A 57671-nucleotide genomic window follows, 5' to 3' on the forward strand; every position below is an offset into this window, starting at 1 on the left:
CACTCTTTGAAGTACTATAAGTACTCAATTATTGGAATTAACGTTGACATATTGTCATTCAGTTTTCAATGTTCATTTTATAAAAAATCTGGAGCGGGTGATCGGAATCGAACCGACAACATCAGCTTGGAAGGCTGAGGTTTTACCACTAAACTACACCCGCTTAGTTATATTATTAAATTGATGAATGGTGCGGCCGAGAGGATTTGAACCTCCACGGGATTACTCCCACTAGGCCCTCAACCTAGCGCGTCTGCCATTCCGCCACGACCGCGCATGGTTTGCAGTTCTTAAATCAATATGTTGTTCAAGTGACTGTCATTAATTATATTACGTTGAGTTTACAAAGTCAATACAAACACTCAACTTTTTAATGTAATTTTACATTGCTTACAAACTCTTAAAACTTTGTTTCGTTTTGTTTAAGCAACGTTTATTATCATACGACGTTTCATCCATTTCGTCAATAACTTTTCTTCACTTTTTTACAAAAAAAGTACTACACCTCAAATTATTAGTGTAGTACTTTCCTTATTATTATTTATGACATTTTTCTTAACTTTCCACCACAGCGTCCACACCTGTATTTTACTGTGTTGACCTTTCTAATACGCTTAAACTCTAATTTACAATTCGAACATTTATATAAATAATTGGCTCTTTCATCATAACTTTTAACTGCTTTACAAAATCTAGGAGCTCCAACATCTTTGCTCAATTCCCTAAAATCATCATCTCTATGTTTATAGCCTTTACCTTCTATATGTAAATGGTAATGACAAAGTTCATGTTTAATGATGTCTTTCAAAGCCTTTATACCATAAAATTCATATTGTTCTGGATTGATTTCGATATTATGACTATTAAGTAAATAACGTCCTCCAGTTGTTCTAAGTCTTTTATTAAAAGTGGCTTTATGATCAAAAGGTTTATTAAAGGATTCTAATGAGATGTTTGATACTAGTTCCTGTAATTTATTATCGTCCATTAGGATCAATCATAGTTAATGAAACTTTTTGTCTTTCTTGATTAACATCTAGTACCCATACATCCACAATATCACCAACACTCACTATATTCATTGGGTGTTTAACATAACCTTTAGATAATTTAGAAATATGAACTAAACCATCTTGCTTTACGCCGATATCTACAAAAGCACCAAAGTCTACAACATTTCTAACTGTTCCACTTAATGCCATGTTTGGTTTCAAGTCTTCCATAGAAAGTACGTCTGATTTTAATATTGGTGTTTCAAATTCATCTCTTGGATCTCTTAAAGGTGCTATAAGTGACGCAATTATATCTTCTAATGTTGGAATACCAATATTAAGCGTTTCACTTGTCTGATTTAAATCTATTTTACTTAATTCATCTTTTAATGCGTCTGTTCCAATATCTTCTTTGCTTAGACCAACATGGTTTATTAATTGATAAGCAGCATTATAACTTTCTGGGTGAATAGCTGTTTTATCGAGTGGTTCTGTTCCATCTAATATTCTTAAGAAACCAATACTTTGTTCAAATGTCTTGTTTCCTAATCTCGGAACTTTAGCAATTTCAGAATGATGTGAGATTGCACCTTTTTCTTCTCTAAATTTTATAATATTATTTGCAACAGTGTTACTTAAGCCTGAAACATAACTTAGCAATGATGGAGAGGCTGTATTAACATCAACTCCTACTTGGTTCACTGCAGTTTCTACAACGAATTTTAAAGTCTCACTTAATGATTTTTGATTAACATCATGTTGATATTGACCTACACCGATTGATTTAGGATCAATTTTTACTAGCTCACTTAAAGGATCCTGTACCCGTCTACCTATTGAAACCGCACTTCTTTCTTCTACTTTAAAATCTGGAAATTCAGCTCTTGCAATATCTGACGCCGAATATACAGAAGCCCCAGCTTCATTAACAATAACAAACTGACAAGCTAGTTGATGTTTTTTTATCATTTCAGCTACGAATTGTTCTGATTCTCTACTAGCAGTTCCGTTTCCGATTGCTACAAGTTCTATATTGTGTTTATTGATCAATTCGACAAATACTTTTTCACCTTGTTCCATTTTTGAAACTGGTGGATGAGGATAAATAACATTTTTATCAACAAATGAACCATATTCATTTATTACTGCTAATTTACATCCTGTTCTATATGCTGGATCTAGACCTAATATTTTCTTACCTTTTAACGGAGCTTGTAATAATAGGTTTTTTAAATTCTCTGAGAAAATCTCGATTGCATGATTTTCAGCTTTTTGAGTTAGTTCGCTTCTAATTTCTCTTTCAATTGATGGAAGGATTAATCTTTTCAAACTATCTTCAATTGCTTCAGTAATAATTTCAACGTGTTTATGATTATTTTTAATGTATTGAGATACTAAATATCTTTTTAATGTTTCATGATCAATTTCAAAAGCTACTTTTAAAACACCTTCAGATTCACCACGATTTATAGCTAACACTCTATGAGGCACTATTTTTTTTAGTGGTTCTTCGTATGCATAATACATTTCAAAGACATTTTTTTCATCTTCAGCTTTCTTTTTCTTTTCAGTAACCAGTTTACCTTGTTTCTCGATATTATTTAAAATATATTTTCGATATTTAGGTTCATCTGATATGATTTCAGCAATAATATCTTGCGCACCTTTTATAGCATCTTCAGTAGTTTCAACTTCCTCAGTTAAATATTTAGATGCTACATTTGATAAAAGTTCTTCTGAGTTACCTTCAATTATCCAATTCGCTAATGGTTCAAGACCTTTACGTTTAGCTTCTGTTGCCCTTGTTTTTTTCTTTTTCTTAAATGGGCGATATAAGTCTTCAATTCTTTGTAACTTAGTTTGATTAAGGATGTCATTTTTCAAATCATCAGTAAGTAAACCTTGCTCATCTATTAATCGAATAACTTCTTCTTTTCTTTTATGTAAGTTAACTGCATAAGTATATTCATTTTCAATAAGTTTGATTTCTACTTCATCTAATCCACCAGTTAACTCTTTTCTATATCTTGCAATAAAAGGCACTGTATTTTTATCTTCTAGCAATTCAAGTACAGTTTTAATTTGTTTTTCTGTAAAGGGATGATTATTTTTTATAATGTCTATTAATTCTTGATTCATAATTGCCTCCTAAAAATGATTATATTCTATTTTAACATAAATCTAATAAATGCTTTATCTTGTGTAAGTCTTCTTTCACAGCCTTTTAATAAATAAAAAAGAACACCTTAAATCGCGTTATATCGATTAAGGTGCTCTCCTATTTCATTGCTGCTTCTTTTAATTTTTTTATTGCTGTTCTTTGTAGTCTAGAAACGTGCATCTGGCTGAGACCGATTTTTTCACCAGTTTCTTTTTGACTCAAGCCCGTAATAAAGGTGTATTGGATAATTTCTCTTTCTCTTTCGGTTAAGATTGGAAGGATTTTTTCTAATATCATCCTTTTTTCTGTTAAGTCATAACCATCTTCAGATTCGCCCATTATATCTAATAAAGTAACAGTCGAACCGTCTTTATCCGCTTCAATTGAATGGTCAACACTTAACGCGTTATAGCTTTGTCCCATTTCCATTGCTTCTAATACATCTTCTTCTGTTACTTCTATCCTATTAGCAATTTCTATGATTTTAGGTGATCTTCCTAATTCATTCGTCAGTTCTTCATTAGCTTTTTTTATTTTAGGACCGATTTCTTTAATACGCCTCGGCACATGTACACTCCATGTTTTATCTCTTAAATACCTTTTGATTTCACCAATTACTGTTGGTACTAAAAAAGCTTCAAACTTTCTCTCGAAAGATACATCAAACCTTTTAATAGCTCCTAATAAGCCTACCATACCAACTTGCACTAAATCTTCATGGTGAGCTTGTCCTTTAGAATATTTATATGCTAGAGACTCTACTAATTTTTGATAATGTAACACAAGTTTTTCTTGCGCTTCACTATTATCGTTTTCTTGGTAATCAGCAATCCACGCGTTAATATCTTTTGGAGAAACGTCTTTATAAGCTTTGGACTCTTCCGTCATTTGTTTGCACCTGCTCTTTAGATAAATACTTTGTCATACTTATTGTAACACCAGCATCTTTTTGAACGCTTACTTCGTCCATCAATGATTCAATAAGAAATAGTCCTAAACCACCTTGTCTCAAGAAATTAATATTATCGCTTTCTTGATAAGGTCCAAGTACTTTTTTAGCTTCTTCATAATTAAAGCTTTTTCCTGAATCAGATACAATGATTTCTATTTTATCTTCGAACACAAGATATCCTATTAGTATTTCACCTTCAACTTTATCACTATACGCGTGTTTAACAGCATTTGTTACTGCTTCAGATACAGCGATTTTTGAATCTTCAATATCTTCGTATGAAGCGCCAGCTCGATTGAATACGCCTGACAAAGTTAATCTGACCAAACCTACGTATTCTGGAGCAGCAGGAAATCTCATCTCTATATAATCATAGTTAGATGTCATCATCTTATACCTCCGTTCCTTTGTTGACATGCATTAATTCTTTAAGACCCGTAATATCAAATAATCTCTCAATTCTTTCTGATACACCAAGCACATATAGTGACTTATCGTGTTCATTGAGTGATTTTAATGTGCCAACAAATAAACCTAAGCCAGTAGAATCCATATAACTTACGTTTTCCAAGTTAACATGTATATCGTGTGTTCCTTTTTGTCTAATTGGTTGTAAAACTTCTTGTAGTTCAGGCGCAGTATAAACATCTAGTTCTCCGCCAACCTTTATTTCATAGTAGTTTTCATGCTCAGTAGTTTCAATGTTAAGATTCATTCCTTGATACACCCCTAAATATATTAGACTTTCATCATTTATGTTTACCCGATTAAATATTTTTTAATCTTGCATTATTTAACACGCTTTACAATTAATATCGTTAAATCATCTCTCTTATTAGGATTTTGAAGTTTAACGAGTTCTTCATATAGAATTTGCACTATATCTTGTGGATGAAGTTGTTTATACTCATTGATCATTTTAAGTAAATCATTTGTTTTAACAAACTCATTTTGTTGATTTCTCAACTCTGTTACACCATCAGTAAATACGATAATCATATCTTGTAGTTCTATTTTTATTTCACTTTGTTTATATCTAGTATGTTTATGAACACCAAGTACGATACCACGTTCTGTCATTTCTTCAAATTCACCAGTTTGACTTCTATATATATAACCTGGTTCATGACCTGCTGAACTATAATAGAGCATATTATTTATTTCTTCATATAGACCATAGAACATCGTTACAAACATGTTTTGATTGACGTTCTTTTCCACAACACGGTTTAAACGTTTAAGTCCATCACTCGGAAGTTGAGAATGTCCATAAGAATCCATTCCAAATTTAATCATACTCATAGCTAATGCTGCAGGAATACCTTTACCTATTACATCTGCTACAGCAAAGCTCATCGTACCATCGTTATGATCAATTAAATTAAAATAATCTCCACTTACTTTTTGTGCAGGCACAGAAATAGCCCCTATTTGTATACTATCAAATTGAGGTATTTGTGGTTTAAGCATAGTTTGTTGCAAACTTGAAGCAACTTCCATTTCTTTGTCATGTATTTTTATTTTATTTAATAATTTTTTATAGTCACGATATGTAAAACCATAGCCTATCATTACTTCTAAAAGAACATCAAATGAACTCATGATTTGTGACTTACTTAAACTTTGTTCTTTTTCTATGATCTCAATATGTAGTTGTACAATTTCTTCTGGTGAAACATTATCTTCAATAGCTTCTGTCGAATAAGTTTGACAAGCGGATAAAATTTCATCATTACTAGTCTTAACATAATCGACTAATAATTTTTGATACTGTTGCTTCTTCTGTTCTGACACAAAGTCACCTCGTTTCAAATAGACTAAAAAAGCTTTAGGCTAATCCTAAAGCGGAGAATGTTTTAAATTCATTATGTATTACCTAATGCATCAAATCTTTGTTGCAAAGTAAGGTTGAGGCTGATGGCTATAGCTGTATCAACCTCTTTCATCTTTGCATCAGATAAATATGTTAGTTTTTCTTTTAATCGTTTCTTATCAATAGTTCTGATTTGTTCAAGCAAAATAACTGAATCTCTATCTAGTTTATATTTCGCTGCTTCAATTTCTACATGTGTAGGTATTTTAGCTTTATTTATCTTACCAGTAATTGCTGCTACAATGACAGTCGGACTATATCTGTTACCCGTATCATTCTGGATAATTACGACTGGTCTTGTTCCCCCTTGTTCAGAACCAGTAACTGGTGAAAGATCTGCGAGATATACATCTCCTCTTCTCATTTATTCACCTTGTTGAGATGCTAAGTGCGATTCATTTGAATCACAAGCTTCACATTCACTATAGTAAGCTTCAGATGCAAGGGAGAGATTTAAGTCAGCCATAGAACGATATCCTTCTTTCAGTGTTTGTTCTAAACTTTGAGTACGATTTTGAGTTAAAGATGTCATAACAAATACCTCCAGATAAATTAAGTATGAATTTATGTTGATTAAGTTATTAATATCATAACAAATGTAACTCTATTTGACTATGCTATTTCAGTAATTCATTTGTAACTTCTTCATTTTCACCATCATGATAAATACGTGGTAACCTCTTTTTTAAGTTACAAAGTACTTCATAATTAATCGTTTCTAAAGCATCAGCAATCCTTTCAGCAGATTGTTCTGAATCAACATGATTATCCATTAAAATAACTTTATCGCCTATTTTTATGTCATCAGGAATTTTAATCATTGTTTGATCCATACATACTCTACCAATTACGGGGCAGTTTACACCATTTACATTAACATAAGTATTTTGCATTTTTCTTAAATATCCATCAGCATATCCAATTGGAAGTGTAGCTACTTTAATGCGTTCTTCAGCAGTATAAGTAGTGCCATAACTCACTGTATCTCCAGGTTCAAGATATTTAGTTTGAACAATTTCAGTTACTAATTGAGCTGCTGGTTTTAATTTTAAGTTTGAAATTTCTTGAATATATTTAGATGGATAATAACCATATAAAGAAATGCCAAATCTTACTGCTGTACAGATAGATGCATCATACCTAAGAGCACCTGCTGAATTTTGTGAATGAATATATTCTGGTGTTTTTGAAGATTGTACAAATTCTTCAAATAAGTCATATTGATTTTTCGAAAAATCATTTGGCTCATCTGCAGAAGCAAAATGTGTATAAACACCTTCAAATATTAATCGTTCATGTTGTTCTATTTTGTTGATAGCAGATTGATAACTTTCAATATCTCTCAATCCAATTCTGCCCATACCTGTGTCTACTTTTATGTGCATCCATAACGGTTTATCAGCGTTATCATCGAGTGATTCAATTGCTTTATCTAACCATTCTTCAGTTGGAACAGTTAAGGCAACTCTATGTTGTACTGCTTTATTAATATCTTTTGTATTAATCACACCTAGTACTAATATTTTCGCTTTTATACCGTGCATTCTTAACTCAATAGCTTCATCTAAAGTAGCAACTGCAAAGAAATCGACACCTTCATTCATTAAATAAGATGCAATCGGCACACTACCTAAACCGTAACCATTTGCTTTAACGACTGCCATAATTTTCTTATTTGGATGTAATCTACCTACAGCTTGATAATTTTCTAGTATTGCCTTTAAATCAACATTGATATAAGTTGGCCTATAATATTTTTCGGACAACAGCAAGGCACCTCCTCTTATAATAAGTGTATTTTATCATATAGATATTATTCTTGCTTATTATTATCTTTTTCGATAATAACAATTGCCTCAGCATACTTCTCAGTATGTGTGATAGACGTATGGACATGAAAACCATCACAGGCTATTTCAGGTTTCCCATTCTCATCAGGTAAACAGTTGATAGAATGAAAGCCGTACTTTTTACCAATACCGGTACCCATTGCTTTAGTAAAAGCTTCCTTTACAGCAAATCTGCCAGAAATAAATTCAACTTTCCTATTATCCAGGTTTATTTTATTAAAAATTTCTAGTTCATTGTCTGTTAAAATTTTATTAACCATTGTTGGTCGTTTATCATACCATTCTTTAATACGTTTAATTTCAACTAAATCAATACCAACACCATGAATCATAATTTACACCTTCATTCTCACTGGTTAATGTCATTTTCAATTCTATTTTGGATAGCATATTTAATTTTATTCGCTTTATCCTTATTTAAATATTGAATCATTTCATTACCACCTGCTGTAGATAAGGTGATATTGGCCAAATTGTATTTTCTCATAATAAATCCTTCATACAAGTCGACATTTTGAATTCTACCCATCGGAATTGTTGTTTCTTTTATCATAAATATTCCAGATTTAATGTTAATTTCATCATCATTAATTTCGTAACGGAAATTTCTATACATATAGTAAGGTTGAATTATTAAGCCATAAATACTTATGAAAAAAATAATTGCTATAGGTATAGTCAAAAACCATTTAGAAACGTCTGTCCACAACAATTCAAAAATCACAAACATAACTATTAAAATAATTAATAATAAAGAAATTGTAATGGATGATCCAATTCTTTCCACTGTCATTCCTTTTTTATCCATTCTATATCTAGGAAGCATGATCATTACCTCCTTTATATTTGTACCAATTGTAGATGTTTAATGCATCTTCTTTATTTATAAACCTTAATCCTTTAGACATCATGGCACTTCCATATGCTAAATGTATATTGAAATGTGCTATATCTTTTCTTTTAATTATAAGATTTTCATGCAATTCAAATGTCAAAACTTTGTCTCTATTTGCCCAAATTGTTGAATATTGAAATGGAGTTGCATTCAAAATCACAATTGAATCATCGTATATTTTGAAACCTGACTTCATTGTAATAACACTTGCAAATAACACCATTATTAAAAATATTACTACTCCAATTATCCATGTATAAGACCATAAATATATTTGTATAGGAATAATAGCTATTGCCAAAATTACTGTCGGAACAAATACTCTTCTGCGTATACCTTGAGCAGGCAACCCTTGATTTACAGAATGAAATTGAAATTGTGGAATAATTTCTTCTAATAATTTATAAGCTTCTTGTTTCTTCATAAATGGAAGTATTGTAACTGTACCTATATCAGATTCTTCATTATTTTCAAAATGACCATCTGAAGTAATAATAGCAGAAATTTTAGTATATCCTATAGCACGTCTGAAAAGTGATTCTTCTTCTTGTAATGCTTGTATTCTTTTGATAGGAACAGTTCTTTTCTGAACTGTTAACAATCCATACTTAACAGTTAGTAATTCCCCATCAAATGTTAATTGATATTTATAGTTCTTAATGAACACAATAAGCGATCCTATAATATAACTCATCATAATAAACACGACTACTATCGAAATGATGACAAATGTTAAGTTCATTACTTGATTTATTAATGGGCTAATATAATCTTCAATATCAATAACTTGCGTAATAACCCCTGATAATGATCCTAGTGCTGCAAAGACAATTAAAATACCACCACTCGTAAAACTCATTTTCAATAATTCTTTTACTGATAACTGGAAAAATACAGCCTCTTCTTTACGGCTACTTTCAGAAATATTGTGGTCATGATGTTCAATATCTTCTTCTACTTGTACATCTTGATTTGTTTCATTATTTTTAAGCTTATTCTTTCGATTTTTCAGATACTCAGACAATTCATCACTTTGCTTTTTTGTGATTGTATCTAGTTCTATACCATCACTAGGCGTTTTCACACTTAAATTAACGCCTCCTAACAATTGATGGACAATATTTTGAGAAGTATCAACTGATTGAATTCTTTCTATATTTAACTCTTTTCTGTTTTTCGAAAAGACACCCCAAGTCATAATTAATTGATCTTTTTCAATCCAATAACGGGTTTTATAAATTTTAATACCTTTAAATATACTAATAATTAAAGAAAAAGCTAAAATAACTATTGGAAACGTGAGATCCCAAATATTATCAAAGCCGCGTGTTATAACTAGAAATACTGCAATGATTAATGGAAAGATATTTTCTTTTAAACTTTGTAAAAAGCCACTAACATATGAGATTGGATGCAACTTCTGCGGATTAAACATCATCTGTCACCTCTTTAACTTTTGTCATGATATTTAACCTCGTTTTGTCTGCAGTTTGTCGATTAACCATTGGTAAGAATACTGAACTACCAGCTGTTACAACAACTACAAAATATATATTTAACATTCTTGAAATTGGCCCATGCTTAATTTTCACAAATTGGACTCTTCTATATGGTTGTACAGACCTCTTTTGATAATACAGACCTTTCTGTACTTCTATATATTGTTCACCTATTTCAAATGAGGTTCTTTTTAATCTAATAATAGGATTAATGAATCCAATTACAATCATCATAATAGCTAAAGTTGGAATTACATAAATAAGAAATGTCCACCACTCAAATTTATTCCATAAATACAAAAATACACTTAACAATATTAGTATAGCTATTACATTAAAAATATGATGAATATACTCGTATTTTATAGACTGTTTAGGCATTTTATTTTCGAGTACTTGTTTATACATATAATCTCCTCTATTGATCAATTTACGTGTATTATATCATAAAAAAAGTGTGTGTAACCTTAGAGATTACACACACTTTCGTAATTTTATTTTGAATGCTCAGCGAATGTTCTACCTGAGAATTGTTTTTTTGAACGAGGTTTATTTGGTTTAGTATTTTTACCTTTATTACGGTCAAAATTACTGTTTTTGTCGTTACTACGACGTTTGTTATTTTTACCTTCAAATCTAGTTCTAGATTTACCACGAGAATTACCTCCACCGCGGTTACCTCTTTGACCAGATTTTTTAGATAATGGTTTTTCAAATGTTAATTGAACATCTGATTCGTTATTTGAAGTAATTAATTCTTGCAATAATGCAGCAACTAATTTTTGATCTCCATATACATTGATTAGCTCTTCAGCTATTTTTTCAATGCGTCCTTCGATTGGACTTTCCACCCAACCTTTAACTTTATCTTTAACATCTGATTCTTTAGCTTGCATTACTTCACCAGGTGTTGGTGGACGTAAAGAAGTCATTTGGCGTTTATTTGCTTTTTCAATTTGACGGATATAATCCATTTCAACTGGATTAACAAATGTTATTGCAGCGCCTTTTTTACCTGCTCTACCTGTACGGCCAATACGGTGAGTATAGCTTTCAGTATCTTGAGGAATATCAAAGTTATAAACATGACTTACGCCTGAAATATCCAAACCACGTGCAGCAACATCAGTTGCAACTAAAATGTCAATTTTGTCATTTTTGAATTTCTTCAATACTTCTAAACGTTTAGCTTGTGTAATATCACCATGTAATCCTTCAGCACGATAGCCTTTAGAAATTAAAGCGCTAGTTAATTCATCAACACGGCGCTTAGTACGTCCAAACACGATTGCTAATTCTGGATTTTGAACATCTAATAAATTAGTAAATGTCTCGAATTTTTCTAATTCTTTTACGATAGTGTAGTACTCATCGATTTGAGGATCTGATAATTCGTTAGACATTGTTTTAACGATTTTTGGACTCTTCATGAATTTTTGAACTAATTCTTGAATAGCTTTAGGCATTGTAGCTGAGAATAGTAATGTTTGACGGTTTTCAGATGGAAGTTTAGACATTATAAATCTCATATCATCTATAAAGCCCATGTTCATCATTTCGTCTGCTTCGTCTAATATTAACGTTGAAATAGATTCTGTTTTTAACGTCTTTCTATTTAAGTGGTCAATAACACGACCAGGTGTACCTACTACGATTTGAGGACCTTTTTTAAGTGATTTAATCTGTCTGTCTATTGGCATACCACCAAATACAGTAACAACACTTACATTTTGTCCTTTACTAAAACTACGTAATTGCTCCGCTACTTGGTTTGCTAATTCACGTGTTGGTGCAAGTATTAATGCTTGAACACCTTGTTTTTCTGCTACTTTATCTATTAATGGGATACCGAATGCACCAGTTTTTCCTGTTCCAGTTTGTGCTTGTCCTAGCACGTCCGTACCTTGTAATGTATGAGGAATACTTTCAATTTGTATTGGTGTTGGCTCAGTAAAGCCCATTCCGTCCAAAGCGTTTAAGGTAGCTTCAGAAATACCTAATTCTTTAAATTTTTGCAAAATAATTCTCCTTTTAGATAGTTAATTCTTCTCTTCTTTTTTATTCAACTTCTATATACTACCACCCTTTTAGCAATAGCGCAATGCAGTTAAATCGTCGTTTACATTTTATTTTCATAGTTTAAAACATAAAAAAACTGCACTAAAAAGGGATTTAGTACAGTTTTACATCATTATTTATTTTTAAATATAAATTTTTCAACTTCATAAAAAACTTTATAATTCACTTTTGATAAACAAATTTCATGTGGTCCTCTATCAATTTCAACTAATCTAGCATTTTTAATTCTTGATACAAGATCTCTAGATTTATCTATTGGAACTAACCCATCAATCGTTCCGTGTATAATGAGAGTCATAGCATCAATTTGTTCTGGTATATATAATGCACTTTGCTGTAATTTTTTAAATGCTAGAAAAGATTTATAATTTATTTTAATCATTCTTAACAACATAAACTCTAATATTTTCAAATCAGCATGACGCATATTATTAATAAAGCGATAAGGTGATTTTACTAATTGTTGAATATTAATATTTTCATATGCAGGAGCGATTAAAATCAATTTATCTGGTTGTTCAATTTTAGCAAGCAGTCCTGCAATAACGCCACCCATAGAAAAACCAATAACGATGACGACATCTGATTTCTCTCTAAGTATTTCATATGACTTTTGAGCTCTTTCATACCACATATCTTCATTTGTATCTTTTATTAATAAATTAAGACCATGCCCAGGATATTCAGGTGCTTCAAGTATAAACTCATATCGACTACTTAAGTATTCAATCAAAGGTAATAATTCGTATCTTCCCCCTGTATATCCATGTAAAAATAAAATACCTATTTTCATGTTAGTGAATTGATAATCGTTTCTAGTGACATACCTCTTGATCCTTTAAATAAAGTAACACTTTCTCCATTTAAATGTTCTTTTAAGTAGTCTGTAATTTTTTCTTTAGAATCAAAATGGTAATGATTTTGAATATACTCACTTGCAATATTGGATATATGAGCCGCTTCTTCTCCATAAGTGATTAATGTTTGAATATCTTTGCCTTCTAAGTAATAGCCAACTTGTTGATGCATTTCTTTACTCATATCACCTAATTCTAGAACATCAGCTAATATTAATATTTTGTCATCTGACTCCATATTGTGCAGTGTATCAATCGCCGCTTTCATACTTGTTGGACTTGCATTATAAGCATCATTAATTAGTAAACCATATTTTTCTGTTTCGATACGCTGCATTCTCATATCTGTCAAAACTAAATCATCTAAAGTACTTTGAATAATATCTTCGGTTACACCAAATTGTTTTGCAACTTGTATCGCATACGTAGCATTTTTAACATTATGCTCACCTAATATGCTTAAGTGGTACACCATATTGCTATTGTTCAATTGAAAGTTTATGCCATTACTTGTTGATTGGTTAGTTTGTATAATCACGTTATTATCGACATTTGTTCCTACTGATACTTTAGTATTATTAATTGAAGTAACGATTGATTTAAGTAATGGCTCATCTCCATCATAAATAAATAAACCATCATCTTTAAGTCCTTCAGTAATTTCAAATTTTGCTTTTGCAATACCTTCTCTTGATCCAAGATCTTGCATATGAGATTCGCCAATATTTGTCACAATTGCAACATCTGGTTCAGCTAAAAGTGTTAATTCTCTTATTTCACCAAAGCCACTCATACCCATTTCTAATATAGATACTTCAGTGTCTTCATCTAAATCCAAAATTGTAAGTGGGCATCCTATTTCATTATTGTAATTGCCTTGCGTTTTCTTTACTTTAAAAGATTTGTTTAGAACGCACTCGACCATATCTTTAGTTGTTGTTTTACCATTTGATCCTGTAATTGCAACAACTTTAGGATTAACATATCTTAAATATGACTTAGCCAAATCTTGTAATGCTACCAATGTATCCTCAACGAATATAATCGGTCCTTTAGGAGGATTAGGTATGTCTTTTTGCCAAAATGAAGCACCAGCACCATTTTCTAACGTTTGACTAACAAATCGATGACCATCAACATTTTCACCTTTAAAGGGAATAAACAAATTTGATTTTTCAATTTTTCTAGAGTCAATACAAGTCCCTTGTACAACTTCATCTAAATAATCTTCTTGAATTTCACAATCTATCCATTCTTTTATTTTACGTAATTTAATATTCATTATGATTACCCTCAGTCAATTTTGTATTTAATATTTTTCTTGTTATCGTAACGTTCAATAGCAAGTTCAATTAACTTCGTTATAAGTTCTGTATAACTCAAATTCATATTTTCCCATAATAAAGGATACATACTATATTGAGTAAATCCTGGCATTGCGTTCGTTTCATTAATATAAATAGTATTATCCTCAGTCAAGAAGAAATCTGCTCTCACTAGACCAGAACAATCCGTTGCTTTGAATGCTTCTACAGCCATATTTCTTAATGTAGTAGCTGTTTCTTCATCTATATCAGCTGGAATTTGAAGTTGTACCTTACCATCTTTATATTTTGATTTATAATCATAAAATTGTACATCTTTAATAACTTCTCCCGGTAAAGTCGTTTCTGGATAATCATTTCCTAATACAGCGACCTCTATTTCTCTTGCATCGACACCTTGTTCAATTACAAGCTTACGGTCAAATTGAAATGCTTCATCAATACCAGAAATGAGCTCTTCTTTATTTGTACATTTACTTATACCTACACTTGAACCTAAATTAGCAGGCTTTACAAAAACTGGATATTCAAGTTTATTTTGAATTAATTCAATTATATTATGTTCATACTTTTCATACTCACTTTTTAAGAAACTTACATAGGGTAATTGTGGTAACCCTCTATGTGCAAATAAATGTTTCATTACTAATTTGTCCATTGAACTTGAAGCTGCAAGAACTCCATTCCCAACATAAGGTATATCTAGCACTTCAAATAGTCCTTGAATCGTACCATCTTCTCCGTTAGGACCATGTAATAGTGGAAATACAGCACTATATGCTTCACCATTATTACTTACTTCAAGTAATTTAGAAATTGGTGTTAGTTCAACGCATGTTAATTTTAATTGATCGATGTCAGTGATTTTTTCATTAATGGATTGTTCACTTTTAATCCAGTCACCATCATTCGTTATGTATATAATATCGATAATGTATTTAGTTAAATCAACTGAATTAATAACATTTTGTGCTGTTAATATCGATACATCATGTTCAGCACTTTTCCCACCATATATAATACAAATATTTTTTTTAGACATAAAGACGCCTCCAAGTAGATTGTTAGCCTATATTTTATCATGTTTACTACCTTTGATGCACCTATCAACATTACTATTTTAAAAATAACCATTTTGAGAATAGCAAAATTGTACCACTTTATGTACAATCAAGTTATAATGATAATTATGAAATTTAGCGTTAATTAAAGGAGTCTTTTAATGGAAACTTCTACTCGAACATTAAATAAATCGTTCCTAGAGAGAATTGATTGGCGATTAATTACAATCATTCTTATACTATTTGGGACAAGTTGTTTAATCATCAATTCAGCAATGTCTGGCGGGCAATATGAAACAAACTTCCTACTTAAACAAATCTTATACTATGTACTTGGGTTTCTTTTAGCAGTTGGCTTAATGTTTATTTCACCAAAGACTTTACGAAAGTATGTATGGATTATTTACATAATTGGAAACCTATCCTTAGTTGGTTTGTTAATATTACCAGAATCAAGTTTCACGCCTATCATAAATGGTGCAAAAAGTTGGTATAGACTTGGACCAATAAGTGTACAACCATCAGAATTTATGAAAATTATATTAATAATGGCACTGGCGAATGTCATTTATCAACATAATAGATTTACTTATAATAAATCTTTGACTAGAGATTTAAACTTATTAATGAAAATCGGTTTAACCTCATTAATACCAATGGCGTTAATTCTATTTCAAAATGATTTAGGTACAACGCTCGTATTAATTGCAATTATACTCGGTATCGTGATTGTTTCAGGTGTTACTTGGAGAATTCTAGCACCGGTATTTGTCGGTTTATTTGCTATTGGATCTAGTTTGATTTTGCTTATGATTTTTAAACCAAGTATTATCGAAAAAGTATCTGGTATAAAGACTTACCAACTGGGACGAATAAATTCTTGGTTAGACCCATATGCATATAGCTCAGGAGATGGTTATCATTTAACCGAGTCTTTAAAAGCTATAGGATCTGGACAAATATTTGGTAAAGGGCTAAATAACGGAGAAGTTTATATACCTGAAAATCATACTGACTTTATTTTTTCAGTTATTGGTGAAGAATTTGGGTTTTTAGGAACAATGGTCGTCCTTATTATCTTTTTAGCATTATTTATTCACTTAATAAGACTAGCAACAATAACGAGCCATCCATTCAATGTAGTCTTTATAATTGGATACATATCATATGTATTGTTCCACGTTGTGCAAAATATTGGTATGACGATTCAGTTATTACCAATTACAGGTATACCACTTCCATTTATTAGTTATGGTGGATCTGCTCTATGGTCTCTCATGGCGGGTGTAGGTATATTATTATCAATTTTTTATCACGAAAAAGATAAATATACAGTATCAAAAGAAAATATAGAATCAGAATAAAACATTAAAAAAGCATCCTCAGCTGAGGATGCTTTTTTAAATTCACCATTATATTATTTTAGTTTGTTTGCAGCTACGTTAGGCAAACTACGCATTATTTCTATTCGTGACTTAGTTTCTGTTATGTTTACGCCTAATGATGATAAAAGTTTGACCACATTCTTTACCTTTGACTTAGGTTGATTCATGGGTACCACCTCTTATTCAATTTAGTTACCTTAACTACATTCTACTCTAAAATTATCAATTTGACTATAGTTCATTCGGACTATATTGTTATATTTTCGTTTGAATTGTTATGTTTTTATAATAATTATGAAAATTTTATTAAACTACTTCGTAACCTGCATCAAAAATTGCATTTTCAATATTATCTATACTTGCTGGATCTTGATAAACTACTCTTACTTGATTATCATCTGGACTTGCAACGACTTCACTAACACCGACTAATTGTCCTACTGATTCTTCTACTGCTTGTTTGCAATGCGCACATGACATACCTTCAACGTTTATAATTTGTTCTTTCATGTTAACACTCCTATTTATATATATTTTATTTAATTTTCTACCTTATTCTTTTAATTATATGCATATGTTTAATGACGGTCAAATACAACCTTTTCAATTTTATTTTAAATGTATTATACTAGGTTAAAGATAAAGAAACGGAGGCATTGGTATGGACTTTTTCTCGTATTTTTCATTTGATTTCTCCATCGTAGTATCAGTGCTACTTATTACGGCTTTTATTTTAAATGTCGTATTTGGATTTATTATTATCTTTTTAGAGCCAAGAGAAGCTGGCGCAATATGGGCATGGCTATTAGTACTGCTATTCGTCCCTATACTCGGGTTTATACTTTACCTATTATTTGGAAGACAAATTCAGAAAAAAAGTATCTTCAATTTAGACGAAGAAGACAAAATTGGCCTCGAACACATTATTAACGAGCAAATTAAAGCAATAGATGAAAATAATTTCGAAATTGATAAACCTGAAATTTACAACTATAAACATCTTATTCATATGCTTTTATATAATAATTCAGCATTCTTAACAACTGATAACAAAGTTGAAATGTTCACTGATGGTCATGATAAGTTTGATTCTCTTATTGAAGACATTAAAAATGCTAAAGAATATATCCATATTCAATATTATATTTTCAAAAAAGATAATTTAGGTAAAAAAATCTTAAAAGAACTTGAAAAGAAATTACAAGAAGGTATAGAAGTTAAAATGTTATATGATGATATGGGCTCTCGTAAGTTAAACTTATCATCCTTTAAAAAGTTTAGAGAACTAGGTGGCGAAGTTGCTAGTTTCTTTCCATCAAAATTACCTCTAATCAACTTCAGAATGAATAATCGAAACCATAGAAAAATTGTCGTAATCGATGGAAAAATTGGTTATGTTGGTGGATTTAATGTTGGTGATGAGTACCTTGGCCTAGATAAAAAGTTTGGATATTGGAGAGATACACATTTAAAACTTGAAGGCGACTCAGTTAATGCATTGCAATTAAGATTTATGATGGATTGGAACTCTCAATCTACTCGTGATAAAATGCTTTACGAATCTAGATACTTTCCAGATGTTGATTCTGGTGGAAAAGTTGGTATTCAGATTGCTTCAAGTGGTCCTGATGAAGAATGGGAACAAATTAAATACGGTTATTTAAAAATGATTTCAGAAGCTAAAAAACATATTTATATTCAAACACCTTATTTTATTCCTGACTTGTCATTTTTAGATGCCATTAAAATAGCATCTTTATCTGGAGTAGATGTAAATGTGATGATTCCAAATAAACCTGATCATCCTTTCGTATATTGGGCAACATACGCAAATGTAGGAGAACTTGTTAAAGCTGGAGTAAATGTTCATATTTATGAAAAAGGCTTTATACACAGTAAAATGGTAGTTATAGACGATGAAGTCGTAAGCATTGGTACAGCAAATATGGATAATAGAAGTTTTGTCCTTAATTTTGAAGTAAATGCATTCATTTATGATCATGAAATTGCAAAAAATTCACGCCTTGCTTATAAAAACGATATGAAACATTCATCATTACTTACTGTAGAAAAATATGACAACAGAAGTACTTGGATTAAGTTAAAAGAAGGTATCGCTAGACTACTGTCACCAATATTATAAAAATTATGCAGGTAGAATCGATTATACATCCGTTTCTATCTGCTTTTTTAAGGAGAAAACGATGAATAAAGAAAAGATTATCTTAAATGCTGAAGCATACGTAAGACAACTACATCAACAAGATACTACTGGGCATGACTTCGAACATATTTTAAGAGTAAGATTTCACGCATTAGATATTGCACACTATGAAAAGGCAGATACCTTTGTTGTAGAGTTAGCTAGCCTATTACATGACTCTGTGGATAAAAAATTATTTAAAGATACTACTACAGCTTGGGAACAATTATACAAATGGATGAATGAAATGCAATTAAGTTCAGACATTCAAGACGAAATTGTTCATATACTTAAATTCATGAGTTTTAATGGTGGTAAAAACAATGGCAAATTAAAAAGTTTAGCTGGTAAAATTGTACAAGATGCAGATAGAATAGATGCTATTGGTGCAATTGGAATAGCGAGAACATTTCAATATGCAGGTCATTTTAAAGAACCAATGCATATCTCAACACAGAAACCTAGAAACTTAAATACTTTAAATTCAAGCCAGTACCATGATGAGCCAAATACGGCAATTAACCATTTCTATGAAAAATTATTATTATTGAAAGATATGATGAATACTGAAAGAGGAAAAGAAATTGCACAAGAACGACATTCGTATATGGAGAGCTTCTTAGAACAATTCTATAAAGAATGGGATGTTACAAAGAACGGAGAAGGACATAAATCCTAACTCAAAAGTATCTTACGATTTTGTTCGTGCATTTGCCAGAGGGTATGGCTCTAGCCTGTAGTCTCTCGCGCATACTATTCCCTCAGGCGTCCGCACTTACAAAATCGTTGTAAATATCCATTCTATACAAAAAAGAGCCTAGGATATTTATGTCCTAAGCTCTTTTTTTAAATTTATTTCTTTTTCTTTTTGTTAGAAACTAGTTTAGCTGGTTTCTTTTCTTTGTTTGCTTCTTGTTGATTTTTTTCATGTGCTTCGATAATAGGTTTCATTTCTTCTTCAACTTTATTGTTGTAGAACACGTTACCTAACCATGTTTGAACTACTAAGAATGCACCACCGACAGCCCAATATAAACCTAATGCTGAAGCTGAAATGTATGACATCCAGATAATCATAATTGGAGAAATGAACATCATCATTCTCATCATGTTTTTCTGTTCATCAGGAACATTGGCATATTTCATTGAAACAAATGCTTGTAGTGCATATATAATACCTGCAATAATTGTAATGAAAAGATCTGGTTGAGTTAAATTAAACCATAAGAAATGAGGATATTCTGTAATCCCGCCTTCTGTAGGGTATTTCAATACATAGAACAGACCCATAACAATTGGCATTTGAATGACAATTGGTAAACAACCCATATTCATTGGATTAATTCCGTGCTTTTTGTATAAAGCCATCATTTCTTGATTGGCTTCCATTTTTTCTTCTTGTGTACGAGCACGTTTAACTTTTTCTTGAATTGCTGTCATTTCAGGTTTTGCAAGTTTCATTTTTTCACGCATTAATTTTTGGTTTTTATACGTCTTCATCATAAATGGGAATAACGCAAAACGAACAATTAATGTAATAACGATAATAGCTAGACCATAGTTGTGATCCAAATTAGCACCAAGCCAATGAATAACGCTATCCATTGGTTTAACGAATGTATTATAAAAGAATCCATCCCTATTCTCAGGTTTAGAATAATCACAGCCAGCTAGCACAACCATTATACCGAATAATAATGGCCACAAAGCTTTTTTCTTCATTTTTCCACCTCTATTGATATACTCACATAAAGGTTATTCTATCATAGAATGATGACAACATAAATCAATATATTAATTTTATTAAAGAATTTTATATTGATTATGAAAACCCTTCACAGTTTGTTCAATATTTTCACTTTTTGCAATTGCTGATATAACACTTACACCATTTGCTCCTGCATCTATTAAAGGTAAGACATCTGCCTCTGTAATACCACCTATTGCAACGATTGGAATTTCATTATCGATTTTTCTAATATTTTTTATAAGGTCATATCCACCTTCTTTACCTGCATCATCTTTAGAAACTGTAGAATGTACTGGACCTGTACCGATATAATCTACTTCAGAAATATCCGATTTCTCATATTCATTGCTATTTGCGACACTTAATCCGATAATTTTCCCTTTAAACTTATCTATAAATTCTGATACATTGCGATCATCTTGACCAACGTGTATTCCGTCAGCGTTTAATTTCAAAGCTAAATCTACATCATCATTAATAATAAAAGGCACTTTATGTTTTTTACAAAGTTCAAATAAATCTTTAGCTAATGTTTCTTTTTCAATTCCCTTTTTACTATTTGTTCCTTTTTCACGAAACTGAAACATTGTGATGCCACCTATTAAAGCTTCTTCAACTACTTTATATAAATCTCTATCTGGTGTATCTTGACTGCCAGCGATAAAATATACTTTTAATTTATTTATATCAAACATTTATTTCACTACTTTCACTTTCTTATTTTCTGCTACTATTTCATCGGTTATGGCATGTAATTGATCTATCAAAGCAATTTGAAATGTCCCTGGCAAATGAGCACCTGGTTGTTGGCTAGCTATTTCGCTTGCAACATTATAAGTAGATAGTGCTTCTTCTAGATGATCAATTTTTATAGTTTTTTCGTTTGATAAAAATGCAGCTACAACACCACCTAATAAACAACCTCCACCAGTAACTTTAGTTAACATTTCACTTCCATTATTCAATGCTATGATTTTATTATCACAAGCTATAACATCCACTTTTCCAGTTAATATAATAGGTAAATTTAATTGTTGATGGGCTTTTTTAGCAATTTTAATAGCATCTAATGAAGCATCACTATCTGTTCCTTTCATCATTGTATCGTCTTCGATGAGTGCTAATATTTCTGAAGCATTACCTCTAATTACGTCAACTACTTCATCATTTAATAAAGTATTACAAAAAGTTTTTCTTAGTTGTGATGCACCAACCGCTACTGGATCTAGAATGACTGGCACACCGTTTTCATACATGATTTCTGCATATTCTTTCATATCATAAGCTTTATCTGTTGTGATTGTACCTATATTAATTAAGAACGCACCTGCAGCTTTTGAAAATTCTTGAGCTTCTTCTGGTTCTTCGCTCATTGCTGGACTAACACCTAGAGATATTAACCCATTCGCTGTAAAGTTCTTTACTACATCGTTTGTATAACACACAATTAGTGGACTGTTTTCTCTTATATTATTTAATTTACTCATAATCTAATCCCTCTATTTTTTGATATGCAAAATGATTTACTGGTCCTCTTCCCTTACCTATTTCTGGCGTATATTGAATTGCTAAAGTTATAAACCTTTTAGCTACTTCGACTGCTTGTTCTATTGAATGACCTTTTGCTAACTCAGAAGTTATAACAGCACTGAAAGTACATCCTGTGCCGTGTGTATGCTGTGTACTGAATCTTTCACTATTCCAACTTCTCATTCCATCTTTCGTAAATAAGTAATCAATCGCATCACCTTCAAGATGGCCACCTTTTATGACAACACCATTAGTCCCAATTTCATTTAAGAAAAAAGCACCAGCTTTCTTAATTTCATCTTCTGTTTGAATTTTATAACCAGTTATATCTTCCGCTTCTGGAATATTTGGCGTAACAACTGTAGCAAGTGGCAATAATATTTCTTTAAGTTTATTTTTCCCTTTGTCATCCATCAAGGCATCACCACTTTTGGCAACCATTACTGGGTCAATAACATAAGGCTTACCTGACTGTGCAATAAATGGTTTAATGACATTCATCATCTCTTGAGAAGCTATCATACCTGTTTTAATTGCATGTGGCTGCTCATCATCGAAGACACTCTTCAACTGACTTTCAATTACTTCTACGGGCAAATGATAAACATCTTGAACGCCTAAAGTATTTTGAGAAACAATACTTGTTGCTACAGCCATACCATAAACCCCTGAAGCTTGAAAAGATTTCAAATCAGCCATTATACCCGCTCCACCCGTTGGATCAGTTCCAGCTATTGTTAATGCTATATTTGGTTTTTTCATAATAAGCCACCTCAAATTTAATTTTCATATTTATAAAATCTATACTATTTGATTATTACTTAATAAAAAAAGACCTCTTTCGTTAAAAAGAAGTCAATTAAGTGTAGTATAATACGCTAATTGACCACTTCCCTACGTTGGCATTATCCAAATCAAGTGTTAAGGGACTGATAAAATCATCTCAGCCAACAGGCGCCCCTAGTAGTCATTCATCTATTCAGTTAATTAAAGATTATCAAATTGAAGAGATACGGTCAAATTAAAAAATCGCCTAGGATATTTCCTAGACGATTGGATTAATATATTAATTCACTTTTAATTAAAGTGTATGGCTTACCACCAGTTATTTTGAGAACGGAATGATAATGCAGCTTCAACAGAACCGTAACGTTGTTTCGCATAATTTAACATACCTTTTGTTTGTTGTTCAACTGAACCTGTTCCCCATGATTCTTTAGTTTGACCAAGACCTCTATATCCAGCTGGGTTAACAGCATTTGGATTACCGCTTGATTCTGGTAATACAATTGTATTCCACATAGCTTCAGTACCACCTGCAGCTAAGAATTGAGCTTTAGTTGATCCACCAGTGCTAGCTGTTGATGTTTGAGTAGTTCTTACTCTTTGAGCTGGCGCTTGGTAACTTTGTTGAGCTGGTGCTTTATATGCTTGTTGAGCTGGCGCTTTGTAAGATTGTACTGGCGCTTGGTAGCTTTGTTGTTGAGCTGGAGCTGCAACTTGTTCTTTAGTTTGTTGAACTGGCGCTTGTTGAGCTACTGGAGCTTGAGCTGGAACAGCTGATTGAGCTGGTGCTTGTAATGATAAAGTTTGTCCAACAATGATTAAGTCTGAAGATAAGTTGTTCCATGCTTTTAATTGAGATACAGTTACATCATATTTAGATGCAATTTTACCTAAAGTATCTCCTGAAACTACAGTATATTCTGTAGTTGATTCTGTAGCTGCTTTAGCTTCGTTAACTTTAATTACTTGATTAGGTAAGATTAAGTTAGATTTTAAACCGTTTTCTGCTTTAATAGCACTTACTGATGTACCATATTGTTGTGAAATACTATGTAAAGTATCACCAGATTTAACTGTATGAGTTGCTGCATCTGCTGTAGCAGTTACCCCTGTAGTAACTGCAATTGCCGCTGTTGAAACTGCTAATAATTTTTTCATGATTGAATGTTTCCTCCCGTAAGGTTTTCACTTTTTATATGATTTTTACTTTCTAAACTATACCATTATTTTTTATGTCATAGGTTACAGGTATATGAAAAAACAACACCTTATATTACAGTTAGATTACACGTATTTCTAAGTGAAATCTAGCGATATTTAAGTATAAAAGCCTTTGTTAAAGCATTTATAAAGATTGAGTAAAATTAATTATCAGACAATTTGTCATCTATATGTAATTTATTAAACAATTAATGTAACATATGTATACTTGCTGCCCTACAGCAAGACAGCAAGTTCTGGAATTTAGAATCAAGAATTATATAAAATAAACAGAAAGGATTTTTAAATTCGAAAGCATAATTGAAGCATATTTCTATGAAGATGGAACTTTTGATTTAGAAGATGTATTTTCATTATTTTCGCTTTCTTCTACTTTTTTAATGACATTTATAACGTTACTATATTGATTGTATAATTCGTCATCTATATTACTGTCACTATATTCTTTTGCAGTATTTTCTGCTCTTAACTTTTCTTTGTTTACTTTAGAAGAAAGATCTTTAGAATAACTTTCAGCACTTTCACTTATTAAGTCACTTATCTCCTCTTTAGACTGTAGAATAACTGACTTACTTGATGCAGGCATGTTTAAAAATTTAATTGTCTCGCATATTATTTCTGTTATATATTGTTTCTTATCTTCTTTAATATATGCTCGAGACTGAATTTGTCCAGTTAAAGCAACAAGTTGCCCTTTCTTAGTATATTCGTGAATATTATAAGCAAGCTTGCCGAAAGCCTTACACACAATGAAATCAACCGCAATAGTACCTTCTTTTGTTTTATAGCCACGTTCAACAGCTAAACAGAAAGTGGATATCATGATATCTCCCTTTTTGAAATACGCAGGATCTTTTGTTAAACGCCCTACTAATACAGATTTATTTAACATATGCTCACCTCCTTATACTTATAATATAATGAGATGGATATTTTTCGTCAAAGCCCATAATTATAAAAATTGAAAACTCTTTTTTCACTTTATTTATAGATTATTGTTATTTCACTTAAAAGTCCTTTATAATAGAAAGCAAAGTTAAACATTCGTAGATTTAACTATAAGGGGGATGTTTATGAAAACATTTAAAGCTGTACGCTTTCAAATTGTAAACGATGAACAAATTACGGAGTTTGAATTATTAGATGGTATTATCATTAATAAAGAAAACAGTGGAACTGGTTGGCTACTAGAAATATTAATATCAGATATCCATTATGATCAAATGAAAGATTATCACGATAATCAAACATTACTTGATACGCGAGTTGTAATTACAAGACCTTCTAATGATCCAGCATTATTTGATGCAACTATTAAATATATCGAACCTCTTGAAGAAAATATTTCAGTTGTATTTGAATGCCATATTTATACTTTAAGACAAGTCTATGCAGAAAGATTGCTAGAGCAACTTATTGACGAAGGGCTATCAGGTGATGAGCTTAAAACATCATTTAACAGATTAATGCAATCTAAGCCAAAATTAAAAGACGAAAAAAGCAATATATAAAAAAAGAAAGAACAGATATCTGTTCTTTCTTTTTTTATTATTGATCTACAATAGCAAAGCTAATTTCACAGCTACACGCAATTTCTCCATCTACTGTAGCTTTAGCAGTACCTTTTCCTATTGGACCTTTAATTTTATTTATTTCTACTTCTAGTCTTAAAGTATCACCAGGTGTAACTTGTTTTTTAAAACGACATTTATCAATGCCTGCAAACATAGCTAATTTACCTTCATTTTCTTCTAAACGTAGCATTGCTACTGCTCCAGTTTGTGCTAGTGCTTCAACAATCAAAACACCTGGCATTACAGCATAATCAGGAAAATGTCCTTGGAAAAATGGTTCATTTCCTGCTACCTGTTTAATACCTACACAACGTTTACCATCTTCTAATTCTACTATTCTATCTAATAATAAAAATGGATAACGATGTGGAATTATTTTTTTAATTTCGTTAAAGTCATATATTGTCTCCATTATGAGCTCCTTCCAGTTAAATCAAAGATGTGTTGCCAAGTTTCAGGATTAAATACCCCAAATGGATTATGAAGTATACCATACCCAATCATAGTTCCAACAATAAATAACAAAATCATTAATACCAATAATATAAGTAATTTAATCCATAGTGGAATGACTCTATGCTCAACTTCCACTCCTTGAATTGTTTCTACCCTATTTTTTTGAAGTTTTTCTTTTAAATTTTTATATGGTGACTTTCTTTTTTTATCGTCAGACCTTGATGATTGTGTTTCAGCCATACTAAACCCTCGCTTTATCGTTTAACTTCCCTTGATCATTAATACGTTCTACGTCCGCACCTAATGCTTTAAGTTTACCATGAAAGTCAACATAACCTCTATCTAAATGTTTAAGTTCTGTAACATTTGTATAACCATCAGATACTAATCCTGCAAGTATTAAAGATGCTCCAGCTCTTAAATCAGTGGCTTTAACTTCAGCACCTTGTAATTTGCTGTTTCCAGTAACCATTGCACTTCTACCATTTATGAATATATCAGCATTCATGCGTTTAAATTCTTCAACATGCATAAATCTATTTTCAAATACAGTTTCAGTTACTTTACTCGTTCCATTAGCAGTTAATAATAATGCCATTATTTGTGACTGCATATCTGTAGGAAAACCTGGATGAGGCATCGTTTTAATATCAATCGCTTTAATTTCTCCTGGAACTTGGATATTTAATCCATCTTCAATGTCTGTAATTTGAACACCAGCTTCTTCTAATTTAGAAACTAAGCTTGTCATATGTTCTCTAATTGCACCAATTACGTTCACATTACCTCTAGTAATTGCACTAGCTATCATAAACGTACCTGCTTCAATTCTATCTGGAATAATTGAATGTTCTGCTCCGTGTAATTGTTGTACTCCAGTGATTCTTATTGTATCAGTGCCTGCACCATGTACTTGTGCACCCATTTCATTTAAATAATTGGCTAAGTCTACAATTTCAGGCTCTCTAGCAACATTTTGAATTTCCGTTTTACCTTCCGCTAATACAGCTGCCATCATAATATTTTGAGTAGCACCAACACTAGGGAAGTCTAAATAGATTTTCGTACCTTTAAGTCCGTTAGGTGTCGTTGCTTCAATAAATCCATTATGAAGCTCAATTTCTGCACCTAATGCTTCGAAGCCTTTTAAATGTTGTTCGATTGGTCTAGATCCAATTGCACAACCACCTGGTAATGCGACTCTAGCATGACCTTCTCTTGCTAATAATGGTCCCATTACTAATATACTGGCTCTCATTTTGCTTACATATTCATATGGTGCTTCAATTTTTAAAGTATTTGATGCATCAACTTTAACAGTATTTTTATCTGCTTCATATTCTACATCTGCATTTAAATGTGTTAAAACAGTATTTATTGTATCAACATCACTTAGCTTAGGTACATTAGTTAATACACTTTGACCAGTGCTTGGTAAAAGTGTAGCTGTTAATATTGGTAGTACTGCGTTTTTTGCCCCTTCGACTACGACTGTGCCATTAAGACTCGCTCCGCCCTTTACGACGATTTTATCCATATATTTATCCTCCAAAAAAACTTTACTATAATTTATTTTACAAACGTATATATATATTAAATACACATTTTCCTTGATTCATAAACATCACCAAAACATTATACTACTTTTTTGTTCTTTTTTCATTTATTTATGTATTTTCTAGTGTTATTAGAATAGTAATTTTAATTGTAGCGAATATTGGAGTATATCTAAAATAAAACGACTTACAGATGTGCCTAATAAAATCGATAAAATAATAATAAATGTTTGAGCTTGCGCAATATGGTTTTTCTTAAAAATAAATTCTAGTCGAATGCCCTGTAGTGCCCAAAATGCAAGACAAACACAGATAACATGTAAAACGAGTCCTATTATACCTAATTGACCATAGTATTCCATAACAAAATATCCCTTCTATAGTATAAAAAGGGCTGAGACATTAATTGTCTCAGCCTCTTAAAATATTATCTAAATTTAGCCACTTCAATTCGATTAATCGCACGATGAAGTGCACGTTCAGCACGTCTAAAGTCAACTTCGTCTCGATTACTATTCAATCGTTCTTCAGCACGTTCTTTAGAATTAATCGCACGGTCTTTATCTATTTCTTCGGCAGTTTCAGCCGATTGAACTAGAACTGTAACTTTATTGGTTCTTACTTCAACAAATCCTTCGGAAACAGCTAAATACTCTGTACCACTTGTTTTGTTTACTTTAACGTATCCAGTTTTTAAAGCTGCAACAGTTGGAATATGTCCAGCCATTACACCCATCTCACCAGTTTCAGTATGTAAAACAACAAGTTCTACTTCTTTTGCTGAGTAAACAGATCCATTAGGAGTGACAACATCTAAGGTAAATGTATTCATTTTCCATTCCTCCTAATTATTATTAGACCTCTACACCCATGTTTTTAGCATTTTCAAGAACTGCTTCAATACCACCGACTAATCGGAAAGCATCTTCTGGGATATGGTCATATTGTCCCTCTAGTATTGCTTTGAAATCTTGTACAGTTTGGCTAACTGGTACATAAGATCCTTTTTGACCAGTAAATTGTTCAGCTACGTGGAAGTTTTGAGATAAGAAGAACTGAATTCGACGTGCACGTTCTACAGTTTTCTTATCGTCATCAGATAACTCATCCATACCAAGGATAGCAATGATATCTTGTAATTCTCTATATTTTTGTAAAGTTTGTTGTACTCGACGCGCAACATCATAATGCTCATCTCCAACAATTTCAGGAGTTAATGCACGTGATGTTGATGCTAATGGGTCAACTGCAGGGTAGATACCCATTTCAGTTAATTTACGTTCTAAGTTCGTTGTTGCATCTAAGTGAGCGAAAGCAGTTGCTGGCGCTGGGTCAGTATAGTCATCGGCTGGTACGAATACCGCTTGGATAGATGTAACTGATCCTTTATTTGTAGATGTAATACGTTCTTGTAATTGTCCCATTTCAGTAGCTAATGTTGGCTGGTAACCAACTGCAGAAGGCATACGACCTAATAGCGCTGACACCTCTGAACCTGCTTGTGTAAAACGGAAGATATTATCGATGAATAACAATACGTCTTGTCCTTGTTCATCACGGAAATATTCTGCCATTGTTAAACCAGAAAGTGCAACTCTTGCACGGGCACCAGGTGGCTCGTTCATTTGACCGAATACCATTGCCGTTTTCTTAATAACGCCTGAATCACTCATTTCATAGTATAAATCGTTACCTTCACGAGTACGTTCACCAACACCCGCGAATACTGAAATACCACCATGTTCTTGAGCGATGTTATTGATTAATTCTTGAATAAGTACTGTTTTACCAACACCGGCACCACCGAATAAACCGATTTTACCACCTTTAATATAAGGTGCTAATAAGTCTACTACTTTAATACCTGTTTCAAGAATTTCTACTTTTGTAGATAAATCTTCAAATTTAGGAGCTAAACGATGAATTGGGTCACGACGCACACTTTCATCAATTTCTTCACCTAAATCAATTTTTTCACCTAATACATTGAAAACGCGACCTAACGTAGCATCACCAACAGGTACCGATATAGCTCTGCCTGTATCAGTAACTTCTTGTCCACGTTTAACACCGTCAGTTGACGCCATTGCTATAGAACGTACAACATCATCACCAAGGTGTAAAGCAACTTCTAATGCTAAATCAAAGCTTTTGCCATCAGGGCGGTCTACTTTAACTGTTAATGCATTATTAAGTTCTGGCAATTCACCATGTGGAAATCGAACGTCAATAACTGGCCCTGTAATTTGCGTTACTCGGCCTAATCCCATGTAAATTCCTCCTAATCATTATTCGAGTGCTGCTGCTCCACCGACAATTTCAGTAATTTGCTGAGTAATTGCAGCTTGTCGAGCTCTGTTATATTGTAATGATAAATCATCTATTAATTCTGAAGCGTTATCTGTTGCATTCTTCATAGCTGTCATTCTAGAGGCATGTTCACTAGCTTTTCCATCTAATAATGCACCATAGATTAAACTAATTGTATATTGCGGTAAGATAACTTTTAATATTGTCTCTTTATCTGGTTCAAATTCATAACCAGCCATCATACTTGAACCTTTTCCAGTATCTTCATCAGATAAAGGAAGGATTCTTTTCGATTTCACTTGTTGTTCAAGAACACTTACAAAATGACTATAGTAAACTGTTAACTCGTCATAATATTCTTCTGTAAATAAATCTACAGCTTTTTCAGTTAATGCTTGAACATTTTTAAATGTTGGTTGGTCTGATAAGCCTACATATTCTTCAACTACGTTATATCCTCTAGCTTTAAAGAAATCTCGACCAACTCGACCTACAACAATAATTGCATATTCATCTTCATTATTGTTGTGTTTTTCTTTTATATCATTTACTACATTTTTTAAAATATTAGCGCTATATGGTCCCGCAAGTCCTTTATCACAAGTAATAACTAAGTAACCAGAACGTTTAACAGCTCTTGTCTTTAGCATTGGATGTGAAACATCTGAACTTTTAGAAGCTATTGCCGTTACTGCATCTTGAATCTTATCCATATAAGGTTGGAATGCATGAGCATTCTCTTCTGCTTTACGCAATTTAGAATTCGACACCATATTCATCGCTTTAGTAATTTGACTCGTTTTTTGCGTAGAAGTGATTCTTCCTTTGATTTCTCTTAGTGAAGCCACAATTTCACCACCTTTTATTTAAAGCTTAATATTACTCTATGTGAGATTTATTAAATACTTTTTTGAATGCATCGATTGCAGAAACAAATTTATCATCTGATGGTAATTGTTTTGTTTCACGAATTTCTTTAAATAGATCGCTTGCGTTAGCATCAATCCAATTTAAGAATTCATCTTCAAATCGTGTAATATCTTCAACTGGAATATCATCTAAGTGACCTTTAGTTAAAGCATATAAAATAACGACTTGACGATCTACAGTCAATGGCTTGTTTTGATCTTGTTTAAGTACTTCAACAGTACGTTTACCACGCTCTAATTTAGATTTAGTAGCTTGGTCTAAATCAGAACCAAATTGAGCAAATGATTCCAACTCACGATAAGATGCTAAATCTAGACGTAATGTACCTGCTACTTTTTTCATAGCTTTGATTTGAGCAGAACCACCAACACGTGATACTGATAAACCAGCATTGATAGCAGGTCTTACACCTGAGAAGAATAAATCAGACTGTAAGAAAATTTGTCCGTCTGTAATTGAAATAACGTTTGTAGGAACATAAGATGAAATATCTCCAGCTTGTGTCTCAACAAATGGTAACGCTGTAATTGAACCACCGCCTAAATCATCATTCAATTTAGCAGCACGTTCTAATAAACGACTGTGTAAGTAGAATACATCACCTGGGTATGCTTCACGACCTGGCGGACGACGAAGTAATAGAGATAACTCACGATAAGCTGCTGCTTGTTTAGTTAAATCATCATATACGATTAATACATGTTTACCATTAAACATGAACTCTTCACCCATACTTACACCAGCATAAGGTGCGATATAAAGTAAAGGTGCTGGTTGTGCTGCTGATGCAGAAACAACTATTGTATAATCTAAAGCACCGTGTCTACGTAATGTTTCAACCGCAGTACGTACAGTAGATTCTTTTTGACCAATAGCAACGTAAATACAAATCATATCTTCGTCTTTTTGGTTAAGAATCGTATCAATTGCAACTGTTGTTTTACCTGTTTGACGGTCTCCAATGATTAACTCACGTTGTCCACGTCCAATTGGTACTAGTGCGTCAATTGCTTTAATACCAGTTTGTAGAGGTTCGTCAACTGATTTACGATCCATTACACCAGTTGCTGGTGATTCAACAGGACGTGTTTTTGACGTATTGATTGGACCTTGTCCATCAAGTGGTTGTCCTAATGGGTCTACAACTCGTCCAATTAATTCTTCCCCTACAGGTACTTCCATAATACGACCAGTACGTTTAACCTCGTCGCCTTCTTTAATACCTTCAGCAGGTCCTAAAATAACGATACCTACATTATTTTCTTCTAAGTTTTGTGCTAAACCTAAAACGCCAGTATGGAATTCTAATAGTTCGCCTGCCATAACGTCGTTTAAGCCATGAGCTAATGCAATACCATCTCCGACTTGGATTACTGTACCAACGTCGGTAACTGACATTTCTGACTCATAGTTTTCTATTTGAGAGCGTAATAAAGCACTGATTTCTTCAGCTTTAATGGCCATCTATGTCACTCCTTAATATTATTTCATTTGTTGAAATGATTTTGTTAATTGATTTAAATCATTCTGAATTGAGCCATCGTAAACTTTTGTACCAATGGATACTCGAATGCCACCAATTAGTGAATCATTAACTTGATTTTCTAATATGAGTTTTTTCAAACCCGTTCTTTTAATAAATGCTTTACCAATTTCATCTAACTCTTCATTTGATAATGGATAGACAGATTCCACTTTCATTAAATCTTGACTATGTACCTGATTGTAAATTTTTCTGTAATCTCCATCAATTTCTGGAATTAAAGATAATTTACTATTATTAGCTAGTAAGAATAATGTATTTAATAATGGTTTGGAAACACCTTTAAATACGTTCTCTACAAATTGTTGTCGTTCATTTTTTGCTAATTTAGGATTATTATCAATTGCTCTTACTTCACTTAATAGACCTTTAACGCTTATTGTTATTTGATCAAGCTCATTTAAAATGTCATCTGTTAAGTTTTGTTCTTCTGCTACATCATATAGTGCTTGGGCATATTTTTGACTTATGTTCGCCATTATTTATCCCCTGCCTCTTTAATGTATTTTTCAACAAGGTCTTTTTGGTCTTGTTCAGAAATTTCTTTATTAATTACTTTAGAAGCAATTAGTACAGAAAGTTCAGAAACTCTGTTGTTTATTTCAGAAATAGCTCTTTGTTTTTCTTGTTGAATTTCTGCTTGAGCTGATTGTACTAAGCCATTTGCTTTAACATTCGCATCATTGATAATTTGCTCTTGTTGTGTTTTTGCTTGATGTTTAGCATCGTCAAGAATCGTTTGTACTTCTTCTTGAGTCTTTCTAAGTAAATCTTTATTTTCTTCTTCTAATTTTTTAGCTTTTACTTTTGCATCGTGAGCATCATCAATATCTTTGTTGATAGAGTTTTCACGCTCATCCATGATTGATTTCAACGGTCCCCAAGCAAACTTTTTTAATAAAGCTAACAGGACGATAAATGTGATTAATGTGAATAATGCTGTTCCCCATTCGACACCACCACTTGCTGCACCTAAAACTAATACGTTTTGATCCACTGCCAATTACACTCCTTTCATTGCAAATAAAGATGTAAAACATCTCATAAATGAATGGCGAAATCCTTTTTAGATAGACTTCGCCTGTTCTAAAAATATGTTAATTTATCGATTCATTACCATGAATGCTACTACTACTGCAATGATAGGAAGGGCTTCAACTAAACCAACACCGATAAACATTATTGTCATTAATGGACCACGTGCTTCTGGTTGACGTGCTACACCTTCTACTGTTCTTGATACGATAAGACCGTTACCAATACCTGCTCCTAATGCTGCTAAACCAATCGCGATTGCTGCTGCTATTACACCTAAACTCATTATAAATTCCTCCTAAGAATTAAAAATATTAATTGTTTTTTTAAATTATATATTAATGATCGTCTGCCACTTTATGGGACATATAAACCATTGATAACATTACGAATATGTACGCTTGAATTGATCCAATGAAAATTGAGAATCCTTGCCATACTATCGCTGGTAAAATTGCACCGAAAAGACCAAGTGCGCCTCCTGCTGCTAATGTTGCTAATAAACCTAGTAATACTTCACCTGCAAATATATTACCGTATAAACGTAGACCAAGCGTTAATGTTGAAGCAAATTCTTCAACAATTTTGAAAGGTACCATAAAAGCAACAGGTTGTACGAACGATTTCAAGTATGCTCCTGTTCCACGCATTTTAACACCATAATAATGTGTCAGTAGAACCATCAATGTCGCTAAAGTTAAAGTAACTGTTGGATCCGCAGTAGGTGATTTCCACCATAATGTATGCCCAACAACAATTGAGAACGGTAACCCTAGCATATTTGATACAAATATGAAGAATATTAACGTAACTGCTAAGAAATGAAATTTTCCTCCGTCTTTCCAAGCCATATTACTTTGGATAATACCTTTAACAAAGTCAAATACCCATTCAATAAAGTTTTGTGCACCACTAGGTCTAACTTTTAGGTTTCTAGTACAAAAAACGGCTATTCCAAAAACGATTACAGCAGAAACTACTAACATTAACATACTCGAAAGATTGAATAATAAATCAAATCCTCCCAAATTGATGGACCACATAGGTGATTCGTGTTCCATATCTTCACCTCTTTTCACAATTTTAATTATTTAATCGAGACTTTTAAGAGACCTAAACATAATTAAGACATATGCAATCATAAGTCCAAATAAAATCCCAATAATATCAACAATTAGTGGATATTTAAGCCAAAAACAGCATGCAACGATTGTCACAAGATATCTGACCCAGTTTCCTGTTGATAATTGTAATGATTCAGCATTTTTTGCTCGATTGAGGTAAACTTCCCATGAAAACAAGTTAACAGCTGATGCTATTGTTCCAATAATGAGTCCTAAAATAAACTCATGTTTCAAGAAGAAATACACTACAACTAGAATAATAATGAAAAAAATAAAATACTGTAAATAAGACTTAAAAAAGCCCTTTATATCAAACATTCAGCTGAAACTCCTTAAATAAGTGGTATATCTTTGAAAACCGTTTCATCACACAATTTTCATGATAATATAGTGGCCCTATAGTGTCAATGCTATGACAAAAATAGAAAATATTTTTTTGTCATTTATTTGTCACAGAATTGACACAAACCACCACTTTTATTATTTTGTTTTAAATGGTTCTGGTGCTTCTGTCAAAATATCAAAATAATATTTAATATTTTCACAAATTCTCTTAGAAGCTTTTCCATCACCATATGGATTTTGAGCAATGCTCATTCTTTCGTATAATGCTTGATCAGTTAACAATGTTTTCGTTTCTTTATAAACATTGTCTTGCTCTATTCCTACAAGTTTTAATGTACCCGCTTCAACGCCTTCAGGTCTCTCAGTTGTGTCTCTTAAAACAAGTACTGGTTTACCTAATGATGGCGCTTCTTCTTGTACACCACCCGAATCTGTAAGGATTAAGTGTGAGTTTGCAGCAAAGTTATGGAAATCTATAACTTCTAAAGGCTCTATCAATTCTATACGCTCATGATCACTCAAAATTTGATTGGCAATATTTCTAACTTTTGGATTTTTGTGCATTGGATAAACTACTACAACATCTTCATGCTCTTCAACGATTTGTCTAACAGCTTTAAAAATGTTCTCCATAGGTTCACCAATGTTCTCACGTCTATGTGCAGTTAATAATACGATACGTTTACCTTCATGACGATTAATGATATCACTTTCGTAATCATCACTTACAGTAGTAGATAACGCATCAATAGCTGTATTACCTGTAACAACAATAGATTCGTCTTTTTTATTTTCCTGAAGTAAATTATGTTTAGACTGATCAGTTGGTGAGAAGTGTAAATCAGCAAGGACCCCCGTCATTTGTCGATTCATTTCTTCTGGGAATGGAGAGTATTTATTCCAAGTTCTTAACCCTGCTTCTACATGGCCAATTGCAACTTCATTATAAAAAGCTGCTAAACTGCCTGCAAAAGTAGTTGTTGTATCTCCATGTACCAATATCATATCTGGTTTCGCTTCTTGAATAACACTTTCAAGTCCACCTAACACTCTAGATGTTACCTCAGATAGTGTTTGACCTTGTTTCATAATGTTTAAATCATAATCTGGAGTAATGTCGAATGTTTCTAGAACTGAATCTAGCATTTCTCTATGTTGAGCAGTTACAACTACAATTGGTTGTAACTCCGGATCATTTTTTAACTCTAAAACTAAAGGTGCCATTTTGATGGCTTCAGGTCGCGTACCAAATATTGTCATAATTTTCTTCATTGTAATAAAATCCTCCTAATATTATTTAGTGCCAAATAATCGATCACCAGCATCACCTAAACCAGGTGTTATATAAGCATGGTCATCTAATTTTTCATCTAATGCAGCAATGTAAATATCTACGTCATCATGCGCTTCTTGTAATGCTTTAACCCCTTCAGGTGCAGCAATTAAGCCCATAAAACGTATTTTATTTGCTCCACGATTCTTTAATGACTGAATCGCTTCGATTGCTGATGCACCAGTAGCAAGCATAGGATCTACTACAATTATTTCTCTTTCTTCTATATCTTGTGGTAATTTCACAAAATATTCTACAGCTTCTAATGTTTCAGGATCACGATATAAACCGACATGTCCAACTCTTGCAGCTGGAACAAGCTTCATTATACCGTCAGTCATGCCTAATCCTGCACGTAAAATAGGAATAAGCGCTAATTTCTTACCAGATAACCTTTGAGCTTTCATCTTAGTTACCGGTGTCTCAATTTCGACTTCTTTCGTTTCGAAATCTCTTGTAACTTCATATGCCATAAGCATACCTACTTCGTCGACAAGCTCTCTAAACTCCTTAGTGCCAGTTTTTTGATCACGAATATAACTCAATTTATGCTGAATTAATGGATGATCAAAAACATGTACTTTACCCATAAGTCTAGCCTCCAATAAATATTTATTTGTTGTAAAGTGGGAACTTAGAAGTTAATGATAATACACGTTCATGTGCTTCTTTCAGTGTTTGTTCATCTTCTGGGTTTTTTAGCACTAATGCTATAATGCGACCCACTTCTTCAACTGCTTCTTCATCGAATCCACGTGAAGTAACAGCTGGTGTTCCAAGACGAACGCCACTCGTTACGAAAGGTTTCTCTTGGTCAAAAGGTATTGTATTCTTATTACATGTAATACCTATTTCATCTAATGTATTTTCAGCTAACTTACCTGTTATACCAAGTGAACCTTTAACATCTACACAGATTAAATGATTATCAGTACCTCCAGATACAATTCGTAAACCTTCTTCTTCTAATGTTGCAGCTAATTTTTGAGCATTCTTAATTACTTGTTTTTGGTATTCCTTAAATTCTGGTTCTAATGCTTCTCCAAATGAAACAGCTTTACCTGCGATAACATGCATTAATGGACCACCTTGTATTCCAGGGAAAATTGTTTTATCAATTTCTTTAGCATATTCTTCTTTACAGAAAATCATGCCCCCTCTTGGTCCTCTTAATGTTTTATGCGTAGTAGTAGTAACAAAGTCAGCAAATTCTACAGGATTTTGGTGTAAACCAGCTGCTACTAAACCAGCGATATGTGCCATATCTACCATTAATTTAGCGCCAACTTCATCTGCAATTTCTTTAAATCGTTTAAAATCAATTTGTCTTGGGTAAGCAGATGCACCAGCGACAATTAATTTTGGTTTTGCTTCTTTTGCTACTTTCAAAATTTCATCATAGTCGATTTGTTCATCTTCTTTAGAAACACCATACTCTACAAAGTTATATAACTTCCCACTAAAGTTTACTTTAGATCCATGAGTTAAGTGTCCTCCATGACTTAAGTTCATTCCAAGCACAGTATCACCAGGCTCTAAAGCTACAAAGTACACAGCCATATTCGCTTGTGATCCTGAATGAGGTTGTACATTAACATGGTCTCCACCGAAAAGTGCTTTAGCTCTATCACGCGCTAAATTTTCCACGATATCAACATAGTCACAGCCACCATAATAACGACGACCAGGATAACCTTCTGCATATTTGTTTGTTAACACAGAACCTTGAGCTTCCATTACTGCTTCAGATACAAAATTCTCAGATGCTATTAGTTCAATATTATTATTCTGTCTATCAAACTCTTTTTCCATTGCTTTGAAAAGTTCTTCGTCTTGCTTTTTAATTAATGACATGTACAATCCCTCACTTTTAAGAATTTAATACTTAGCTCTTGCGCCACCAATTAGCTTGGGGCGACTTTTAGCTACTGTAACAATAGCTTCTCCGATATTTTTAGTATCAATAGATATCGGTACTGCGACGTGCTTTAAATGCATACCAATTAATGTCTGACCAATATCAATGCCTTTATCGCATTGAATGTGTTCAACAACAACTGGGTCTTTCATGTGTTGATAAGCATAGGTTGATAAACTTCCTCCAGCGTTCACTTGAGGTATAACAGAAACTTCGGCCATTGAATAAGCATCGAATACTTCACGTTCTATAGTAATAGCACGATTAATATGCTCACAACCTTGAAAAGCAAAACGAACACCTGTCTCTTTATGTATCAATTCAAGACTATCAAACAGTTCTTTAGCTATTTCGATTGATCCATCTGATCCAATTTTAGAACCTCTTACCTCTGAAGTGGAACAACCGATGATGCATAGTTCATTCTTATTAAAGAATCCAATTGAATTAAGCTCATCCAATAATTGTTTTAAATGCTTAATCATGAACAACCGCCTTCAATCTTATCTATACGTCGTTGGTGTCTTCCGCCTTCGAATTCACTTGTTAACCAAGTTTTGACGATGAGAAGTGCCAAACCTTCGCCTATAACACGTTGGCCCATTGCTAATACATTAGAATCATTATGTTGTCTCGTAACTTCTGCGGTAAAAACATCATGCACAAGTGCACAACGAATCCCCTTTACCTTGTTCGAAGCAATAGACATACCAATTCCAGTTCCACAAATCAAAATTCCTTTATCAAATGTTCCATCTGCAACACTTTCTGATACCGGTCTTGCATAATCAGGATAATCTACTGATTCTCCTTCATGTGTACCAAAGTCTTTATATTCAATGTTCATTTCATCAAGTAATCTTTTTATTGCTTCTTTGTATTCAAAGCCACCATGGTCTGCTGCAATAGCTACTTTCATCTTCCCACCTCCCAATTTGTTTATACATTAATATTATAACGTATTTTCTATGTGTGTTATAGCGATTCTGCAAATTATTTGAATTCTTAACTACTCTGTAATAATTCTTTTATGAGAATACTCAGTTCTTCATAAGTATTTTGATAAATATTTTGTGGTCGCCCATAAGGATCAGAAATATCTCCTTTTTCACCTTTTACATACTCTTTCAATGTATGAATATTTCCATGATTAAATTGTGACTCTAAAATCAGTTTATGGGATTCAGTCATAGTTAGTATTAGATCTGCATCTAAATCACTTGCTGAAAACTGTTGGGCTGTTCCAGGAACCGGTAAATTATTATTCATAATTATTTCCATAGATTGTATCGAAATAGGTGTACCCTCAAATGCAGAAATTCCTCTTGACTGAATGTCATAGTTTGGTTTTATGTCTTTAGCAATGGCTTCAGCTAAAGGACTTCTACATGTATTTCCAGTACAAATAAAAACTATTTTCACAATTCATCTTCTCCTTTTATATTATGGCCACTTGCTTTATCTATTCTGTTCATTAATGCAACGGTAGATTCATTTCGAATATATCCACTTATTAATATTTTATCTATATCTATAAGTTGGTCAGCTATTCTTAAAGCATCATATAAATCGTGATGCGCACCTTTAATATCTTTTGCATTTTTTCCTAATGGTATAAAAATCATTTCTTCTGAAATAAGTGATTCTATACTTTTAGGTCCAATAACAGCTATTCTCTCATCTTTATATACTGAACTTTTAATCGGTTTAGTTATACCTCCTTCAACCAATGTAACTGGTTGTGAAGGTGCATAATGTTTATATTTCATTCCAGGTGCTATTGGTTTCTCTATATCCATTTTTTCATTAACGACACTATTAGGTAATACGTCATTAATCATCTCAGTCGTTATTGATCCTGGTCTAGCTATTTTAAAAGGGAAACTTGTACAATCTATTACTGTACTTTCAATACCTTCATCTACATCTTCTGCTTGAATAATCCCAAAAATTCTACCTTCTAAATCATGCTTTACATGTTCAAATTTAGTAGGAGATGGTCTACCACTAACATTTGCACTTGGTGCTGCGATAGGTAAATTAGTCAATTGCAGTATTTCTCTACCAATAATATGACTCGGCATACGTACCGCTACTGAATTTAAACCACCTGTTACTCGATCACTTAAAAATCCTTTTTTATACGGAACTATAAATGATATCGGTCCTGGCCAAAAAGCATCCATTAATATTTCTGCTTCTTTTGATATATTTTGAGTGAAATCATTTAACTGTGATTTATCATGAATATGAATAATTAGTGGATTATCTGAAGGTCTCCCTTTTGCTATATATATTTTTTTTACTGCTTGTTCATCTTTAGCATTTGCGCCTAAACCATACACAGTTTCAGTAGGTAATGCGATAAGCTCATTTTGTTGATATCCTTCAACGATTTGATTGATTTGTGGATAACTTTGTAAGTTGTGAACATACTTACGCACATCCCAAACGTATGTTTCCAAGGCATTTCTTCCCTTCTTTAAAGCATTTATTATATAAAAATAAAAGTTATACACACAATGTGGATAACTCCAGTCATTTCGTGTATAACTTTTATTGATTTATCCAATTAAATTGTATCATACGATTGTTTTGATTTATATCTTTGATAATTTCTAAGTTTTCTATATTATAATTTTCTTGAATGTAAGTTTTTAATATATCACCTTGCATATAACCTATTTCAAATATAACAAGTCCACCTTGTGTTATTACTTTATCAAGATTCGATAGAATGTCTTTATATATAGCTAAACCATCATCATGAGCAAACAAAGCTAAATGCGGTTCGTAATCTAATACAGTCTCAGACATTTGCTTTTGCTCGTCATATGAAATATAAGGAGGGTTAGATACTAAAATATCCACTTGAATATTTCTATCAATAAGTGGCTTTAGAGATTCTCCTAATAAAAATTCAACTTCAGTTTCTAAAAGTTTTGCATTTTCTTTTGCTATTGCTATTGCATTTGGGCTAATATCAGTTGCTATAACTGACAAATCCGGTCGCTCTTTTTTTAATGAAATAGCTATCGCTCCAGATCCAGTACCAATATCGCACAAGACTAAATGCTTCTTATGAATCTTTTGTAGAGTTTGATATACAAGTTCTTCAGTTTCTGGTCTTGGTATCAACACATCTTGGTTTACTTTAAATTTCCTACCATAGAACTCCGCAAATCCAGCAATATATTGTACAGGTTCTCCTTTATACATACGTTCTCTATAAGACAAATATTCACTCAGTATGTTTTCAGGTACTTTTTCTTGAAAATTTAAAGCTATTTCGGTTCTCGACATCCCAGTAATATCTTCTAATAGCCAATCAGCACGAGAGGTTTCAAACCCTCGTGCTGATAATTCATCATAAGTTTCTTTTAATAACAATTGAAAATTATAATTGTCCATTATTAAGTTCTTCCAATTTCTCTGTTTGTTCATGCATTGTTAATGCATCTATTATTTCGTCAACTTTACCTTCCATTATTTGATCTAATTTTTGTAAAGTTAGACCTATACGATGATCTGTTACTCTATTTTGTGGATAATTATATGTTCTTATTCTTTCAGAACGGTCCCCTGTACCTACTGCTGATTTTCTCTTTTCAGCATATTTCGCATTTTCTTCTCGAACCATCATATCGTAAACTCTAGCTTTCAATACTTTAAAAGCTTTTTCACGGTTTTTAATTTGTGATTTTTCTGATGATGTAGCAACTATTCCAGTTGGTACATGTGTAATACGTACTGCAGAATCTGTTGTGTTAACGTGCTGTCCACCAGAACCACTTGAACGATAAGTTTCTATTTTCAAATCTTCAGTTCTAATATCTATTTCAACGTCTTCTGCTTCTGGTAATACAGCAACAGTTGCAGTCGATGTATGAATTCTGCCACCTGATTCAGTTTCTGGAACACGTTGTACACGATGAGCACCATTCTCATATTTAAGTTTACTGAATGCACCATTACCTTGAATTGAGAAACTCACTTCTTTGTATCCACCATGATCGCTTATATTTTCTTCGACAACATCAATTTTATATCCATTAGCTTCTGCAAATCTAGAATACATTCTAAATAAATCACCTGCAAAGATTGCTGCTTCATCCCCACCAGCTGCACCGCGAATTTCCATAATTACGTTTTTATCGTCATTAGGGTCTTTAGGAATCAATAATAATTTTAATTCTGATTCTAATTCTGGAACACGTTTAGTTAGGCTATTAATTTCTTCTTTCAACATTTCTTGGTCTTCTTTGTCTGAAGTTTCATCTAACATTAATTTAGCATCTTCAATGTCACCATTTACAGATTTATAAGTTCTATATACATCGACAGTTTTTTGTAAATCAGATTGTTCTTTAGAGTATTTTCTCAATTTGTCAGTATCTGATACTACGTCTGGATCGCTTAACAATTCATTTAACTGTTCGTATCTATTTTCAACAATTTCTAATTGATCAAACATTTATATCACTCCTTGTTTCGGTTCTTATTATATGATGATCTCTACATCTCGGTTCATAACTTTCGTCTGCTCCTACTAAAATAATTGGATCATCAATATGAGCTGGTTCACCATTTATTAATCTTTGTGTTCTACTTGATGGTGCACCACATACTGCGCAAACAGCTTGCAATTTTGTAACGATTTCAGCAACTGCCATCATTTCAGGCATAGGTTCAAAAGGTACACCTTTAAAGTCCATGTCTAAACCTGCTACAACTACACGATAGCCCTCTTCTGCTAATTTTTGAGCTACTTCCACAACTTCATTGTCGAAAAATTGAACTTCATCTATTCCAATTATATCAATACCTTGTAAATCACGACGTAAAATTTCACTTGAGTGCTCTATACTTATTGCATCTAGTTGGTTGCCATTGTGAGATACTACAGCTTCTTCACTATAGCGATTATCGATAGATGGCTTAAATACTATTACATTTTGTTTAGCATATAAACCTCTTCTCAGACGTCTTATAAGCTCTTCTGACTTACCACTAAACATGCTTCCGCAAATACATTCTATCCATCCGGAATGGTAATTTTCGTACATATTACTTATCCACCTTTTTCAACATAATCGCTTAATTATATCATATTATTTTTACATATTTATTAATAATTACAAAAAAAAGCATCCTTTAAAAAAGGATGCTTGATTCGCTTCATAATTAGTTGTTTGATTTGAAACCAAATTTTTTGTTGAAGCGTTCCACACGACCATCCGCAGATGCGAATTTTTGACGTCCTGTATAGAATGGATGTGAATCTGAAGAGATATCTAAACGGATAACTGGGTATTCGTTACCATCTTCCCATTCCATAGTTTCGTTAGAACTACGTGTTGAACCACTTAAGAATTTGAAGTCTGTAGTTGTATCTAAAAAGATAACTTTATTATACTCTGGATGAATTCCTTGTTTCATTTTTTTCAGCTCCTTTGCCCTGAACCATCTGGAACAGAGTTTATTTGTGACTAATTCACTCAATACTTACATATTATATATGTTGAAGAATTAAATTGCAACCTTAAATTTATATAATCGGTTTACCTGTTTTGGCACTTTCAACCATTGATTTTCTTAAAACTTCAAAGAATTCAGCATTAGACTTAGTACGTTTTAATTTTCTTATAAATCTTTCAGAGAAATCATTCTGATCCGTAAATAAATTACGTAATTGCCAAATCATTTCAAGTTCATTAGTTTCTAACAACAATTCTTCTTTACGAGTAGAACTTCTTCTTATATCAATAGCAGGAAACACTCTTTTTTCTGATAGTTTACGGTCTAAATGAAGTTCCATGTTACCTGTACCTTTAAATTCCTCATAAATCATATCATCCATACGTGATCCTGTTTCAACTAAAGCTGTAGCTAGAATTGTTAAACTACCTCCAGCTTCGATATTTCTTGCCGCTCCAAAGAAATGTTTTGGTCTATGAAGTGAAGCCGGATCTAAACCACCAGATAGTGTTCTACCACTTGGCGGTACGACTAAATTATAAGCTCTAGCAAGTCTTGTGAGTGAATCCATTAAAATAATAACATCTTCACCAATCTCAACTAAACGTTTAGCTCTTTCCAATAACAATTCTGCAACTTTTACATGGTGTTCAGGTGGCTCATCAAAAGTAGAGTTAACAACTTCTGCTTGTTCAACTGAACGTTCTATATCTGTTACTTCCTCTGGGCGTTCTCCAATTAATAATATAAATAATTTTGCTTTAGGTTGGTTAATTGCAATTGCATTTGCAATTTCTTTAAGCAATGAAGTTTTACCAGCTTTTGGAGGTGCAACAATCATGCCACGTTGACCAAGACCTATTGGAGTAATTAAGTCCATAATTCTTGTTGAGTGCTTTTTATCTGTTGTTTCTAATCGGATACGTTCTTGTGGGTATAGAGGAGTTAACGCTTGAAAGTGCGGTCTTTTCTTTACTTCTTCTGCATTTTGGTCATTTACAAAATCAACTTGCAGTAATCCATAATATTTTTCATTTTCTTTAGGCTTTCTAACTTTACCCGTTACTTTGTCACCTTTTTTAATTTCGAAACGTCTAATTTGACTAGCAGATATATAAATATCTTTCTCGCCTTTGGAATAATTTACAGTTCGAAGAAAACCATAACCATCTGGTTGAATATCATCTAGGATACCTTCCATATAGTAATTACCGTCTTTCTCCATTTGAGCTTCCATAATAGCTAAGACAAGTTCTTTTTTATTTAATTTACTATAATTTGTTATTCTAAATTCTTTTGCCTTAGTTGTTAATTCTTTAGTTGTATAATTCTTGTATAATTCGTGAAACGATTCATACTGTGGACTTGTTCTAACTCTTTCAGCCATTTTTATGACACCCATTTCTTAAAATCTAATTCTTTTATTGTAATACCAGATTTATAATCTGCCTTTAAACTATAGCATTTTTTTAGGATGATGACAAAATAAGTTATAGATATAAATAAGAAAAATAACTGCCTTTGTGAACACTTCTTGCACGTTTCATTTATATAATATTAGTTATAAGCACACTTTCAATCCAGTCAGCTATTGTCAATATAATGATTAGAGGCTGAGACAATTAATTGTCTCAGCCTCTTCCAATTTAAACTTTATTTATAATAACCAGGGATTGCTTTTACTTCTAGGAATTCTTCAATTCCGTAGTCTCCCCATTCTCTACCAATTCCTGATTGTTTGTAACCACCGAATGGTAAGTTTGGTTGTCTGCCTGCATCATTAATTTCAACAGTACCTGCTTCTAATAATTTAGAAACTTCTCTTACTTTATCTTTATCGTTTCCGTATACGTATGCTGCTAAACCATAAATTGTATCGTTTGCAATTTCAATTGCTTCATCAAGGTCTTTATAAGTAATGATTGTACCTACTGGACCAAATATTTCTTCTTGAGCAATTGTCATATCATTTGTAACGTCTGTAAATAATGTTGGTTTAACAAAATACCCTTTTTCTAGTCCTTCAGGTTTACCTACACCACCGTGAAGTAATGTTGCACCTTCATCGATACCTTTTTGGATATAGCTTTGTACAGTATCAAATTGTTTTTTAGATACTACAGGACCTGTATCTTGACCTTCTTCTCTTGGGTTACCAACTTTAACATTTTCAATTGCTTTTTTAGCTGCAGCAATAAATTCATCTTTAATGCTTTCTGGAACTAATGTACGAGTTGCTGCTGTACATACTTGACCTGTATTTTGTACGAATTTAGCAACTGCGCCTTTAGCAGCTTTTTCAATATCCACATCATCTAAAACTACTAATGGAGATTTACCACCTAGTTCTAATGATACTTTTTTGAAGTCTTTAGCTGAGTTTTCCATAATTTTTCTACCTGTTGGTCCTGAACCTGTAAATGACATCATACGAACATCAGGATGACTACTTAATGGATCACCGACACTTTGTCCATCACCATTCACTAAGTTAAATACACCTTTTGGCACGCCAGCTTTTTCAAATATTTCAGCTAAAATAATTGCCGCAAATGGTGTTTCTTCGGATGGTTTCAATACTACTGGTGAACCTGCAGCAAAAGCACCTGCTAATTTCAATGAAGTTTGATTAGTTGGGAAATTCCAAGGTGTAACTAAACCTGCAACACCAATTGCTTCTTTGACTACAAGATCATCTCCACGACGTTCTTCAAATTGTATTGAATCGATTGCTTTACTTGCTTCTCTAAAGTGATTCAATCCCATTTGATAATGAACTGATTCAGATTTCTCAATTGGTGAACCTAATTCATCTGTCATAACATCTATTAAATCTTCTTTTCTATTTTCATATTCGTCTGCGATTCTTTCTAATAAAGCTTTTCTTTCTTCTAAAGAAGTATTTCTAAATTTTACATAGACTTTTTTAGCAGCTGCAACTGCATCATCAACATCTTGTTTGTTTCCTGCTGCTATTTGACCCATTACTTCTTCAGTAGCTGGGTTAATTACATCAAGAGTTTTTCCACTGTGGCTACTTACCCATTCGCCATTTATAAATTGTTTGATATCTTGTCTCATCAATTATCTACTCCTTTATATTTGTTACAGCTATTATTATAGTACGAAACATACATATAATTAAAATGATGTGTTTATAGATTTTAAAGTTTGTACTAAAAATAAAAATAAAAATAAAAATAAGAGCCCCACCAGCTAAAAGTAATCTATACTTTGCTGATGGGACTCTTATTTTCCCTTACGAATGGTTTTCTTCTAACTCAACATTTCGCTGCGCCCACTCTTCTAATGGTACAAGAGCTTGAGCTAGCTCATAACCTTTATTAGTTATTTGATATTCAACAGATAGAGGCGTTGTTGTAACAACTTTCTTTTCAACTAATCCCCAGTCACTTAACTCGGTTAATTTAAGAGATAACGCTCTTGGTGTAATACGTTTAAGATCTCTTTTCATATCAGAAAAATGAGCAGAGCGTTCATCACAACGTGATAAATAATTGAGTATCAAACCATTCCAACTGCGTCCTATAACTTTAAATGTTTCTTCTAAATAAGGACATACTTCCATGTTACTCACCTCTTTAACTTCTATATTACAATTATACTACACTTTATATACAAAGTATACATTTTATACTAGTTATACTGTTTCTGTCCAAATATCAGCGCCTAATGCTTTTAGTTTATCCACTATTCCACTATAACCTCTGTGAATATGATTAACATTATAAACAGTTGTGACGCCATCAGATATCAAACCGGCAATTAAAAGTGAAGCGCCAGCTCGTAAATCACTTGCAGCTACACTTGCTCCAGTTAATTTTGATGGATAATAAATAGCTGTTCCATTTTCTAAACTAACTTTAGCACCCATTCTAATAAGTTCATCGACATGTTTAAATCTAGCTGGATAAATTGTTTCTGTTATTTTACTTTGACCATTAGCTTTTAATAATAACGGAGTGAAAGGTTGTTGTAAGTCAGTAGCAAATCCAGGATAAACAGAAGTTTGAATATCTACCGGCTTATACTCGTCTTTCCCTTTAATTAAAATAGAGTCTTCACCAAGTTCTATTTCAGTACCCATTTCTTTTAATTTAGCAATCAATGGTTCTAAATGTAATGGAATTATATTCTCTATATATACTTCTTCACCCATAGCAGCTGCCGCACACATATACGTTCCAGCTTCAATTCTATCAGGTATTATTGCATGCTTTGTGCCGTGTAATGATTCTACACCTTCAATTTTCAATGTATCTGTACCAGCACCTCTAATTTTTGCACCCATATTATTTAATAGAGTAGCAACATCAACAATTTCAGGTTCTTTTGCAGCGTTTTCAATTACTGTTTTCCCTTTAGCTAATGAAGCAGCTAACATAATATTAATCGTTGCACCAACACTTACAACATCCATAAATATTTTTGCACCAACTAATTCTTCAGCAATTAAATACATAGCACCTTGCTCATTAGTCACTTTTGCACCTAATGCTTCAAAACCTTTTATATGTTGATCAATTGGTCTAGGTCCTAATGGGCAACCACCAGGTAATCCAATAACACATTTTTTAAATCGTCCAAGCATAGCGCCCATCATATAATATGATGCTCTTAATGACTGAACTTTATTATTTGGTAATGGTAAATTAACTGCGTCACTAGAGTCTACTACAAGTTGGTCACCATCTAAATCTGTCTTTATATTTAAATCGCCTAATAAGCTCATTAACGTTTTTACATCTGAAATATCTGGTAGACCATCTAAAGTTACAACATCATTTGCCATCAAACTAGCAGGTATTAATGCTACTGCACTATTTTTAGCCCCGCTTATTTGTACTTTGCCGTTTAACTTGTTTCCACCTTTTATTTTTATAACTTCTTGAGACATATGTTTACTCCTTTACTTCATCGTCTTAGAGAATGCATACTCTCTCAACATGAATAGATAATTATTTCCATTATATACTATTCAATAACATAAACGCAAAAACATAAAAAGTAAATACTAATAACTTAATTTATTTAAAAACTGGATTAATAAGCGAAGAGTTTACCTAAGACATAGATTAAGTCGGGAGTTAATCTATGACAACCTCAAAATCACTCTATACAATGAAAGGCTGGGACAAATTAATTTGTCCCAGCCTCATATTTTATTCTTAGTATTAAGAATTTAATTTAATTATGCTTGGTTAGAAGTACCAAATTCTTGGATTTTACCTTTAACTGTAGCTTTAATTGCTTCACGAGCAGGTCCTAAATATTTACGTGGATCGTAAACTTCACTGTCGTTATTTAACACTTCACGAACTGCTTTTACAGATGCAATTTGGTTTTCAGTGTTAACGTTGATTTTAGCTGTACCGAATGGAATAGCTTTTTTGATATCGTGAGTTGGGATACCAGTACCACCGTGTAATACTAATGGTAATCCAGTAGAAGCTCCGATTTCTTCCATTTCTTTAAATCCTAATTTTGGTTCACCTTTGTAAGGTCCGTGTACTGAACCTAATGCAGGTGCTAAAGTATCAATACCAGTTCTTTCAACAAGTTCTTGACATTCTTTAGGATCAGCATAGATTACGCCTTCTGCAACAACGTCATCTTCTTGTCCACCAACAGTTCCTAATTCTGCTTCCACAGAAACACCGTTAGCATGAGCGTATTCAACTACTTTAGAAGTAATTTCAATGTTTTCTTCGAATGAGTGATGAGAAGCATCAATCATTACTGAAGTAAATCCAGCATCAATCGCTTCTTTACATTTTTCGAAACTTGAACCGTGGTCAAGGTGAATTGCAACTGGAATTGTAATGTTGTAATCTTCCATTAAACCTTCAACGATTTTAACAACAGTTTTGAAACCACCGATGTAACGTCCAGCTCCTTCAGATACACCAAGAATAACTGGTGCATTTTCTTCTTGTGAAGCTTGAAGAATCGCTTGTGTGAATTCTAAGTTATTGATGTTGTATTGTCCAACAGCATAACCGTTTTCTTTCGCTTTAATTAACATTTCTTTCATTGAAACTAAAGGCATTGAGTTTCCTCCTATTGTGCAACGCACGTATTATTTACAAGATAATTATATCAAACTTTATTAACATATGCACCTTTTGAAAGCCCTATCCTAAATGTTTTCTTACAATTTTCATAACTTCTTGAATTGTAAACGGCTTCATTAGCACTCCAGTAATATTTCCTTTATTTAAGATTTCTATCTCTGTGGATGATTGAAATGCTGAAATAATATAAACAGGTATTATTTTGTCCGTTTTTCTAATTTCTGTAAAAACTTCTTCACCAGAAATTCCAGGCATTCTTTTATCTATAAAGATAAGCTTATAAGAATTTTTATTAAATAATTCAATACCATCGCGACCATTTTTAGCAGTATCTACTTTAAAATGATTTAATTCCAATATTTCCTTTAATAATTGTCTAATATTCTTTTCATCATCTATAATAAGTACATCCATTGAAGATACCTCGCTTTTTCTATAAAATAAATTTAATTACGTTTATAAGGAGAATACACATTGCTTAAAATCTTTAATACCCAACTAAATGGTATATTCACTAAAATAGATGCTCAATTAGAAGAAATTGAAATTGCATCACAGTTACTCATACAAGCGGCAAACGGCGAAGGTAAGATATTTATTAAAACTTTTGATGAAATCAACTATTTCAGTGAATTTATGACAAAAAGTACTGAAAGCCTACCGCATTCAATAACATTAGATTCATTAGAAGAAATCAATACGATTGATACAACAGATCGAGTCTTATTGGTTGGTTCATTTTTCACACCCGAACTGAATCAATGGATTAAAAAATTAAATGATGAAGATATCGATTTCGTAGTTATTTCAAATAAAGATAAAGAGCATAACACACATGAATCACTAATGCATTATATAGATTTATCTACACCTAGAGCGATTGTCCCAACTGCAGATTACAGCAAAATCATTACACCACATCTTATGGCTTTAAATTATATATATTATATCATGTATGCTGAAATGTATGAGATGAAGCAAGATTTAAATGAAGAATAATTTTCATCCATTATAAAAGCTCATCACGTAAAATGACGTGATGAGCTTTGTTATTATTTATTTATTTTTGATACTCGCTTCTACAAATCCTCTAAATAATTTTTGTGGACGTGTAGGTCTTGATAGAAATTCTGGATGGAATTGACAAGCTACAAACCATGGATGATTTTCTAGTTCTACTATTTCAACTAAACGACCATCTGGACTTGTTCCTGAGAATCTCATGCCTTCTGATTCTAATCTTTCTCTATATTCATTATTAAATTCATAACGGTGACGGTGTCTTTCATCTACTTCTACTTCACCGTAAACGTCATGTGCAATTGTACCTTCTTCAATTTTACATGGGTATACGCCTAATCTTAAAGTACCACCTAAGTCTTCAATATCTTTTTGTTCTGGTAATAAGTCAATAATTGGATAAGGTGTGTTTGGATTTAATTCTGCTGAATGAGCATCATGTAATCCAACTACATTTCTAGCAAATTCAACTGTTGCTAATTGCATACCTAAACAAATACCTAAATAAGGAATATTATTTTCACGGGCATATTGTATAGCTAAAATTTTACCTTCAACACCTCTATCACCAAAACCACCAGGTACTAAAATACCATTAACATCTGATAATTCTTGTTGATAGTTCTTGTCATTTAAGTGTTCAGAATTTATCCATTTTATTTCTATATCTGATTTAAAGTCATAACCAGCATGTTTCAATGCTTCTACTACTGATAGATAAGCATCTTGTAAGCTCACATATTTACCTACTAAACCAATTTTCACTGTTCCTTCTAAATTACGAACAGTATCTAATAGTTGGTTCCATTCAGTTAATTCCGCTTCTGCTGCAGCATCTAAAGATAATCTTTCAATAACAATATCATCCATATGCTGTTCTTGTAGTGCTAATGGTATTTGATACAATGTATCTGCATCACGACACTCGATAACAGCACGTTTGTTGATGTCACAGAATAATGCAATTTTATCTCTTAAGTCTTGCGTCATTTCATATTCTGTACGTACAACAATTAAATCAGGTTGAATACCTAAACCTCTTAACTCTTTAACACTATGTTGAGTTGGTTTAGTCTTCATCTCACCTGCTGCTTTAATATAAGGAAGAAGCGTACAATGGATGTACATAACATTTTCACGACCAAGATCACTCTTGATTTGTCTGATTGCTTCAATAAATGGAAGTGATTCAATATCACCAGTAGTACCACCAATTTCAGTAATAACTACATCAGCGTTAGTGCTTTCACCCGCCATCAATAATCTTGATTTAATTTCATTTGTAATATGTGGAATAACTTGAACTGTTCCACCTAAGAAATCTCCACGTCTTTCTTTCTTTAAAACGTGTGAATAAACTTTACCTGCTGTTACGTTAGAATATTTATTTAAATTTATATCAATAAATCTTTCATAATGACCTAAATCTAAATCTGTTTCAGCACCATCTTCAGTTACGAATACTTCGCCATGTTGATATGGACTCATAGTACCTGGATCTACATTCAAGTATGGGTCGAATTTTTGAATTGTTACATTTAATCCTCTATTTTTAAGTAATCTTCCTAGTGATGCTGCAGTGATACCTTTACCAAGAGACGAAACTACGCCACCTGTTACGAAAATGAACTTTGTCATGATTGTACCTCCATTTGATAATTAAAAAATAAAAAACGCTCCCACTTACATTATTTAAAATGTAAGGAGGGAGCGTTATATTTATACGTTGTCCTATTTAAAGGAGCCCAAATAAAATATTACCATCTTTTAAAGAAAAGTCAATTAAAATTCTTTTTCTTCTTCTTCCTCTTCTTCATCGTCTTCTTCATCTTCATCGACAACAAGACCTGCTTCGTCTAATTCATCCTCAACCTCTTCATCTTCTGGGTCTTCAGGATCATTTAGTCCTTCTTCATCATCTTGTACGATCGTAATGTCAAGGTCCTTCGTTTTGTCTTCTTCGCCTAATAATGAAATTTCTGAATCTGCTTCATCTTCTTCATCAAGTACGTTGAATTTTTGGATAGTAGGTGCGATTTTTTCTTCAATATCATCTACTGAATACCAATCACGTAAACCCCAAATATTCTCTCCAACACTTAAAAATCGTCCATCAGTATTTAAATCAGTATAAAATTGTAAAATACGATTTTCAATTTGTGAATCTTTATAATTACCTAATCTTTTGAATTCGTCTACCATGTCATATAGGTTTGTTTCTTTGCCGTTCTCTGTTAATAAAATATAAGCCATTTCGATAAATGAATGCTCATCTACCATCTCTTTAGTGAAATCTTTTAATTTCATCTTTACTCTTCCTTTCAACAATCGAACTATTGTCGCACATTAATATTTATAATCATAACAGTTTACGATTATAATTGACAAGCTGATTTTTAGCAAATGTTTGTTAATACTTAATATATTTCATAAGTTTGATATAGTCTTCTGATTTTTGTATTTCTACAAATCTTGCTTTCTCACATAAAGGCTTTAATTTGTTGTTTGAACCAAATAAAGTAATATGTATTTCTTTCTTATCTGCAAATCTTCTACGTACGAAGGTACTCAACTGTCTTAAAGCACTTTCTGCTATACCTTCTTTTCTTTCATTTTCTTCTACTTCTATACTTCGAATATCAAAGCTTTGTCCTTTATCTTCCAATACAATAATGCCCACTTTTTGATTATCTTTCATTAAGTGAATATCTACAAACTCGTTATCTAAATTATCTTCATTTAATACTAGCTTTAATGATGATACATATTTAGAATCTAAATCTAAATAATATAAGCGCTCTTTACCTAGAGGACCTTCTTCTTTAGTTGCGGTATGCATAAAGCCTGCTCTTTCATATAAATTCCATGCAGCCTCATTTTCAGCATCTACTACTAAATATAAATGATCAAAATCAGGGAACACAAATTGTACATATTCCGGTAAATTCATCATAATCGTTGTTCCATATCCATTGCCTTGATACTTTTCATTAATTGATAAAGAACGAATATATACTACATTATCTGGTGTATCATAACCTTCATGTTGATAATATTTATGAAGGACAAAGAAACCAATAATTTCATTTTTCTCATTCACAACGATATTTGGCCTTCTATCAGGATCATTAATAGCACCATCTAACACTTCTTTTGGCAAAGAAGAATAGATTTGTTGACGCTCATTTAAACGAAAATCATATAGTGCCGTTCTCATACTTTCTTCAAAAGGTTTAATTTCAATATCACCGAATTGTTTTGCTTTCATTATTTAAATCCCCCCGTGTATTTATACATATCATACCGAACTTTATGTTCAATGCGCAATTAAGAACCTTATTATCTATTTATAAATTCTATGTTAATATCAATTTTATAAGGGTACTAAAATAAAGACTGCATTATTTATGAAGGGGGAAAATTATGAATCAGTCTGAAGAGCATCACGACAATAAGAATAATAAAACAACATTAGTTTTCTGGGTATCTATGTCTATTATAATATTGGTTACGCTAACTGCAGGCATATTTCCTAAAGGGTTTGGCAAATATGCCAATGTTTTATACACATTTATATCAAATAGTACGGGATGGTTATTCTTAATAATTGTTTTTGTATTAGACATTTTCTTAATTGGCTTAGCAATTACAAGGTTTGGACGTTTTAAACTCGGAAGAGATGACGAAGAACCAGAATTTTCTTTTATTTCTTGGATTGGTATGCTATTTTCAGCTGGCTTAGGTGTCGGTATCGTTTTCTGGGGTGTGGCAGAACCAATGACACACTATCTAAAATCACCTTTGCCAAATGAAGTAGATGGTAGCACTTTAGAATCTGCACGATTAGCTATGGGATACACATTCTTCCATTGGGGAATTTCACAATGGTCTATCTTTGCGATGGCTGGATTAATCGTAGCTTATTTCCAATTTAGAAAACGTAGAGATGGATTAATTTCCACAGCAATGGAACCCGTATTTGGTGAAGCTTACAAGAAACCTTACAGAAATATCATCGATGTACTTGCTATTGTAGCTACAGTAATGGGTATAGCGACATCAATTGGTCTCGGTATTTTACAAATCGGCGGCGGCCTTCATCATGTCTTTAATATTCCTAATAATAATTGGACCAAAATCATCATTACAGTAATTATGACTGTATTATTCCTTGGATCAGCTGCATCAGGTTTAAATAAAGGGGTTAAATGGCTAAGTAACGCAAATATCTTTATTTGTTTTGCATTACTATTATTCATTTTAGTATTAGGTCCGACACAATTTATATTTGAAACATTCACTCTCGCGATTGGTGATTACATTTCTAATTTCGTACAATATAGTTTACGATTAAACCCTTATGAAGGTGACAACTCATGGCTTCAACAATGGACAGTATTCTATTGGGCTTGGGTTATTGCTTGGTCACCATTTATTGGTGGTTTCGTAGCACGTGTTTCACGTGGTAGAACTATTCGTGAATTTGTTATTGGTGTACTAATTATTCCACCACTTATTTCATTTTCTTGGATTGCTACATTTGGTGGAACTGCAATATACTTAGTAATCAATAAAGGTGCAAGTATTGCCGAAGACGTTAAAGGAGATTATACAGTAGCCTTATTCTCCTTATTATCACACTTCCCGTTTTACGAAGCGACTAGTGTATTAGCAATAATATTAATCTTCTTATTCTTAGTTACAAGTGCAGACTCAACTACATTCATTCTATCAAGTATGTCTGATAGAGGATCAGTCACACCACCCTTTAAATATAAAATCGTTTGGGGTACACTGATTGGGGCAATCTCAGTATCAATGACATTAGCCGGTGGATTAGAAAGTTTACAAACCGCCTCCATAGTTGCTGGGTTACCATTTGCATTTATACTATTTCTCATGATGTTCTCAATTATGAAAGCATTAAGAAGAGAACCATCCGAACACTTTAAAATGACTTATATCAAAGATGACACAGATTTCTCTAAATCCTTAGAAGAACGTGAAGAAGAAGAAAATAAGAAATAGAACACAAAAAGCGCTTCCCACGGTGGGAAGTGCTTTTTATTTTTTAAAATGAATGAATTGAAAAATAAATAATATATACAATGATCCACACGATTAACCACATTGAAACTTTCAAATATTGATTTAAATTTTTAAAAATAATATGACTTAAAAAATAAGCAATGTAACTCGTTAAAATAAATCTCAATAATCTCGCAAAGAAACTAATGACCACGAAAGTAAAAAACGAAATCCCTTGTTGATAACTTAACATTGCATAAAGTTTATAAGGAACACCAAATAAGGGTGCTTCTATCAATCCTAGAACGCCTTTGTCTTCTAAAGAAGTCATAACATGTTCGAACATATACTCATGAATTCCTGGTATTTTAAGCATTACTGATTCCAAAAATGTTAAATGTTGAATAGAAATGATATAGACGATTACACCACCTACTACTGCTCCAGTAATCGCAATTATGTTTGCTAGTAATATTTTGAATTTACTTTTTTGTTTCATTGCATAATATGTTAATGCAACATCTGGTATGATAAAAAATATGATCGCTTCTAAAAACGCCCATGCAAAGATGATTACCATTCTTTAAAATCACCTTCATTTCTCAAATCATTCATACGGCTATTCAGTTCATCCATAAATTCTTTTCTATTTTTATTAAAAAGAAATGACTGACCCACAAAAATATCTACGAAGAATGGTACAAATAATTTTGATCCTTTAGGTAATGATTTTCCTAAACCATGTAAAAATAATGGCTGAATGGGTATATCAGGTCTTTCTCTCATTAAGTAATAAATACCAGACTTATACTTTGAAAGTTTTTCTGGTTCTCCTCTACTACCTTCAGGATATAAAATAATAATACTTCCTTCATCCAATGCTGTAACAATTGGTTCAAATAGCCCTTTTATATCCCGAGTCATTTTTCTTTCTATTGGAATAATCTGCATAATATTAATTGAAAACCATTTTAAAAGTTTATTCTTAAAAAAATAATCACCCGCTGCAACAGGTCGAGCTTTTTTAAATCCTTTTCCTTGGAATAACGACAGCAATACAAGTGTATCTAAATGTGAATTATGATTAGCGATAATCACTATTGGTCCTTCTTTAGGTAACCATTCTCTTCTGCGTATATTTAAACCTAAAACGATTAGGATGATTGGTTTAATTATCATTGTAAATATAATGAGTCTTAACATATTAGTTCACTCCTTAAAAGTAAAAGAACCTTACAAAGTGGAAGAATAATGGCGCTGTGTAAGTCAGGGAATCAACTCTATCTAAAATACCACCATGACCTGGAATAGCTTGTGAAGTATCTTTAATATTTAAATCTCTTTTCAATGCTGATATATTCACGTCTCCAATAAATCCCATAATACTAATGTAAATTCCCGCTATAATCATTCCTAAAAGCGTAAATGGTGTTAAAAATGGTGCAATACATAATGATAAAATGGTAGTTGCTAAAATGCCGCCAACAAAACCTTCCCAAGTTTTATT

At 32.5% G+C, this 57671-nt stretch carries 67 protein-coding genes, 2 tRNA genes and 1 riboswitch (1 of these 70 running past the window's edge); of the genes, 6 read left to right on the plus strand and 63 right to left on the minus strand.

Going from position 1 to position 57671, the window contains the following annotated elements:
• Positions 1-89: 89 nt before the first annotated feature.
• The 19 genes from B2G86_RS10075 to B2G86_RS10165 form a co-directional block, all read right to left on the minus strand.
• Positions 90-163 (minus strand) — tRNA-Gly (locus B2G86_RS10075).
• Positions 164-188: 25 nt separating this feature from the next.
• Positions 189-274 (minus strand) — tRNA-Leu (locus tag B2G86_RS10080).
• A 267-nt stretch (positions 275-541) separates the two neighbouring features.
• On the minus strand, positions 542-988 hold the full coding sequence (locus tag B2G86_RS10085; protein ID WP_078357977.1) for a SprT family protein: 447 nt from the start codon (positions 986-988) through the stop codon (positions 542-544).
• Positions 978-3131: a Tex family protein gene (locus B2G86_RS10090; RefSeq protein ID WP_078357978.1), complete on the minus strand. Its 2154-nt coding sequence runs from the start codon at positions 3129-3131 to the stop codon at positions 978-980. The genes B2G86_RS10085 and B2G86_RS10090 overlap by 11 nt, the downstream gene beginning before the upstream one ends.
• A gap of 139 nt (positions 3132-3270) precedes the next feature.
• Positions 3271-4041, minus strand: a complete 771-nt coding sequence (sigB, locus tag B2G86_RS10095) for an RNA polymerase sigma factor SigB (RefSeq protein ID WP_078357979.1) — start codon at positions 4039-4041, stop codon at positions 3271-3273.
• A complete protein-coding gene (gene rsbW, locus B2G86_RS10100) occupies positions 4016-4492 on the minus strand; it encodes an anti-sigma B factor RsbW (RefSeq protein WP_078358053.1) in 477 nt (158 codons plus the stop codon). The genes sigB and rsbW overlap by 26 nt, the downstream gene beginning before the upstream one ends.
• A 4-nt stretch (positions 4493-4496) precedes the next feature.
• The gene (locus B2G86_RS10105; RefSeq protein ID WP_078357980.1) at positions 4497-4820 is read right to left on the minus strand and encodes an anti-sigma factor antagonist; all 324 of its coding nucleotides are present in this window, start codon (positions 4818-4820) and stop codon (positions 4497-4499) included.
• A 74-nt stretch (positions 4821-4894) separates the two neighbouring features.
• Positions 4895-5899 (minus strand): SpoIIE family protein phosphatase, encoded by a 1005-nt coding sequence (locus B2G86_RS10110; RefSeq protein WP_078357981.1) that lies wholly within the window; start codon positions 5897-5899, stop codon positions 4895-4897.
• 71 nt (positions 5900-5970) lie between these two features.
• Positions 5971-6342 (minus strand): type II toxin-antitoxin system PemK/MazF family toxin, encoded by a 372-nt coding sequence (locus tag B2G86_RS10115; RefSeq protein ID WP_078357982.1) that lies wholly within the window; start codon positions 6340-6342, stop codon positions 5971-5973.
• The gene (gene mazE, locus B2G86_RS10120; protein WP_048540868.1) at positions 6343-6510 is read right to left on the minus strand and encodes a type II toxin-antitoxin system antitoxin MazE; all 168 of its coding nucleotides are present in this window, start codon (positions 6508-6510) and stop codon (positions 6343-6345) included.
• Between the two features lie 85 nt (positions 6511-6595).
• Positions 6596-7744 (minus strand): alanine racemase, encoded by a 1149-nt coding sequence (gene alr, locus B2G86_RS10125; RefSeq protein WP_078357983.1) that lies wholly within the window; start codon positions 7742-7744, stop codon positions 6596-6598.
• Between the two features lie 47 nt (positions 7745-7791).
• Positions 7792-8160, minus strand: coding sequence for a holo-ACP synthase (acpS, locus tag B2G86_RS10130; protein ID WP_078357984.1), 369 nt, complete (start codon positions 8158-8160; stop codon positions 7792-7794).
• A gap of 17 nt (positions 8161-8177) precedes the next feature.
• Positions 8178-8654, minus strand: a complete 477-nt coding sequence (locus tag B2G86_RS10135; RefSeq protein WP_078357985.1) for a PH domain-containing protein — start codon at positions 8652-8654, stop codon at positions 8178-8180.
• Complete coding sequence (locus B2G86_RS10140; protein WP_078357986.1) at positions 8644-10161, minus strand: PH domain-containing protein; 1518 nt, start codon at positions 10159-10161, stop codon at positions 8644-8646. Before B2G86_RS10140 ends, B2G86_RS10135 begins: the two co-directional genes overlap by 11 nt.
• Positions 10151-10630: a PH domain-containing protein gene (locus tag B2G86_RS10145; RefSeq protein ID WP_078357987.1), complete on the minus strand. Its 480-nt coding sequence runs from the start codon at positions 10628-10630 to the stop codon at positions 10151-10153. The genes B2G86_RS10140 and B2G86_RS10145 overlap by 11 nt, the downstream gene beginning before the upstream one ends.
• An 86-nt stretch (positions 10631-10716) precedes the next feature.
• The gene (gene cshA / locus B2G86_RS10150) at positions 10717-12240 is read right to left on the minus strand and encodes a degradosome RNA helicase CshA (RefSeq protein ID WP_078357988.1); all 1524 of its coding nucleotides are present in this window, start codon (positions 12238-12240) and stop codon (positions 10717-10719) included.
• 173 nt (positions 12241-12413) lie between these two features.
• Complete coding sequence (locus B2G86_RS10155) at positions 12414-13094, minus strand: alpha/beta hydrolase (protein WP_078357989.1); 681 nt, start codon at positions 13092-13094, stop codon at positions 12414-12416.
• Positions 13091-14443 carry a UDP-N-acetylmuramoyl-tripeptide--D-alanyl-D-alanine ligase gene (locus B2G86_RS10160; RefSeq protein ID WP_078357990.1) on the minus strand — a complete coding sequence of 451 codons (1353 nt, stop codon included), beginning with the start codon at positions 14441-14443 and terminating at the stop codon, positions 13091-13093. The genes B2G86_RS10155 and B2G86_RS10160 overlap by 4 nt, the downstream gene beginning before the upstream one ends.
• Before the next feature lie 8 nt (positions 14444-14451).
• The gene (locus tag B2G86_RS10165) at positions 14452-15525 is read right to left on the minus strand and encodes a D-alanine--D-alanine ligase (protein WP_078357991.1); all 1074 of its coding nucleotides are present in this window, start codon (positions 15523-15525) and stop codon (positions 14452-14454) included.
• 180 nt (positions 15526-15705) lie between these two features.
• Here B2G86_RS10165 and B2G86_RS10170 point away from each other — a divergent pair, with 180 nt between their 5' ends.
• Positions 15706-16908: an FtsW/RodA/SpoVE family cell cycle protein gene (locus B2G86_RS10170; protein ID WP_078357992.1), complete on the plus strand. Its 1203-nt coding sequence runs from the start codon at positions 15706-15708 to the stop codon at positions 16906-16908.
• Between the two features lie 53 nt (positions 16909-16961).
• On the opposite strand, the gene B2G86_RS13525 is transcribed toward B2G86_RS10170, so the two are convergent.
• Both B2G86_RS13525 and B2G86_RS10175 read right to left on the minus strand, forming a co-directional pair.
• Positions 16962-17096 carry an Lmo0850 family protein gene (locus B2G86_RS13525; protein ID WP_237687731.1) on the minus strand — a complete coding sequence of 45 codons (135 nt, stop codon included), beginning with the start codon at positions 17094-17096 and terminating at the stop codon, positions 16962-16964.
• A 139-nt stretch (positions 17097-17235) separates the two neighbouring features.
• Complete coding sequence (locus B2G86_RS10175; RefSeq protein ID WP_078357993.1) at positions 17236-17439, minus strand: copper ion binding protein; 204 nt, start codon at positions 17437-17439, stop codon at positions 17236-17238.
• A 151-nt stretch (positions 17440-17590) separates the two neighbouring features.
• On the opposite strand from B2G86_RS10175, the gene cls reads away from it, so the two are divergent.
• Together cls and B2G86_RS10185 are read left to right on the plus strand one after the other, a co-directional pair.
• Entirely contained in the window at positions 17591-19072 is a 1482-nt protein-coding gene (gene cls, locus B2G86_RS10180; protein ID WP_078357994.1) for a cardiolipin synthase, read from the plus strand.
• A gap of 61 nt (positions 19073-19133) precedes the next feature.
• Positions 19134-19811: an HD domain-containing protein gene (locus tag B2G86_RS10185; RefSeq protein WP_078357995.1), complete on the plus strand. Its 678-nt coding sequence runs from the start codon at positions 19134-19136 to the stop codon at positions 19809-19811.
• 173 nt (positions 19812-19984) lie between these two features.
• Here the strand turns inward: B2G86_RS10185 and yidC are convergent, their stop codons facing one another.
• The 6 genes from yidC to B2G86_RS10215 all read right to left on the minus strand — a co-directional run bounded on the left by yidC (position 19985) and on the right by B2G86_RS10215 (position 25311).
• Positions 19985-20854 (minus strand): membrane protein insertase YidC, encoded by an 870-nt coding sequence (gene yidC / locus B2G86_RS10190; protein WP_078357996.1) that lies wholly within the window; start codon positions 20852-20854, stop codon positions 19985-19987.
• An 81-nt stretch (positions 20855-20935) separates the two neighbouring features.
• A complete protein-coding gene (gene thiE, locus B2G86_RS10195; protein ID WP_078357997.1) occupies positions 20936-21577 on the minus strand; it encodes a thiamine phosphate synthase in 642 nt (213 codons plus the stop codon).
• Positions 21578-22369: a hydroxyethylthiazole kinase gene (gene thiM, locus B2G86_RS10200; protein ID WP_078357998.1), complete on the minus strand. Its 792-nt coding sequence runs from the start codon at positions 22367-22369 to the stop codon at positions 21578-21580.
• Positions 22362-23174: a bifunctional hydroxymethylpyrimidine kinase/phosphomethylpyrimidine kinase gene (gene thiD, locus B2G86_RS10205; RefSeq protein ID WP_078357999.1), complete on the minus strand. Its 813-nt coding sequence runs from the start codon at positions 23172-23174 to the stop codon at positions 22362-22364. Before thiD ends, thiM begins: the two co-directional genes overlap by 8 nt.
• Before the next feature lie 112 nt (positions 23175-23286).
• Positions 23287-23384, minus strand: a riboswitch (TPP riboswitch).
• Between the two features lie 123 nt (positions 23385-23507).
• The gene (locus B2G86_RS13650) at positions 23508-24356 is read right to left on the minus strand and encodes an aggregation-promoting factor C-terminal-like domain-containing protein (protein WP_078358000.1); all 849 of its coding nucleotides are present in this window, start codon (positions 24354-24356) and stop codon (positions 23508-23510) included.
• 376 nt (positions 24357-24732) lie between these two features.
• The gene (locus B2G86_RS10215; protein ID WP_078358001.1) at positions 24733-25311 is read right to left on the minus strand and encodes a single-stranded DNA-binding protein; all 579 of its coding nucleotides are present in this window, start codon (positions 25309-25311) and stop codon (positions 24733-24735) included.
• Between the two features lie 181 nt (positions 25312-25492).
• Between B2G86_RS10215 and B2G86_RS10220 the strand changes: the two genes are divergently transcribed.
• Entirely contained in the window at positions 25493-25930 is a 438-nt protein-coding gene (locus B2G86_RS10220) for a YwpF-like family protein (protein ID WP_078358002.1), read from the plus strand.
• 37 nt (positions 25931-25967) lie between these two features.
• On the opposite strand, the gene fabZ is transcribed toward B2G86_RS10220, so the two are convergent.
• From fabZ to B2G86_RS10370, 30 genes are all read right to left on the minus strand, one after another.
• Positions 25968-26405, minus strand: coding sequence for a 3-hydroxyacyl-ACP dehydratase FabZ (fabZ, locus tag B2G86_RS10225; protein WP_078358003.1), 438 nt, complete (start codon positions 26403-26405; stop codon positions 25968-25970).
• Complete coding sequence (locus B2G86_RS10230) at positions 26405-26689, minus strand: DNA-directed RNA polymerase subunit beta (protein WP_078358004.1); 285 nt, start codon at positions 26687-26689, stop codon at positions 26405-26407. Before B2G86_RS10230 ends, fabZ begins: the two co-directional genes overlap by 1 nt.
• Position 26690: 1 nt before the next feature.
• On the minus strand, positions 26691-27986 hold the full coding sequence (murA, locus tag B2G86_RS10235; RefSeq protein ID WP_078358005.1) for a UDP-N-acetylglucosamine 1-carboxyvinyltransferase: 1296 nt from the start codon (positions 27984-27986) through the stop codon (positions 26691-26693).
• Positions 27987-28136: 150 nt separating this feature from the next.
• Positions 28137-28367, minus strand: coding sequence for a DUF1146 family protein (locus tag B2G86_RS10240; RefSeq protein WP_078358006.1), 231 nt, complete (start codon positions 28365-28367; stop codon positions 28137-28139).
• Between the two features lie 65 nt (positions 28368-28432).
• Positions 28433-28837 carry a F0F1 ATP synthase subunit epsilon gene (locus B2G86_RS10245; protein ID WP_078358007.1) on the minus strand — a complete coding sequence of 135 codons (405 nt, stop codon included), beginning with the start codon at positions 28835-28837 and terminating at the stop codon, positions 28433-28435.
• 22 nt (positions 28838-28859) lie between these two features.
• Complete coding sequence (gene atpD, locus B2G86_RS10250; RefSeq protein WP_078358008.1) at positions 28860-30275, minus strand: F0F1 ATP synthase subunit beta; 1416 nt, start codon at positions 30273-30275, stop codon at positions 28860-28862.
• An 18-nt stretch (positions 30276-30293) separates the two neighbouring features.
• Positions 30294-31163, minus strand: coding sequence for an ATP synthase F1 subunit gamma (atpG, locus tag B2G86_RS10255; protein ID WP_078358009.1), 870 nt, complete (start codon positions 31161-31163; stop codon positions 30294-30296).
• A 31-nt stretch (positions 31164-31194) separates the two neighbouring features.
• The gene (gene atpA / locus B2G86_RS10260) at positions 31195-32709 is read right to left on the minus strand and encodes a F0F1 ATP synthase subunit alpha (protein WP_078358010.1); all 1515 of its coding nucleotides are present in this window, start codon (positions 32707-32709) and stop codon (positions 31195-31197) included.
• A gap of 18 nt (positions 32710-32727) precedes the next feature.
• Positions 32728-33267 (minus strand): F0F1 ATP synthase subunit delta, encoded by a 540-nt coding sequence (locus B2G86_RS10265; protein WP_078358011.1) that lies wholly within the window; start codon positions 33265-33267, stop codon positions 32728-32730.
• Positions 33267-33791: a F0F1 ATP synthase subunit B gene (locus B2G86_RS10270; protein WP_078358012.1), complete on the minus strand. Its 525-nt coding sequence runs from the start codon at positions 33789-33791 to the stop codon at positions 33267-33269. Before B2G86_RS10270 ends, B2G86_RS10265 begins: the two co-directional genes overlap by 1 nt.
• 99 nt (positions 33792-33890) lie before the next feature.
• On the minus strand, positions 33891-34109 hold the full coding sequence (atpE, locus tag B2G86_RS10275) for a F0F1 ATP synthase subunit C (RefSeq protein ID WP_078358013.1): 219 nt from the start codon (positions 34107-34109) through the stop codon (positions 33891-33893).
• Between the two features lie 52 nt (positions 34110-34161).
• Positions 34162-34884, minus strand: a complete 723-nt coding sequence (atpB, locus tag B2G86_RS10280) for a F0F1 ATP synthase subunit A (RefSeq protein WP_078358014.1) — start codon at positions 34882-34884, stop codon at positions 34162-34164.
• Positions 34885-34914: 30 nt separating this feature from the next.
• A complete protein-coding gene (locus B2G86_RS10285; RefSeq protein WP_078358015.1) occupies positions 34915-35265 on the minus strand; it encodes an ATP synthase subunit I in 351 nt (116 codons plus the stop codon).
• 162 nt (positions 35266-35427) lie between these two features.
• The gene (wecB, locus tag B2G86_RS10290; protein ID WP_078358016.1) at positions 35428-36564 is read right to left on the minus strand and encodes a non-hydrolyzing UDP-N-acetylglucosamine 2-epimerase; all 1137 of its coding nucleotides are present in this window, start codon (positions 36562-36564) and stop codon (positions 35428-35430) included.
• A 21-nt stretch (positions 36565-36585) separates the two neighbouring features.
• Positions 36586-37215, minus strand: a complete 630-nt coding sequence (gene upp / locus B2G86_RS10295; RefSeq protein WP_078358017.1) for a uracil phosphoribosyltransferase — start codon at positions 37213-37215, stop codon at positions 36586-36588.
• A gap of 22 nt (positions 37216-37237) precedes the next feature.
• Positions 37238-38479 carry a serine hydroxymethyltransferase gene (locus B2G86_RS10300; RefSeq protein ID WP_078358018.1) on the minus strand — a complete coding sequence of 414 codons (1242 nt, stop codon included), beginning with the start codon at positions 38477-38479 and terminating at the stop codon, positions 37238-37240.
• A 24-nt stretch (positions 38480-38503) separates the two neighbouring features.
• Entirely contained in the window at positions 38504-39025 is a 522-nt protein-coding gene (locus tag B2G86_RS10305; protein ID WP_078358054.1) for a TIGR01440 family protein, read from the minus strand.
• The gene (gene rpiB, locus B2G86_RS10310) at positions 39025-39462 is read right to left on the minus strand and encodes a ribose 5-phosphate isomerase B (RefSeq protein ID WP_078358019.1); all 438 of its coding nucleotides are present in this window, start codon (positions 39460-39462) and stop codon (positions 39025-39027) included. The genes B2G86_RS10305 and rpiB overlap by 1 nt, the downstream gene beginning before the upstream one ends.
• An 86-nt stretch (positions 39463-39548) precedes the next feature.
• Positions 39549-39965: a low molecular weight protein arginine phosphatase gene (locus tag B2G86_RS10315; RefSeq protein ID WP_078358020.1), complete on the minus strand. Its 417-nt coding sequence runs from the start codon at positions 39963-39965 to the stop codon at positions 39549-39551.
• Positions 39962-41008 (minus strand): L-threonylcarbamoyladenylate synthase, encoded by a 1047-nt coding sequence (locus tag B2G86_RS10320; protein ID WP_078358021.1) that lies wholly within the window; start codon positions 41006-41008, stop codon positions 39962-39964. The genes B2G86_RS10315 and B2G86_RS10320 overlap by 4 nt, the downstream gene beginning before the upstream one ends.
• A gap of 91 nt (positions 41009-41099) precedes the next feature.
• On the minus strand, positions 41100-41954 hold the full coding sequence (gene prmC, locus B2G86_RS10325) for a peptide chain release factor N(5)-glutamine methyltransferase (RefSeq protein WP_078358022.1): 855 nt from the start codon (positions 41952-41954) through the stop codon (positions 41100-41102).
• Entirely contained in the window at positions 41941-43017 is a 1077-nt protein-coding gene (gene prfA / locus B2G86_RS10330; protein WP_078358023.1) for a peptide chain release factor 1, read from the minus strand. Before prfA ends, prmC begins: the two co-directional genes overlap by 14 nt.
• Positions 43010-43609, minus strand: coding sequence for a thymidine kinase (locus B2G86_RS10335; protein WP_078358024.1), 600 nt, complete (start codon positions 43607-43609; stop codon positions 43010-43012). Before B2G86_RS10335 ends, prfA begins: the two co-directional genes overlap by 8 nt.
• Positions 43610-43727: 118 nt before the next feature.
• The gene (locus tag B2G86_RS10340) at positions 43728-43982 is read right to left on the minus strand and encodes a type B 50S ribosomal protein L31 (RefSeq protein ID WP_078358025.1); all 255 of its coding nucleotides are present in this window, start codon (positions 43980-43982) and stop codon (positions 43728-43730) included.
• Between the two features lie 109 nt (positions 43983-44091).
• Positions 44092-45408, minus strand: coding sequence for a transcription termination factor Rho (gene rho, locus B2G86_RS10345; RefSeq protein ID WP_078358026.1), 1317 nt, complete (start codon positions 45406-45408; stop codon positions 44092-44094).
• 266 nt (positions 45409-45674) lie between these two features.
• Positions 45675-47102 carry an aldehyde dehydrogenase family protein gene (locus tag B2G86_RS10350; RefSeq protein ID WP_078358027.1) on the minus strand — a complete coding sequence of 476 codons (1428 nt, stop codon included), beginning with the start codon at positions 47100-47102 and terminating at the stop codon, positions 45675-45677.
• Positions 47103-47280: 178 nt separating this feature from the next.
• Complete coding sequence (locus tag B2G86_RS10355) at positions 47281-47610, minus strand: winged helix-turn-helix transcriptional regulator (protein ID WP_078358028.1); 330 nt, start codon at positions 47608-47610, stop codon at positions 47281-47283.
• A 72-nt stretch (positions 47611-47682) separates the two neighbouring features.
• Positions 47683-48939 carry a UDP-N-acetylglucosamine 1-carboxyvinyltransferase gene (locus B2G86_RS10360; RefSeq protein WP_078358029.1) on the minus strand — a complete coding sequence of 419 codons (1257 nt, stop codon included), beginning with the start codon at positions 48937-48939 and terminating at the stop codon, positions 47683-47685.
• Positions 48940-49233: 294 nt separating this feature from the next.
• The gene (fdaB, locus tag B2G86_RS10365; RefSeq protein ID WP_078358030.1) at positions 49234-50091 is read right to left on the minus strand and encodes a class IIb fructose-bisphosphate aldolase FdaB; all 858 of its coding nucleotides are present in this window, start codon (positions 50089-50091) and stop codon (positions 49234-49236) included.
• Positions 50092-50176: 85 nt separating this feature from the next.
• Positions 50177-50530, minus strand: coding sequence for a response regulator (locus tag B2G86_RS10370; RefSeq protein WP_078358031.1), 354 nt, complete (start codon positions 50528-50530; stop codon positions 50177-50179).
• Between the two features lie 60 nt (positions 50531-50590).
• Here B2G86_RS10370 and B2G86_RS10375 point away from each other — a divergent pair, with 60 nt between their 5' ends.
• Positions 50591-51115: a DUF2529 family protein gene (locus tag B2G86_RS10375; RefSeq protein WP_078358032.1), complete on the plus strand. Its 525-nt coding sequence runs from the start codon at positions 50591-50593 to the stop codon at positions 51113-51115.
• Between the two features lie 57 nt (positions 51116-51172).
• Here the strand turns inward: B2G86_RS10375 and B2G86_RS10380 are convergent, their stop codons facing one another.
• The 3 genes from B2G86_RS10380 to B2G86_RS10390 all read right to left on the minus strand — a co-directional run bounded on the left by B2G86_RS10380 (position 51173) and on the right by B2G86_RS10390 (position 54407).
• Positions 51173-52774, minus strand: a complete 1602-nt coding sequence (locus B2G86_RS10380; protein ID WP_078358033.1) for a CTP synthase — start codon at positions 52772-52774, stop codon at positions 51173-51175.
• A gap of 144 nt (positions 52775-52918) precedes the next feature.
• Positions 52919-53443 (minus strand): DNA-directed RNA polymerase subunit delta, encoded by a 525-nt coding sequence (gene rpoE, locus B2G86_RS10385; RefSeq protein ID WP_078358034.1) that lies wholly within the window; start codon positions 53441-53443, stop codon positions 52919-52921.
• Between the two features lie 103 nt (positions 53444-53546).
• Positions 53547-54407, minus strand: coding sequence for a GNAT family N-acetyltransferase (locus B2G86_RS10390; RefSeq protein ID WP_198931341.1), 861 nt, complete (start codon positions 54405-54407; stop codon positions 53547-53549).
• Between the two features lie 152 nt (positions 54408-54559).
• On the opposite strand from B2G86_RS10390, the gene B2G86_RS10395 reads away from it, so the two are divergent.
• Positions 54560-56164: a BCCT family transporter gene (locus B2G86_RS10395; protein ID WP_078358036.1), complete on the plus strand. Its 1605-nt coding sequence runs from the start codon at positions 54560-54562 to the stop codon at positions 56162-56164.
• 43 nt (positions 56165-56207) lie between these two features.
• Here B2G86_RS10395 and B2G86_RS10400 read toward each other — a convergent pair whose 3' ends face one another.
• The 3 genes in view from B2G86_RS10400 to B2G86_RS10410 are tightly spaced (at most 13 nt apart) and all read right to left on the minus strand, a layout consistent with a single transcriptional unit that may run on beyond the window.
• The gene (locus tag B2G86_RS10400) at positions 56208-56744 is read right to left on the minus strand and encodes a YqaA family protein (protein WP_078358037.1); all 537 of its coding nucleotides are present in this window, start codon (positions 56742-56744) and stop codon (positions 56208-56210) included.
• Positions 56738-57367 (minus strand): lysophospholipid acyltransferase family protein, encoded by a 630-nt coding sequence (locus B2G86_RS10405; RefSeq protein WP_078358038.1) that lies wholly within the window; start codon positions 57365-57367, stop codon positions 56738-56740. The genes B2G86_RS10400 and B2G86_RS10405 overlap by 7 nt, the downstream gene beginning before the upstream one ends.
• Before the next feature lie 13 nt (positions 57368-57380).
• Positions 57381-57671 carry the end of a phosphatidate cytidylyltransferase gene (locus B2G86_RS10410; protein WP_078358039.1) on the minus strand. 648 nt of this gene lie beyond the right edge of the window, so the window shows 291 of its 939 coding nt (coding positions 649-939); the start codon falls outside the window, past its right edge; its stop codon occupies positions 57381-57383.

The organism is Mammaliicoccus fleurettii (assembly GCF_002018435.1).
Lineage (GTDB): Bacteria > Bacillota > Bacilli > Staphylococcales > Staphylococcaceae > Mammaliicoccus > Mammaliicoccus fleurettii.

Excerpts from the sequence above, each read along its gene's own strand:
- upp (WP_078358017.1), bottom strand. The coding sequence starts at position 37,215 with ATGGGTAAAGTACATGTTTTTGATCATCCATTAATTCAGCATAAATTG.
- B2G86_RS10300 (WP_078358018.1), bottom strand. The coding sequence starts at position 38,479 with ATGTCATTAATTAAAAAGCAAGACGAAGAACTTTTCAAAGCAATGGAA.
- B2G86_RS10175 (WP_078357993.1), bottom strand. The coding sequence starts at position 17,439 with ATGAAAGAACAAATTATAAACGTTGAAGGTATGTCATGTGCGCATTGC.
- B2G86_RS10230 (WP_078358004.1), bottom strand. The coding sequence starts at position 26,689 with ATGGCTGAAACACAATCATCAAGGTCTGACGATAAAAAAAGAAAGTCA.
- atpA (WP_078358010.1), bottom strand. The coding sequence starts at position 32,709 with ATGGCCATTAAAGCTGAAGAAATCAGTGCTTTATTACGCTCTCAAATA.
- B2G86_RS10335 (WP_078358024.1), bottom strand. The coding sequence starts at position 43,609 with ATGTACGAAAATTACCATTCCGGATGGATAGAATGTATTTGCGGAAGC.
- fabZ (WP_078358003.1), bottom strand. The coding sequence starts at position 26,405 with ATGGAGACAATATATGACTTTAACGAAATTAAAAAAATAATTCCACAT.
- cls (WP_078357994.1), top strand. The coding sequence starts at position 17,591 with ATGGACTTTTTCTCGTATTTTTCATTTGATTTCTCCATCGTAGTATCA.
- B2G86_RS13525 (WP_237687731.1), bottom strand. The coding sequence starts at position 17,096 with ATGAATCAACCTAAGTCAAAGGTAAAGAATGTGGTCAAACTTTTATCA.
- murA (WP_078358005.1), bottom strand. The coding sequence starts at position 27,986 with ATGGATAAAATCGTCGTAAAGGGCGGAGCGAGTCTTAATGGCACAGTC.
- acpS (WP_078357984.1), bottom strand. The coding sequence starts at position 8,160 with ATGATTCATGGTGTTGGTATTGATTTAGTTGAAATTAAACGTATTAAA.
- thiE (WP_078357997.1), bottom strand. The coding sequence starts at position 21,577 with ATGTTTGATATAAATAAATTAAAAGTATATTTTATCGCTGGCAGTCAA.
- B2G86_RS10165 (WP_078357991.1), bottom strand. The coding sequence starts at position 15,525 with ATGTCTAAAAAAAATATTTGTATTATATATGGTGGGAAAAGTGCTGAA.
- atpD (WP_078358008.1), bottom strand. The coding sequence starts at position 30,275 with ATGGGATTAGGCCGAGTAACGCAAATTACAGGGCCAGTTATTGACGTT.
- B2G86_RS10395 (WP_078358036.1), top strand. The coding sequence starts at position 54,560 with ATGAATCAGTCTGAAGAGCATCACGACAATAAGAATAATAAAACAACA.
- rsbW (WP_078358053.1), bottom strand. The coding sequence starts at position 4,492 with ATGACATCTAACTATGATTATATAGAGATGAGATTTCCTGCTGCTCCA.
- mazE (WP_048540868.1), bottom strand. The coding sequence starts at position 6,510 with ATGACATCTTTAACTCAAAATCGTACTCAAAGTTTAGAACAAACACTG.
- B2G86_RS10370 (WP_078358031.1), bottom strand. The coding sequence starts at position 50,530 with ATGGATGTACTTATTATAGATGATGAAAAGAATATTAGACAATTATTA.
- B2G86_RS10155 (WP_078357989.1), bottom strand. The coding sequence starts at position 13,094 with ATGAAAATAGGTATTTTATTTTTACATGGATATACAGGGGGAAGATAC.
- prmC (WP_078358022.1), bottom strand. The coding sequence starts at position 41,954 with ATGGACAATTATAATTTTCAATTGTTATTAAAAGAAACTTATGATGAA.
- yidC (WP_078357996.1), bottom strand. The coding sequence starts at position 20,854 with ATGAAGAAAAAAGCTTTGTGGCCATTATTATTCGGTATAATGGTTGTG.
- rpiB (WP_078358019.1), bottom strand. The coding sequence starts at position 39,462 with ATGAAAGTAGCTATTGCAGCAGACCATGGTGGCTTTGAATACAAAGAA.
- B2G86_RS10285 (WP_078358015.1), bottom strand. The coding sequence starts at position 35,265 with ATGTTTGATATAAAGGGCTTTTTTAAGTCTTATTTACAGTATTTTATT.
- B2G86_RS10265 (WP_078358011.1), bottom strand. The coding sequence starts at position 33,267 with ATGGCGAACATAAGTCAAAAATATGCCCAAGCACTATATGATGTAGCA.
- B2G86_RS10140 (WP_078357986.1), bottom strand. The coding sequence starts at position 10,161 with ATGATGTTTAATCCGCAGAAGTTGCATCCAATCTCATATGTTAGTGGC.
- rho (WP_078358026.1), bottom strand. The coding sequence starts at position 45,408 with ATGGCTGAAAGAGTTAGAACAAGTCCACAGTATGAATCGTTTCACGAA.
- B2G86_RS10245 (WP_078358007.1), bottom strand. The coding sequence starts at position 28,837 with ATGAATACATTTACCTTAGATGTTGTCACTCCTAATGGATCTGTTTAC.
- atpE (WP_078358013.1), bottom strand. The coding sequence starts at position 34,109 with ATGAGTTTAGGTGTAATAGCAGCAGCAATCGCGATTGGTTTAGCAGCA.
- B2G86_RS10350 (WP_078358027.1), bottom strand. The coding sequence starts at position 47,102 with ATGAGACAAGATATCAAACAATTTATAAATGGCGAATGGGTAAGTAGC.
- B2G86_RS10085 (WP_078357977.1), bottom strand. The coding sequence starts at position 988 with ATGGACGATAATAAATTACAGGAACTAGTATCAAACATCTCATTAGAA.
- atpB (WP_078358014.1), bottom strand. The coding sequence starts at position 34,884 with ATGGAACACGAATCACCTATGTGGTCCATCAATTTGGGAGGATTTGAT.
- wecB (WP_078358016.1), bottom strand. The coding sequence starts at position 36,564 with ATGAAGAAAATTATGACAATATTTGGTACGCGACCTGAAGCCATCAAA.
- sigB (WP_078357979.1), bottom strand. The coding sequence starts at position 4,041 with ATGACGGAAGAGTCCAAAGCTTATAAAGACGTTTCTCCAAAAGATATT.
- fdaB (WP_078358030.1), bottom strand. The coding sequence starts at position 50,091 with ATGCCTTTAGTTTCAATGAAAGAAATGTTAATTAAAGCGAAAGAAAAC.
- B2G86_RS10340 (WP_078358025.1), bottom strand. The coding sequence starts at position 43,982 with ATGAAACAAGGAATTCATCCAGAGTATAATAAAGTTATCTTTTTAGAT.
- rpoE (WP_078358034.1), bottom strand. The coding sequence starts at position 53,443 with ATGAAATTAAAAGATTTCACTAAAGAGATGGTAGATGAGCATTCATTT.
- B2G86_RS10220 (WP_078358002.1), top strand. The coding sequence starts at position 25,493 with ATGAAAACATTTAAAGCTGTACGCTTTCAAATTGTAAACGATGAACAA.
- B2G86_RS13650 (WP_078358000.1), bottom strand. The coding sequence starts at position 24,356 with ATGAAAAAATTATTAGCAGTTTCAACAGCGGCAATTGCAGTTACTACA.
- B2G86_RS10360 (WP_078358029.1), bottom strand. The coding sequence starts at position 48,939 with ATGTCTCAAGAAGTTATAAAAATAAAAGGTGGAAACAAGTTAAACGGC.
- B2G86_RS10135 (WP_078357985.1), bottom strand. The coding sequence starts at position 8,654 with ATGCTTCCTAGATATAGAATGGATAAAAAAGGAATGACAGTGGAAAGA.
- B2G86_RS10405 (WP_078358038.1), bottom strand. The coding sequence starts at position 57,367 with ATGTTAAGACTCATTATATTTACAATGATAATTAAACCAATCATCCTA.
- thiD (WP_078357999.1), bottom strand. The coding sequence starts at position 23,174 with ATGAAAAAACCAAATATAGCATTAACAATAGCTGGAACTGATCCAACG.
- B2G86_RS10355 (WP_078358028.1), bottom strand. The coding sequence starts at position 47,610 with ATGGAAGTATGTCCTTATTTAGAAGAAACATTTAAAGTTATAGGACGC.
- B2G86_RS10115 (WP_078357982.1), bottom strand. The coding sequence starts at position 6,342 with ATGAGAAGAGGAGATGTATATCTCGCAGATCTTTCACCAGTTACTGGT.
- B2G86_RS10090 (WP_078357978.1), bottom strand. The coding sequence starts at position 3,131 with ATGAATCAAGAATTAATAGACATTATAAAAAATAATCATCCCTTTACA.
- B2G86_RS10400 (WP_078358037.1), bottom strand. The coding sequence starts at position 56,744 with ATGGTAATCATCTTTGCATGGGCGTTTTTAGAAGCGATCATATTTTTT.
- B2G86_RS10170 (WP_078357992.1), top strand. The coding sequence starts at position 15,706 with ATGGAAACTTCTACTCGAACATTAAATAAATCGTTCCTAGAGAGAATT.
- B2G86_RS10145 (WP_078357987.1), bottom strand. The coding sequence starts at position 10,630 with ATGTATAAACAAGTACTCGAAAATAAAATGCCTAAACAGTCTATAAAA.
- B2G86_RS10240 (WP_078358006.1), bottom strand. The coding sequence starts at position 28,367 with ATGGAATACTATGGTCAATTAGGTATAATAGGACTCGTTTTACATGTT.
- B2G86_RS10380 (WP_078358033.1), bottom strand. The coding sequence starts at position 52,774 with ATGACAAAGTTCATTTTCGTAACAGGTGGCGTAGTTTCGTCTCTTGGT.
- thiM (WP_078357998.1), bottom strand. The coding sequence starts at position 22,369 with ATGAGTAAATTAAATAATATAAGAGAAAACAGTCCACTAATTGTGTGT.
- B2G86_RS10105 (WP_078357980.1), bottom strand. The coding sequence starts at position 4,820 with ATGAATCTTAACATTGAAACTACTGAGCATGAAAACTACTATGAAATA.
- prfA (WP_078358023.1), bottom strand. The coding sequence starts at position 43,017 with ATGTTTGATCAATTAGAAATTGTTGAAAATAGATACGAACAGTTAAAT.
- B2G86_RS10215 (WP_078358001.1), bottom strand. The coding sequence starts at position 25,311 with ATGTTAAATAAATCTGTATTAGTAGGGCGTTTAACAAAAGATCCTGCG.
- B2G86_RS10185 (WP_078357995.1), top strand. The coding sequence starts at position 19,134 with ATGAATAAAGAAAAGATTATCTTAAATGCTGAAGCATACGTAAGACAA.